Below are 56,127 nucleotides of genomic sequence, written 5' to 3'. Positions count from 1 at the left end.
TCGCGTGGCATCCGAATGATCCAGTGCCACAACCAGTCCCAGCTCGTGAGGTCCAGAGATCGCGCTGAAACGCTCTTGGTCACGATTACGGGTTTCGCAGACAGTCGGAATGGGTTTTTCTGCAGGTAGCCTGCGTCCTGAAGATAACTGCACATTTGGCCCAGAACGGTTCGTGCGAAATTGATTGAGCTGGCCGCGAGCGGGCCGGTCAGCACTTGTGTCGATGCGAGCTGCTCGCCGCGCGATGTTTTGCGTGGCCGGAGCCATTTCGCAGGCGGTGCTGCGAGCAACTGGTAGAACTCGTGCACGTGCTCGACTTTCAGATCGCGCAGGCTGAGCTGCTTTTCGTCCATCCACAGCAGCAGCCGGGCAGACTCGCGTCGGTATGCGTCGAATGTGTTGCTCGTGCGGCTACCGCGAGCCATCAGCCATGCGGTGACGGCTTCGATGTCGTTCCGCGCCTGCAGCGCGATGCCTGTCCCACTGGAGTCGAGGGCCAGCGGCAAGGAGTTATCAGGAGGCAGCAGTTCAACGTTCATCGGACTTGTCGGGATCAATCACTAAATCAAAGTTTGGCTCAAGCTCTGAGGGACAGTACATCCCCGCCACACGGCCAACACGCATTCCAACCGTTGGGCGTCCGGCCTTTTCCAGATAGATCATCGCCCCTGCACACATGCTTTCCTGTCCGCTGGCTTTATAGTTTCCGTCGTCATCCCATTCGCCACCAGTTCGCTCGCTGTGAACGGTCTTGTGGCAATGGAAATGGCTCCAATCGTCGGACATCAACATCTCAACGATCCCTTCGAAACGACCCGGTGCGAGATTAATCCCGCCCTTCTTCAAGAAGGGGCAGTTCGAGCAGGGACGGCGCAGCTTGAACAGGTTTTCGAACTCGTCTGCCATCTATGCTCCCGTGTCAGGAATTTGCACTAACCACATACCAGCGCTCAACGCCAGCAGGTGGCTGCGGAGCGTCCGCGAGATCAGTTGAGGCCACGGCGTGGTGCGAATGGCCGTGTTCTGAGATTACCGCTGACTGTATCGAGACACGCGCTTCGGCCGGGTTCGCAGCGTTAAAGCTCTGCGAACTGTATCCCGTTGAATAATCAAAAGCGCCTGCAGGTGTACTCTCCTTGATCAGTTGTTTGGCACGGTCCGTTCCGCTCGAAAATGCTGTCCGGTTGGACGCTATGTCTTCCTCGTTTTCGCGGTAAATGTCGAACCATTCTGCGTAGAGCCCGATCTCTTCGTCTGGGGCCGGACGCAGGGTGATATGCCTGTATGCGACTGGTTCAAAGTCGGACGGCAGTTCGATATGCAGAATTGCATCCAACGTTAATCTGCCAGAATCATTGAGTGCGCCATCCGCAAACCAGAACTTCGTGGCCGTGCTGTACCTCTCCGCATCTTGCACGGCTGCACTCTTGCGGCCATCAAGCCAGTCGGCAAGGAGTGGATTGCAGGGCGGCTGGCCGTGGGACTCTCGCGAGTTGATGGATGCTGGGTCGAAGAACGGTCCGGAAACGGGCTCGCTTCCCATCAATTCGATGCTGACTTCCATGAGTTTCCACGAGAACGGGAGATTGAAAGCGCGGCGTCCCGCTTCTTCTTTGCCATAGGTACGCGTGAACGATCTTTCGAGCGTGCTGCGCGATTCGTCATCAGGGGCTCGATCACGCAACAACGCGTGCGCATTAGGAGTGCCAACACACAGGTAGGTCAGTATCCGACTCTTGGTATGGAAAACAACGCCGAATGGGATCGCGAACTCCGGATTTTTGATCCATTTGCTCTTCGAGAGCATGTCGCTACGCAGTGATCTCCAGTCCTCAAAGACGCTGGAAAAAGTAGCCCGATCCATCTGTTCGGCATACGGTGTCAGACGTTCAGCAAAGCGTGCTGGAAGATCAAGCAGCTTTTGCTTGCGTTCAAAATTCTCGAAAGCCGGATTCAGGCCAGCCCATGCGGCAGCTTCGTCCCACTGGTGCAAGGTGGTCTCCGAAGCTGCTAACTTCGGCAACAGGACCCAGCGGCGGTTCTTCTCGACGTATTTGGTCTTGCCTTTCTCAACCGTGATGCGGTGTACCCATGCATGTTCCTCCAACCGGTCGTCACGTTCGGCCGAACTTGGCGCGGCATAGATCACCAGCTTGGCTCCGCCTGAGAGAACCAGACGCAGAGGCATGTAGCCGAGCGCAGTAACGAACGCTGCCACGTCGTCCACACGGCGCTTGCCTTCACCAGCGAGCATGAACATCTGGTCGAGCAGCGATGTCCATGCGGCCGGTGCTGCGCCGTTCTGGAAGGCCGGGAGAGGCTTGCCACGATTCGCTGCACGCCATGCGATGACAGCCTGCTGGATGATCTCGGCAGCTTCCTCGCCTTCGGCAATGCCGCCTACGGCCAGAGCTTGTACCAGACGTTCGCGAGTATCGTGTTCGTCGGCCCGCTCACGTTCGATGAATCGCAGAGCTTCTTTGAAGAACCGGATGTAGGACAGGTGATAAGCACGCGTTTCGCGGTTATGGACATACCACTGCAGCTCTTCCGGCGTGACCGCATCAAGGCACAGATATGGCAGGTCAACGTGTTCGTAGCGCGACTCCTTGAATGCGGTGAGATTGACTTTGCAGTTGAAGCTACGGTCCGCGTGGTTGCTGTACGAGTAGCCCGACACCTTGATATCGACGCACACCGAATCACCGCTCTTATAGGCGACGACAAAATCGAGATTGTTGGCTGTCGTGTATCGGCGTTCGAATCCGCTGTGGCGGCTATGTTCTGCCTTGCATGCGCCGGGCGCAGTGTCGGGGTTCATCAGCTCGTTCCACTTGCACAGGACGCGCGAGCCAGATCGCAAGTAAGAATTCTTTTCCGCGATCCAGTCGTTGAGTGACTGGCGTTGTTCGGCAGGCAGCATATTGCTACCGTCGTCGTCGTGGAGGAACCGGCAGTATTTCTCCTGAAAGTCCATCGAGACAAAGTGGAAGGACTTAGGGCCTTCGTAAAACTCACCGAATAAATTGAGCTGGTGATCAAGACCGCAGGCCAGCAGCAGGAAGCGCTTGTAGTGCAGGGCGAACTGGTCGTGCGCGTTCAGCCGGTCTGTATAGGCTACGTCTTCGAATTTAATATGCTCGCCGAACACGCCACGGAAGACGCGATCTTGATCGTCTTTCGACGGGAACAAGCGCGCGGTCTTCAAGTGCGTTTCGATTGGCGAGCAGACCTGATAGATGTTGGTGCCGTCACGGACCATCATGAAAACGCGCCTGTTTGCCTCGTTGCGAATGGCATTGGTATAGCCATTGCCGTAGTCGATATCGCGATGGGTCATCGCCATCACGACGACACATCGCTCAGTCGGGAAGATTTGATTTACGATTGCGTCATTCTTGCGCAAGGTGTCGAAGAACAAATCGATCTTTTCGAAATCAAACCACTCGTTTAAATCCATGTGGACGGCCAGTTCGTACTCGACTACAAGCTTCTTCTGGACGAACGTCAGCGGCACATCTTTGGGCGCGGAGACGCCCTCGCGCACAGTCGTCACCTCCACGTCCTTGAGCACGTACAGGTCAAGCGATTCAATGCCCTTCAGCAGCTTGGCGACATAGGACCGCGTGTCCTCGGTCTGGGCCAACGCCGCTGCAGCCTGCTCTTTGTAGAACGGCGTCATCGCCGTGATCGTAGCTGCGATCTCGCTGGTCTTGCCCTGAATCCATTGGGCCTTAATCGTCGCGACCTGATATTCGCGGTTTGCTGCGCTCTTGAGCTGAGCAATGCCCTCAACCGTAATGCCGGAGCCGATCACATTGCTGACCGTGCCGGATGCCATCGACCCCAGCTCTTGGGCCGTGCGTACTGGAGCGGGCAGGGCGGGTGCGCCGCTCACATGCGGCTGCACAGCAGGCTCGCTTTCGGCAGATGCGTTCTTTGCAGCGTCAGCCTGATCTTTCAACCCATCTTCCACCACGGCAGCAAGGATCGCAGGGTCTCGTTGCGCTTCCATCAGCTCTTCCTGAAGGGTGCCGATCTTTCCTTGAATCTGTTGGAGTTCTTGCGCACGCACGAGCTGGTGATCCGGCTCATATGCGAATTTATTCAGAAAGTCGTGCAGCAGGAAGCGATGCTCGGTAACTGTCTTGTTCGAGTTTCGAACGGTGCCATTTTCCAGCGTGTATACGACGGCGACCGACGTGTCGTATTTCGACGGATGGGCGCGCAGAATCACCGTGTGTGGGGCATCATCGACCCAACGCAGCGACTCAATCAGTAGCACTTCGTCCAGCTCGATTCCCTCCGATGGAACGGCCTCTTGCGCGCGCCAATACTGCCCGGATTGCAGCGACTGGAAGCGGGCAATCGATTCGGTTTCTGGCGAAGTCGTGGTAAGTTGGCTCATGATCGAAAGGAAAAAAAGTGATGATTTAGTATGGACTATAGTACGTGTCGCGTCAAGACTTAATGCTTGTCTTAACGGCCAATTGCCGATTTTGTATATGGATTAGGATCAGTCTACGAGAGTAGGCCTGATCCAGCTATGCGCGAGCCTCAAACAGCTCGTTAGGCATCAGGCGAGCGTCAGTTATTCCGCTTCCGTTTGCACCCATACGCTCAGCCTCTTCTCGAATTCGCTCACCGCATACTTGAGGTTCGAAATGCGGGCTTCGAGCTTGGAGACGTGGTAGCGGAATTCGCGATCCCATTTCTGCGATTCTGTCGTGATCTCGACAGTCTTGCGGCCTTCCATGATCATCAGTGTCGTCAACTCGCCACGGGCCTTGTACGCGACCTGCGCACTCTCTAATTGTTCCTTGGTGGCGGTGGTGATCCACTCCAGACCTTCCTTGGACCGCTCAAGCGGCTTGAAGCGAATGCCGGGGCAGCTTGCAGTCTGCCAGCCATCGCCCGGACGTTCGTATCCGTGATGAGCGAGCGTCATTCCACGAACCGCAATCGCGCGGAAGCAGCAGGGGCAGGTCCGCACAATCTTGTTCGGGTTCTCCGGCTTGCTCGGAGCCTCGCGTGGTGCTCGGCCTTTAACGACCTTGCTCTTGAGCGACTTCACCGCCTCGGCCAGCGGCAAGACCTCGCTGACGAATTCGCGCATCGCATCAACCATCGGGCCAGTCGCCTTGGTTTTAGCCAGCTTTTTGCTGGTGGCGATCATATCGTGGAGACCCATGATCATGATGCTGTGGTCCAGCTCCTGCGTTTCTTTTGGAAGGCTTTGCCATTTGCCGTCGTTGGTAAAGCGTGCGTTAACGTGAAGCTTCCATGCGTCGTAGACGGCGCGGGAAATCCGCTCCTTGGCGTCATTGAGCGTCACGTTCCGGATCGAATCGGCCGCAACGCCAGCAACGATAGCGCGGATCGCATCGACGACCAGCTCCGGGCGCTTCGCAAGTTTTTCCAAAAGAGGGAACTGATCTTCTCGCAGCATGGGTAAGTCTCCTGTAGTTGCCCACTGGGCCAAAATTGTTTCACGAACTTTCACTGCCAAATTCTTCGCAGGCTAACTCGCACTGGCAGTGCTGGTTTGAGGTTTTTGGGCCGTCCTGAGAGCCAATGTTTCACGATCCCTGAACAACAAAACACCACATCCCCCAAACTCTTACCCATAATAGCAGTTATGGGAAGATGTACAAGCAAAAAGATCATAAATGAATGAGATACGTTCATATACTAATGTAGAATCAGGAAAAACCTTTCCCCGTCGAACAATGTGACAACAATGAGACAGCTATAAGATAGCAATGTGTTCAGTTGCGACGCTCTATTAAAAGGATGCAATATGATCGACGTAGAGATACGGGCCCGGTGCAACGCGCACCCGGATTTCGCTGGTGGAACTGCGTATTCACGAGCGAAGATTTGTTGTCGTGTGCTAACAGAGCTAGGTCAGGCGATCCCAAGCTGGATGGTGATCCGTGAAATCATCGAGAAAGGCAGCTCGAACGACATCAGTCGCGGTGTCAAAGAATTCAGGGCCGAGCATGCTGAGCAACTTCGTCAAATGGGTGGCGCAATTGCGGGCCTGCCGCCACAACTTGCTCCGCTCGTGCGGGGCTTCTGGGAAGCCGCAGTTGCTGCTGCTCGTGAACTCCACGCAAAAGATGTCACCGAGTGCCAAGCAAAGGTTGACGCGGCCGAAACACGCGCAGCGCTTGCTGATCAAGAGGCAGAGCGGGCTCGCGCAGACGTTACCCACGCCCACGGTCAGATCGAGACTTTGCGTGCGCAGCTCGCTGCAGATGCGGACGTGCGCGCGCAGTTGAAGCAGCAGCTTGAAAGCGAGCGTGAGCTGCGACGGTATGCAGAACAGATGCGTGAGGACAGTGCGCTTGAGCTTGCACAGCAGCGACAGCGACTGGAGGAAACGCTGGCTCAGTCACAGGCCGCAATGGCACAGGCGTTGGAGCGATTTGACGGTGAGCGCAAGCACACGCTCTTGCAAATTGAACAGGCCCGAACGAATGCGGATCGGGAGGTTCGTGATATCCGGGATCATGCGATCCGGGCCGAGGCTGAGCTGCGCAAGAAGCTGGACGACATCTCTCAGAACAACTCAACCCTGCGCAGTCAGTTTGAAGTGCATCACTCCAGAATCGGTAAGCTGACGCAGGAGCGAGACGACTTGAATGCGACGGTTGCCCGACTCGAACAGCAGAACCGAAGCATGGTCGAGCTAGTGAGGAAAGCGAAGCCGGGCAGCGCAAAACCCCGTGGGCTACGAAAGCTGCGCAGCGCACTTCGCAAGAACATTATAAACGTGGACTAGAGTCATGGCTAAATTGCACGGTATCAAACTGAGCAAAGTGAATGAGAACGGAAACAAGTTTTGCGGTCCATCTGCGATTTCAGTGATTGCTGGGATCGGCACCAAGGAGGCGTCTGCACTCATTCGCTCGCGAACCAACAGCAAGTCGCCTGTCAAGGGCACCTATACACATCAGGTTCGGTTCGCACTTGAGAAGCTCGGCTATCACATGGCCGATGCTGCGCTGACTGCACGCGTGGTATTGCAGGACTGGGCCCAAGAAGCTGCGCGAGAGCGGGTTTATCTGGTAGCAGCCGCAAATCATTGGATTGTTGTCGAAGGAGATCGGGCGATCTGCGGCAAGACGCGTGATTTTGTACGCCTCGAAGATCACCCAAATGCCAGAAGCCCCGTAGATATGGCGTTTGAGGTAAAGCAGATTGCGGTGATCGACCCTGAATCGGTGATACCTAAACGGCCGCTGCCGACGAAAGAAGAGCGCGCCGAAGGAGCGTGCCGCCGCGAGGCAAAGCTGCTTGCCGACCAGTTTGCGATAGACGTTTCGCAGGACAACAAGGATGACTCCATTTGGGTTAATCCACCGGGCGAACTCTTTGAAGGCCGCGAGCATGATGATCCATACGACGACATTCACTACTGCGACACATGGAGCGAAGCGCTAGATCGGGTGTGTGAGTACGTGGAGCTGATTGAGGCGGCGCACAATGCAATCGGCCAACAGATCGCGAGAACGAGCCCGCATGAGGCTGAAAATACGGGGCTGTAAAAGCGTAAAATTTGCTTGACGCAACATGGACTATAGTCCACAATAGTTTCATCGAAACTCAACACCGCAAAGGCCTGTCATGAACAAAGAGCGACGCAAGATCATCAACACGCAATGGCATGCGATGGAAGAACTGAAGGCGATGCACGCTGCGGTGGTCGCCAAGGCCGAAGAGATCAAGGCAGAGCTGGAGAATGTGCGCGACGAAGAGCAGGAATCCTTCGACAACATGCCTGAAGGTCTCCAGCAAAGTGATCGCGGCCAGACGAGCGAACAGGCTATTGCGAACCTCGATACCGCCATCAATGCGCTCGACGAGATTGCCGCTGATATCGACCTCGATGAAGCGATGGAGGCACTGGACAATGCCGAGCATGGCTGACAGCGGGACGCGCACGCTGCTTTATTGCTGGGTATCAAACGGCTTTAGCGTGCTGGTGCCGAAGAGGCGTGGAACCGGCTATCTGAAGGTGCCATACGGCCATCACCATATCGATGGCCTGACCGCTGCCGCAAATGCTGTTGGGTGTGACGTTGTGGGACTCGATGGTGAATTGGCTTTTGAAAGCCGGGAGCTGCGCGGGCTGTACTGCGCAAGGACCGGCGACGCGCGCGCCATCTTTATTGCGAAGCTGATGCCTTTGCTCGAACGTCACTACCAGATGGATTCGCGCGAGGTGGATGCTGCTACATTCTGGCAGTTGCATCCCCTCACAGAGTAATCGTCAACCCGCCACGAGCGGGCTTTGTCAGTAAATAAACCCAAGCGGAGAGCCCATGACCAGCACCCCAGTAATCGACCAGAAACACGCCGAGGAAGTTACCCACCGCCACGCGAACCCCGGCAGCACCGTCCGCTTTGAGCAGCACATCAAGGGCTGGAGCGGGTCCGGATTCGACGCGTCGTTCCGCATGACCGAAGGGACTTTCTTCGAGTCGGCCCAGTGCGCAACGATCACGTTCGAGTGCGTCAACATCAAGAACGGGCGCAACCTGCGCGGCGGGCTGGGCAGCATTTCCCTCACCAGCGACGACGCGATCAAGCTGGCGCGCGCCATCGTACCGAAGGAGATCGCCGACGCCATCGACGCAGCCGTAGCGGCCTCCAAGACCTGACCGCTCCAACGCCCCACCACGGCCCGCCACGAGCGGGCTTTGCCAGTAGAAGCGGTGCGATGCGCTGCACGAACAGGAGAAGAAGTATGCCGTTTGCCATTGACTCGAAAATCCTCGTCGCTACGACGTGCGCTGGACTGGCGTCAGACCGTCGCAGCGCTGAATCCCGCCTCCAGCGCAACGACGAGAGCGAACACCTGATCAGAAACGAGGACGCGCTTTCGACGGCTGATGTCGAAGACCTTCGCGCAGCGGCAGAGAGTTTGGACGCCGGTAAGGTTGTACGCACACTCGACGCGATGCTGCTCGCTCGGGCTGGCAACTTCAGCCGCCCAGTGCCGAACTTCAACGCGTTCTACGCTACCTTGCTGAGTTACCTCAAGCACGAGCTGCAGGACGGATGGATTTACGTTGAACATGACGATGGCATGGTCTATCCAGAGTTGGTAACTTCGGTCGTCCACTCAGCGGTGACGCGGGACCGCGACACCCCCACTGTGACGGTTCACACTACCTATTATGGCCGGACCCAGAGTAACCGTATCGGGGTCTGCAAAAATAGTCATCGATTCGACCCGCAGGATGTGGCCCGGCGACGGATCGCCGACACCCTGCGCAACGCTGGCATCCAGAAAGAATCCTCCGCGCTGCGCGCCGACTACGACTCAGCCCTCAAGCGGCATCACGAGGTGACTGCTGACGCATTTGCGAAGCAGTTTCGGTTAAATGGTGTCGCTGCAGGAATCGAGGGCGACAACCGTGCTCGACTCGAAAATCGCAAGTTCGAAAACCGCAAGGTAATCTTCGATCTGGACAAGGGTAGCTTTGGAGCACTCCAAGGCTTTGTGGACTCAGAACTGTTTGACGGACATGCAGAGCATCCTGATGTCGGCTCAATACCTGAACACCCGATTGTCAAGGTATTTGATCTCAAAACACATGATTTCGTGTGGGCTAACTCTGCCTTCTTGACTCCATACCAGTACGACAAGTCGCTGCGCGACAAGCTGATTCTGCCTGCAAGCCATCGCGACCTGCTTGATGTCCTTACAACCAACCTTGATGCGTTCATCAACGACATCATCGAAGGAAAGAGCGCGGGCAATGTGGTGCTCAACAAGGGCATCCCCGGCGTGGGTAAAACCCTGACCGCCGAAGTCTACGCCGAGCTGATCGAAAAGCCGCTTTACAGCATCCACTCGGGCTCGTTGGGAACAACTGCACGTGACATTCAGAAGAATCTGCAAATCCTGTTCGACCGCGCCGAACGTTGGGGATGCGTGATGCTGCTCGACGAAGCCGATGTCTTCGTTGTAAAGCGTGGCGACAACATCGAGCAGAACGCTATCGTGGCTGAATTCCTGCGTACTCTGGAATACTTCAACGGTCTGTTGTTCATGACCACAAACCGCCCTCACGACATCGATGATGCGATCATTTCCCGCTGCGCGGCCATCATCGATTATGCGCCGCCTGATGCCAAGGATGCCGCTGCGATCTGGCGTGTTATGGACGGCCAGTTTAAAGCCGGATTGTCAGGCGATCTGATTACAGAGCTGGTGAAGCTGTTCCCGGCCATCGCGCCGCGCGATATCAAAATGCTGCTGCGTCTCGCCCTGCGGGTCGCTTTGGGCCGTGGCGAGGCATTGACGCTCGATACGTTCCGCCGCTGCGCGATGTTCCGCGCGATCAAAATGAGCGAACAACACGGAAAAGAAATTGGACATGAATGATCAGCCGAAGGTAGTACCAAACACCCAACATGCAGAGTCACCTGCACCCGACCTGCGAGAGCAGTTCAAGCAGATGGCTATTGCCCACATGGGTTTTCACGAAGACGAATACTTACTTGACGCATCGGGCAATTTTAAGCGCCCGCAAATTGCCAGCTTATTCGTTTTCTGGAAAGCCGCGCGTGCCCTGCCAGCGGGCGAAGCGCCGCAAGTCGATGTCCAATCTACACATGGATTCGGCCAAGAAGTCACGCGGCTGGTCAATGAAATCCGCCAGCCCTGCTCAATGGCATGGCGCGACAGTCTTGTTGAGCAACTGATTGAGTTGATCGACCCGGCCGCATCTATGTCGCCTCTCCGTGGCGCACCGGCAGCGGTGCGCGACTGCCCCGAGTGCGAAGGCACCGGCCGCATCAGCGCCGTTGAGCTGTGCTCGCGCTGCGACCATAGCGGCATTCTGCCAGCCATCGCCGCTCAGTCGCAAGGTACGCAGGCGACACTGGACGACCTCAGATGGCACAAGGAAGCGTTAACAGCCGTGCGCGACAAGCTCGGCGCAGTATGGCAGGGCGTGCGCGATGCCGTCGTCAAGTACAGCGGGGAGCCTTGTGAGGGCGAGCCGTTCGACCGCCTCGACGAACTGCTCAAGCGACTCACAGAGCAAGCTGCAGCACCCAGCGTGCGGGACTGGATCGCAGGCCACACCTCGTGGATCAACGCGCCCGGTGGCGACAAGATGAGCACCGCCGAAGCGTTCAAAGCAGGCATGGCTTACGCCCCGGTCGCATCGGACACCGCCCTACGCGAAGAACTTGCGCACGCCATCCTTGCCGACCTCATTCCCGGCAAAACCGTTGACCTGTCGATCCAGTGGGTTGCAAGCAATGCCGCAACCATGCGGGCCGCTGAAATTGTTCGGGGACGAGTTGTGCCAACCGCGAAACCCGATACGCCCAGCGAGCATTGCGCATGAAAAGCTGGACTGACCTCAGCATGATCGACATGCCGCCACGCGTGGCGGCTCTACCGCGCGACGTTCGCGGCTACCCGATCCCGTACACCATACAGCGTGATGCGACCGGCAAACCTGACTTCCGCATCGTGGACCCACAAAAGGCAAAGCGCGCCGTACAAGCGCGCTGCTGCGGCATCTGCGGCGAGATGCTGGGCGCACGGATCGCGTTTGTTGGTGGTCCGCTCGCAATGGCAAACCGGCTCTTCACCGACCTGCCCATGCACCGCGACTGCGCGATCTACGCGCTGCGCACGTGCCCCTTCATCGCCGCACCCAAATTCGCCTACAGCCGGGCATTCCCGGCCGACACCGTTGTCAGCGACAACGTGTCCACGGACCGCCCTGACCAGTTCGGACTCGGCATCACGAAGACCTTCAGCGTGGTCCTGCTGAACGGCGAGCCGGTGCTGCGCGCCGGGGAATTCGAGTCCATCGAATGGTGGCGTCATGGCAAGCGGGAGGCCCATGCAGCAGCTTGAACAATGGCTGGCTCAGTTCGACCGGCTTCCACTGGAATGCGACGGTTTGACCCGCTGCATCTCGACCCTGATGCAGCGCGACGGCATCGAACATCGGATTTTGTTGGGCTCACTCGATATTCCGGGCACTGGGACCATTCCACATCATTGGTGGATTGCGCTCCCGGATGGTCAATTATGCGACTTCCGGGCGCGTATGTGGCTTGGCGATGACCCCAGCGTGCCGCATGGCGTCTTTATACCAGAGGCGCACCATGGCTACAAAGGCGAGGAACTGGCCCCAGAGATGGTGAAAATAAAACCGGTGATCTTTACTGTCTTGGCAGGCGAACCGATGGAACGATTCGCCGCCTTCGGCACCGAGCCGGTGTCGGACCTTGAACCTTGAACACCTGTAAACCATGAACAATATTCTGCAATTCTTCTACGATTCCGCCCGAGAATCCTTCGGTGTGCCAGCTCGTGTGCTGCGCCTGCTCGACGAGCGGCCGAACCTGTGCGTCCAGCTCGAACATCCTTCTGCTCACATCGGCCTAAGCAGCGTGGTCCCATGGCAGGACTGGGCCGAACGCTCTTGCAGCATGCACCGACACCGCAATGCAGGCTGGGCTGTCGGCTGGAAGCAATCGGGCGACCGCTACACATCGTTTGAAGCCACCCTGCCCGCTCTTGCGCGCCTGACCAAGCGTTCGACCGACGAGAGCTGGTCCTGCGATATCAGTCAGGTGCACGGACTGGCCGCATCGAAATCCAATCTGCACGAATTTCTCAGTATGGATGCTATGGTCGAGACCAACTCGCAAGAGATGATATCGACCATCAGCCCGGATGGACTTCAGAAAAATCTGGCGCACAAGGAAATCCGCATCATCCACGGCTCGCACGGCGACGACTATTTCCAGCGACACGGCTGGGACGGTCGCGTGTTCCTGATGAATAGTGGCGGCTCGCACCACTTCGCTGCGGCCAAGTACATCGCTGCCCGGCTACCGGCGTGCGTGCTGCTCACCGGACGGCTGCGCACCCTGTCGATTGACGCAGCGGCCGTATTCGAGCTGTGCGACGAGTACGAGCTATTCGCCATCTCGGACACACCTGGGCTGTCGCTGGCCTTCGGCGATGCCATGCGCATGTACGGCGCGACGTACCTCTGGCGTGACATGCCTACACCATGGGAACACGCAAGGGCTATCCTGCTGCCGCGCAGTGAGCGCAAGTCGCGCAAGGTTGCCCAAGCGCTGCGCGCAGCAGGTGCATTTGACATCGGCAAGCATTTGGTTGGTTTGGTACACGCACAGTCTACGCCGCCCGTTTAAAGCGATTGCAGAATAAAAAAGCCTCGGATCACGAGGCTTTTTTTCATCGGCTTACAATCGCGACTGCGGGATAAACGGGTATCCCGGATATTGCTGAAATCGGGATCGCGTTACCAATCACCTTATCCACGTATGCGGGTTGGCCCTTGAAGTCAGGCTTAAATCCTGTCGAGAAGTTTCCACTGTAGTAGCAGCTAAACGCACTGCGCAAGGCTTGTTGCGGATTTTTAAAACGCTTTAAAGCACGAGCGTAGCACTCATCCAGAATCTTCCCCCCTACCCTCAAATTATTGCAAGGCTCGAATGCAGTTCTGTACGTGAGGCCATGCTTGGCAAAGTTGTGCTTATTGACTTGTACATAACCGACACTATAGTTGTATCCAAGCTTTTCCAGAGCCTCGACTGTTGCAACAGCTTCCTCGATATTACGTGGTTGCCGCGCCAAGCGGCCATTGACAACACCAATTGCGAATCTATTAAAACCAGATTCGGTCCGTGCCAAAGCGTGAATGGTCTGCTCATGCACCATTGGCGCACACTGTCTCGCTACGTCGATGAATTCCATCATGTACCTAAATAGATAAAGTCGCTTGAAGAAACAACCTTATTAGCGCCGGTTCTTTCCTTAACCCGTTTTATAGGCTCTCACCCATAAACGAAAAAGGAGCCCGAAGGCTCCTTTCTTATTGCGTGGCAGATTATGCCCCGGTGGTAAAGCTCCAGACTTTGACAGTGTTCACACCGTTGATCGCGCCGTCAAACCGCACGTTGTACGTTGTGTTCGGCTTGAATGGAGCCTTGCCGACGATGAACGCGATGTTGCCTGTCAGCATCTTGTTCGGGTCGGTTGCTTTGGTCAGCAGGCGAACTTCCAGAGGCGACGACTGACCAGCTTCGGTGACGGTGAACGTGGTCACGCTCAGGGTCGTGTCCGTGGCCGAAACCACGTTGATCGGGAACGAAGTCTTCGTGCTGTAATCGGCCAGTGCGACTTCCGGCATCGGATTTGGCGTTTCCATGTAGGCCGCAAGCGGTACATTGGTCTGCTTGTCAGCAGGGTACGAACCGAAATAGTCGGACGCATTCTTCTGCCCTTGCGTGTTGTAGCCGAAGGTCATTACAACAGTCTGGAATTGATCGTTGGCGATGGAGATACCAACATCACGTGGGAACTGGTACATCAGGCCAGCGCGGTGATACACCGTAGCGATCAGGTCGGACAGAGCAACGCCTGCGCCGAGGCCACGGCCGTACGCGCCGCTTTCGCCCACATACACGCCGCCGTATTGCATGAAGTTAGCGCGGTCCAGCTCGGTAACACCCGTGAAGCCTGCACGCGTTGCGTCTTCGAGGTGGAAGAACGGGCGACCAGTCTTCGGGTCCACTGCCGAGAAGTTCACGTCCTGATTCGTCATCAGGTACTTCACGTGGTTTTGATTCGCAGCATCGAGCTTCGTGTTCTGAGCCAGAAGGCCGAGGCCGAGCTTGGCGCGGAAATCGTTCAGGCCGTTGAAGAACATCAGTTCTTGCGAACCGGCCGTATAGGTCGGCGCAGCTACGGTCGTTTGCAGATCGGCAGGCGTGACGCTCACTGGCGGAGGCGTGACCACTGGCGGAGTCGTGACGACTGGAGGCTGAGTTGGGGTCGGAACAGCCGGGGTATTGCCGGTTGGCGTGCCGCCGTTGTTCGCCGGGGCCGAATCACCGCCACCACCACCGCACGCAGCCAACAGGACGGAGAGAGTCACACCGATAAACGACAGTTTTGCTTTCATGGTAATACCCTTTTAGGAAGTTAGTTTTCGTGTTGCTGAGAAGAATTATAGCAAAGAAATCCTGAGTGTCTCAGTTTTTTTTATTATTTTCCGAAAAAAATTTCCACAGGGCGTCTATGGTCTCACCTAAAGTCGCTTTATCTGTCAGCCCTAGTTGTTTTTTTGACTCCTTTAAGCCATCGCGAGTGCTGGGATCAATAAAAGCCTTCAACTGTACTTTACCAAGCTGCAAGAGCTTGTCCCTGTGATTTCGTGAATACTCCCGGTTGGCAACCAAAAGAGAATTTGTTCTCGAATTAGCCTCGTTGGCATCACTTTTATTATTTTTGGGATCAGTCATACTCTTTCCAGTCGCAGTTAGTATTAAAGGGCGCGAGCGCCCTTTTAGTTATATTGAAGGATAGCACGATCAAGATCGCGCTATCCACTGTTATTAACTACGATGCATTACATGCAATCAACTGGTCTGTTACTGTTTCCAGAGTTACCTGTTATCCATCCACTTGACGTGCATCGCATGGTACGACCACTTGGATAGCCGTCCGGCGATCCTGTAGCTTCGCAGACACCCATAGTCGTTCCAACCGACACGAAAGAGCCATAAACGTCATAGCAGCCTGACGGTGGCGGCGGTGGCGGAGGTGGCGGTGGAGGCGGCGGTGGAGGCGGCGGTGGAGGCGGCGGCGGTGGAGGCGGTGGAGGCGGCACATATGGCGGCACATATGGCGGATCGTTAGTAACTGGTGTCGTCGAACCGCCAGCAGTACACGTATTGGAATGGTTGCCTTGGTAATCATACGGCTGGCCGTATGCGCCGTTTGGGCACGTACGGTAGCTAGTCGCCGAGATCGAGCCGGTCATGCCAGATGGGCAGGCATCAACGTTGTTCCACGATCCAGCCAAACACGTAATACTTGGATCGGGTGCAGGGGTTGGTGGGGGAGCAGGCGGCGGCGGTGCCTCGCAAGTGTCGCTCGTCGTACGCCAGCTTGAATAGCTCACGTTGCCCCATTTATCGGTGGTCATGGTGCGCGATTGGCGAATCCGTCCACTGTACCCAGAAGGGCAGCTCCTGTTCCGGGTTTCACTTTGTGGTGGTGGCGTCGTTGTACTGGCCGAGTTATTTCCAAGCCATGACATTGCGAACACAACTGCTGGCGTGCTACCAAGCGGGTTTGGCAAGGTCATGCCTGCTTTGGTCAACCTAGTTGCATCAGTCGGAGCATTTGACCAGCCCGCACCTTTAGGTACATGGCCAGCAATGCGCTGGGCGAGGGCGGGATCAGGCTGGCCAGAAGTTCGCACGCTCGTGCTCGTACCCGCTTTCAACGCCAGAATGCATTTCCCAGCGGCGCATCCGGTTGGTTCACGGTCAATGCGGTAGATGATCGCGCCACCCGGCTGCGCGCCATCATCAAACCCGGTTGCGGCAAAGCCCAAATTACGCAGTTCAGCAGTGGTCGGCGACGAGATATTGACGACGCCGGAGACCGCCTGACCTGCGCTTATCTGCGACTGATACTTGCGTGCAAATTCTTCCAGTCGATCATGACTGCTGCCGATCTGCATTGCACGAGCTTCAGCAACCTGATCTTGTTTATTATCGTTATAAAGATGCATGCCCCCAACTGCGATCGTGCCAAGAACACCGATACCCACAAGGGCTGTTACCATTGAAAATCCTTGGGAAGCCCGGACTTCTTTTAACTGGTTTTTGTTTTTCATCGTTTTTTCGTCACCATTAATCGTAAGGTATATCGTGTTAAGGCGGAATTGCCACGTAAGCACCGATAGCAGCCGGAAGGCTACTCGGATTGGCAACCTGTACCATCAAATTCCCCAAAAAAGCGGCATTAGATGGAGGTGTACAAAGACCAATATCGCCAAGTGTCTTCGCAATATTACATGCCCTTACCCTATCTACGGCCCCAACGGAGTTCTTAATATTTCCATTCAAATAAACGTAGCCTGTTACCGCCCCCCCTGTTTCCATTTTCAACTTCGTGCCGAAGGTTCCGCCCCACGGAGCAGTAATCTCCGGCCCTGTAAGAGAAAGAAATCCAAGCGACGTAAGTTCGGACACTGAAGGCGCGTATTGATCATTGACATACATGATCTCCTTGCCAGATTTAAACGAAGCTTGATTTGCCCGAGCATACTGCGTAAGCGCGCTGTGCATTGCGCGCAGGCCAGTTGTTTGAGCTGCATACGCTCTATTTTCACGCGCGATTCGGGTCCATTCAATCAGCACGTATCCTATGACGTGAAAGATCAATGCCGCGATCATCGCAGTAATGAGAGCGTCACCACGCTGTAATCGTTTTGACTTGAATGCCATCTTATGTCGGCGTACCTACATATGCCCAAGCGCAAACTACTGCTGGACCTGTAATTGGACTGAGCACTCCGCTAAAAGCCTGTCCACTTAATATAGTCGGCGTCGCGATACTTGTACGCAACCCCAGCCCCCCTGCAGCCATCATAACTTCGCTCGCTAACCACGTAGCAGGCGATCCGCGCTCAGTGACGCTTTGTGTGTCGCATACGAGACCGAAAAGGTCATTTTTTGCGCCTCGCCTAATTGTGAAATCGAGCGATCCATTGAAGGCAGTTACCTGCTTTGAAAATGGGGGCAAATAACGACCGGCCTTCAATTCAGCGAACGTTGGCTTCAGAGGATTGACAAACCCCGATGCAGTACCGGTTTTGATGATGTTTGCGCCGTGAATTTTTAATAGCGACTGCAAGGCCGCGGCACCGTATGCCAACTGGGCCGCTTCGCGCTTAGCCTTGTCGAGCGCTGTCAATCGTGAGATTGTTTCAAAAAACGCGGACATAGCAAACATCCCTATTGTCACGGCAATGATCAATTCGACCATCGAGGAACCGGCCTGCTTCGCACGCACGATTAGCTCCGCTTGATCCGCTCTAACATGACAGCGACGACGTTTGCGCTGTCGCATTGGGTCTTGAGCGTCGTTGCATTCACAGTACCGTTGGCAGGCTTGACGATAGTGCCTGCAACAGTAATGCGGTCCGCGTCTTCAGCAAGCTGGTTGACCAGCGTCGGGCACGATTCAGTGCGGACGCCGCCATCGGTGAACTGCAGGGTGTCGCTCGCGGTATTAATTGTCGCGATGCCGAGAGTCACTTGACCGCCAAAGCGATTATTGATGGTGCCACCGCCCGGCAGATACTTGGTCTGGAAAATGGAGCCGGTCGCCATACCTGCGGTTGTCAGGCCAGCATAGTTTGCCGCACCGCTGTGAACGTTTTCGATTTTGCCCATCGCGTTGGAGACGGTCATCGCTTCCATCCAGCCCAAGAACGGACCGTAGACCATCGTCTTCATCGAGAACGCGAAGCCGACGATTGCCACGACCACCATGATATAGATGATCATTTCCACCATGCTGGTGCCAGCCTGCTTGGTGCGGTTGACGATACTGGCCGCATTAAACCGGCGAGCGTTAATCGATTTTGCTTTCGAAACTACTTGCATTTTGTTACTCCAATTAATTTAGTTGATTGTATATAAATATTACAGGCCGCTGCTACTTAATACTTTAACGATTGCTGACGATGAAGACGCGAGTAAGATAAAGATAATGACCCCCATTGTCAATTGCAATAATTGGTACATGAATGGACCAAGCCGCTTTACATCATCCGTGACGATTTCCATCGATGTATCCGCAATCGAGCGTAACTGTTGATGCCAGTCTGACCATCGAGCATAATCACTGATGAGTTCTGCAAGATCAGGGTTAAAAAGCCCAGTTGAAACGATTACGTCACCAAAATTGATTGCATCTTTATCGAGCTTTTTAATCATCGCAGACACATGCGACTTTACATAAGGAGTCGCCATGCTTTCGATCTGGATGAGTGATGTTCGTGGTGATGCTCCTGCTTCACGCAGAAACGCAAGATTCACAAGAAACATCACTGCCTGCAAGTCACGATATTTTGTGTACAACAGGGGAAGCCGCTCTAACATGACACGCGGGCGTCCCGTAAGTCGAGGCAGTGACCAATACCAAAAAGCCAACAGCGCTGGAATCATCATTGCGAAGTAAGTCAGGAAAGTACCCATTTGATGCGCCGTCGCTGCCACGATTTTTGTGAGCGTAGGCCATTCCCGACGTGGCAATGAATCTTCGAGCATTGGAAAGAAGTAAAGATCAATCGCGATAATGCCAGCGATCAGCATAAAGATCGGCAATGCTGATGATCGCAGTGCGTCGGTAAATGCCTTTCGCATTTCCGCTGACTTGCGCACTGAAATCGCTAAGAATTCAAGCCCTTTAACAAGAGACTGATTAGCCTCCGCGATTGCGAGCAAACTATACTCTGCTTCCGGAACTGTATCTTTCATAGCGAGTGCCATACGACCAGCCGCACTACCGCGCAGTGTGTCGTACCAGTGTCGATACACCGGCACTAAAGTGCTTTTTCTCTTAACCGAGTTCTGATACATCGCCTTGAATTCATTACCCGGAGTGCCGCCACGCACAAGGCCGAACGCCATTTTTTCGTAAATCGCGGCGCGACGACGTTGAAATACCTGCGTGGCGAGAATCAAGCGAAGAGATTTCATTACAATACTTTCATCGGCACGACATTGGCACGCGTGACACGCGGAGTGAATTTCTCCAGCAGGTCAATCTCGCGCTCCAGATCGAGCACGTCAAGTGTCCCTTGTGAAACCCAATAGAGTGCAGTTGCCATCATGGTCTTGCCAGTGACATCTTCATTCGTCACGTGCGACACGCAGGATTTCATCCAGTATTGTTTTGCATCGCTATCCAGACCTGCCCGCATGAGGCGCATGTATTCCTCATCAGGGATTACCAGCTCGGTGACTGGTTGGCGACCAAGACGCCCGCCTTTGCAATGACTGCAGCCGGAGCGATTCGCAACGCGAACCGATGCCAAATCAATTTCAAGGCGGGCAAGCTGCTTGATATGGTGATCGCTTATCGCACCTTCATTCGTCGCCGGTACTGAACAATGTGGGCACACTTTCGGCAACAAGCAGGTATAAGCCATCCCTGCCACCATGTCGGTGTCGCAGAGGGTTTGACGCGAAATGGCGATTTCGTCGCCTGTGAGACGATCAATAATCTGACTGACCGACAATACGTGTGTTGTTGTCAGGACTTTTTGACCCGTCGCTGAGAGGACCTTGACCATGCGGCCCATCTTCTTGTCGCGGACTTCGCCGACCATTGCCCAATGCACCCCCATTCGGAGCAGCTTTTTCTCCAAGTCTTCATAGCCGATTTTCTCGACTGGGATACGAGTGATGCCGTACTGCTCGTATTCAGGAGGGTCTTCGACTGTTACGACGTAACGATCTCGCTTGTCCTGCGGCCGATATAGCAGCGAATAAAGCAGAGTGGTCTTGCCGCCGCCCACTGGTCCACATACAAGGATCATCCCTCGGCGACGCTCGGTTGCAGCGCGAATTTGGCGAATAAACGATGGCGGGAAACCCAAGCCTTCCATCGTCGGCACTTGGCCCTTCGCCGCTTGTGGCAAAATACGCATCGTTACATCGAAGCCCCCATCCGCTTCGGGTACGGTCGCGTAACGCAGCTTGTATTTGCCCCCATTAATCACACGCATGATCGTGCAGCTCTGATCGATGCTTGGATGCGAGAATTCGCTTTTGCCGCGCTCATACGAGGTCTGGTCAGCAAGGTTGGTGTAGGCGTTTGCCAGCACTTCAATTGCGATTTGTGATTTCAGCGATTCTGCTGGATGAATAACCCCGTCGATCAGGTGCGTTATACCGCAAGTTTTCTCTCGCACGTGATAATGCAGTTCGTCTGCGCGATTAAGGAGCGCACTTTCCAATAAATGGTCAAAGAGCGCAGTATTCGCCGACTCGACTGATTTATCAGAATTACTGCCGGTTTCAATGGTAAAACCGTAGTGAGTCCGAATCTCCGAAGCGGAGACGGTACGAGTTTCAACAGTCCACCCCTCATCTTCCAGCGCACAAATGACGCTTTTCACTTCGAGACTGCGTGCAAAGCTTTCTGTTGTCAGAACAGACGCACATTCCTTTGACTCCGCCATGACGGCGATATTTGCCATCAGATTTGGACGTAATGGCACTAAAGCCGCTTTCGAATCGCCGCTCAGCAGGTATGGATAAGTACGATTGGCTTCTGCAACTGCCTTACGACGCCCCTTGATTGACGACAAACGCGCAGCCATTTCTCGGATGTATTTCAACATTGCTTATAACCCCTTGGCGAAGGTCAGGAATGGTTTGCACCGATTTTCTGACGCAACCTGTTTTTTCTTGATCTGTGCAGCGGTTTGAGGCTTGTAGAGGCAAACACCATCGTCGCGGATTTCGCCGATTGTGTAATCTAAAACGCGCGATCCGGTAGTCACGCGCCGGTTTTGCCCCTTCACCCACAGCACCACAGTCGTGTCGAAACCCACACGGGAAATACGCGACAGGCTGATCGAAGTGTCTGGTGCGACCCGGACAACAGTAGGGACTGGAACGGGCTTGGTGGCGATCTTATTGCTATTGCCGTCCAGAATTGCAATAGCGGGCACTTGCCCTGCCGATTGAGGCTGTACAGTTGGGGCGGGTGTGGCACTGCCTTGGCGCGCAATATCGGAAAGCGTTACTGCTCCCGGCGTGCTTACGGCTGGAGCAGTGGCCGGTGAGGCGACAGCAGTTGGCGTAACTGCGAGAGCTTGACCGGGCATGTTATTCCCCGGCACGACTGGAGGGCGATCTGGCGTCAATTGCTGCGCCTGCAGCGAGGTCACGCAAAAGGCCAATGCAATTGCCGTCAAGATCAGATTAAAGCGCATAATATTTTCCATTAAATTGCACGGTCATTTTTTGTGCCCCTTCGCGACGAAGCTCGATATTTTCAATTGTCATCAGGTTCGGAAGGGCCGCGACTGCTTGCAGATCAGACTCATTAAACGGAACAGTGAATTGGTATTGCCCAAATTGGGGAATTTCACCGACAGGCACGCTCACACCGTTAGGCGATATAAGTGGCTGCAATTGACCAATATTTGCTTTTGGCAAACCGCGATCCGACAAACCTTGAAACCATGTTCCTACAACCTGCGCGAATGTCGCATTGGGCGCAAGGAGAAGCGTTGTCGAAGCTGTGCCCTTCGAAAAACTTAGCTTGCGCTTTGCAGTATCCATATCAGGAAACCAAACAGTTGTATCGGTCGCCTGCAAGTGCATGGCACGCAAGAATCCCTCCGAAGTTGCGCCTTCACTACGACGCCAAGTGACTTCGCACTCTGAAGCGGCACATTTCAGGCCATCAATCTTCCAGCCATCCGCTTCGCTATTCACTGTTGCGAGAAACGGCATGAAGCCTGCCATGACTGACTCTGGAAATTGGTTCAATTGCAACACACCGTCAACTGCCGCCTTGACTTGATTTTTATAGGCTTGCATGGGCGTGACTGTGGTTGTCGCTTGTGGAGAAATTAGATTTCCAATTTCCTCCGAATAAAAGACAGAGCCAAGTCCGATTAGCAGTAATGGCGCGAGAATCCATTTGGCGTCTTTTTCGTTCACAGGCTTGAGCAAACCAGCAATTACTGCATCACTCGCAATGCGCTCAAGGTCCATACGCACCACCTCGTGTGCGCCATCAATCTCTCCCATCTCCGCATCACCGTAGACCCTGATAAGCTCTTCTGGCACCGATGCGATATAGGTATTGGCTGCGCCAACCATTTTTTCCCGTGGTCCGAAGATGTCCAAGCCGGGCACAGGGAGGCGACGGTCTTTATCGATCACGATCAGACAGGAGGTCCCCTTTTTGTCCAACGTATGAATGAACACGCCGCCGTCAGGCAGCGTTTCACCCACGGCTGCGGCTGCGGCACGCACGCTCTTCCACTTTTTGATGCTGGCAAAACCGAACATGCGACCGGACTCGTGCTCGGCCTCCGCATACACGTTTGCCTTCAGTTTTTTCGCTCGCGCCTGCAGCTCGTCGCTGCTGTCACTGGTCGTGGCGTACCAATGCAGGCCGAAGGCGAAGCCTTTTACGACCACCGGCATTACATGCCCCCTGCATTGGCGATGTATGGCGTGATGAGTAGGATTGTTTCCGTCGCTTCTTGAGTTCCAGTTTCAGAGCCCAACCGCTGCCCATCGAGTAGGCCTTGAGCGTTGGAGCGATCTGTAGTGCGTTTCAAGCTCGACAGAATGATGGTCGAACCCGGCCGCACGTTGAAGGTCTGGTTCACTGCAATGGCATTCGACTCCACACGATCAGGCTCAGGTACGCTGGTCTGCGACGGCCCTTTCTCAACCTTGCCAGATGTATCGTCCATGACGAATGAGACACGGATCAGGCCGTTGGGCAAGACGGTTGGACGCACCTGCAGGCTTTGCCCGAAGGTGGCAAAGCTGGGATTGCCGACATATGTAGGTGAGCCACCAAGTATGGTCGATGGCACAACCGTGAAAGAGCCGGTATAGCTGCGCTGCTGGATGTTGTTCAGTGCCGCAGTAGTATTATTCGCCGCGAGAACGGTGTACGGCTTCTTCTCAACGACCTTACTTGCGGCCGACAGCGCTTCGACGATAAGGCCACTGCCGTCCCAGCCATTGGCTACTTCGCCGACCGGCGACAGAACTTGGCTCACCTGCCCTGCCGCCATGCTCACGAGCGATACAGGCGTGTTCAGGCCAAGGCGGTAACGACGCGAGTCCAGAATTGTCCGGTACATCAATGACCAGTTCACGCCCGATTCACCAGTGCGCGTGGTAGCGACGTTGATCGCCATTACTTGGAACAGCACTTGCGCGCTGAGGACGTGATTACCATCGTCGATAAACTGCTTGACCTTGCGATGGCAAGCCTTCGAGCAGTTCACCTGCGCGATATTGAAGGTGCGACCAATGACAACGTTACCGGCTCCAGCAATCTGCTTTAATGCAATTTCCAGATCGCGCCACGCATCCACGTCGTATTTGGTGTTGGCTACAGCGTCGGAATTGAAGTTGCCGCTAATTCCACCACCGCCACCGCCACCGCTGACACCAGCCGTGCTCGTGCCCTGCTTGCCCGTCTTCGTCGAACCATCCGACGATTCCGGCGACGTGGAAACCGAGTAGGTTCGTGTGAACGATTTTTGGATCAGCAAGGTTTCGTCCTGCCAATCCCAATCAGTGCCCAGTAGACCGGTCACGGTCGTCAGGTATTCCTTGAGGGGCTGGGGCGGCACCATGCCCAGATCGACAGTCGGGCGCGCTTCCTGCTGCCCGGTCTGGACTGCGCCGATTGCCTCGGCCTTGACAGGAATTTTGAATTCTTCGGCAATCAAGCGCGCGAAATCTTCGGCCGTTACGGGGCCTTGATTCGCAATGCTAACCATCCGCGTGCTGCGCAATGGAGAAGGCAGTTCCGCCTTATACGAGCCGCGCGCATAGGACTTCAGCGGCAGATACGGGACTTTTTGCGTCGCCAGAATAATAGGTGCGTTCGCCATGTTGGCGTTCGTCATTTGCAAGGCGGTCACTTCCGCCTGCGCATTGTTATGAGCCTGCGTCACCGAGTCCATGACTGGTGTACTTGCGCAGCCGCCCAGTGCGAGAGCAGTGACGGTGGAAATCAGGGAGCGCTTCATGCTTACCTCGGGGCGATAGCCGTGTTCTCTTGCCCCATTGGCACGACCACGATTTGTTTAAAGTCGGTAGGAATGATCTGGAAGGCCGCGTCGCTCTTGCGATAGGTTTCACCCAGCACGGCCAGCATTTCCCAGAAGTCGGCGTTGCGCGCGATTGGGATGTCGCGCTTGAGGTTCAGCAGCAGTTCCCGATTTTCGTACACAAGCTCGTAGTCGATGCGCGATGCGAATTCTTCGAGCGCTTCTTCCAGCGTGCTGTGAGACGTTTTCAGCACCCAATCGCGCTTCAACTGGTCAGGCCTGATAGCCTTGCTGCCAGCGCTGCCCGCTGCAATCACCGGAGCTGCGCTGCGGGTTGGCGAAACGCCAGCGACAGTTTGTGCTGGCCCGCTGCGCACGGCTGGGCTCGCAACAGAGGGCAATGGCATCGTGCCCGCCGCATACCCAGAGCCTCCAGCCGACGCGTCGCGCACGATAGCGGCTTCTTTATTGCCGACGCGTGCGAAAACCGTCCGGTAGAGCTGCGGTAGCACGTGGTATGAGCCGACGCGCCGCACGCCTGCAATCGGGGTCCCGTCCGCGTCGAACAGGCGCACAGGCAGACCTTCCTGCTCTTCGAACTGGAGGATGGTGCGCTGGCCGTCATCGAAAGCGCACAGGAAACCGACATTGGTGCGGTTGTAGCTTGCGCAGTCAACGCGAAGAGAACTCAGCCGCTTCTCTTCCCCGGAAGCGCTTTGCACCATCGATGAGCCGCCGCTGACGACAACCGTCGCCGCTTGCGCATTGACGGCAGTTGCAGCCAATGCCATCAGGATTACTTTTGCCACCTGCATTTCAAACCTTTCAAGTCCGCCATGGAGCCGCCGCCCGTCGCGGCCACTCGAAACCTACAATTGCCATCAAGAAGTTTTGCCCTGAGACAACAAGGATAGTATATAAGAAAAATACTGTTTTTTGTCAAAAACATTCAATCGCAACATTCGCTTTTTTCCATCGTTATTCATGTTTTTATTCCGATTTCATGGAGCAAACCGAATGAGACAATGTTAAAGATACGAAATGATACGCGGAAATATCTGATGATTGATATCAAGTTATAGGCATGGCAATGCCTTAAAACGTGTTCAAATCGCAAAAAAACAACAGCCCGGCGACGCGAGAGGCGTTGCCGGGCTGTTGAGAACAGGAAACAAGCTGCTTGGCAGCGTGATTATTTTTTGATGTGGCTTCGCAGGCCGATCTAAGCAGCCCGACTTCCTTCGGCGGCGCTCAGTCCTACAACAGATATGAAGACAAAACCAGCTTGCTCTGGACGCAGCGCACCGTACAAATTGCTGATCGCGGCTACTGCTGAACGCGCACGCACCACAGGATGCAGGCCCGGCGCAGCATCAAGCACTTTGTGCAGCGAATCAGTGTCCGAGTCCGGCCATGCAAGCTGGCGAGCAATGGCAGCGACAGTCCTACGACGGGCAGCACCGAGAAGAGCCGCATGCTCAACAAATGACGACATGAAAATCCTTAAAAAAAGAGTCGCACCGGCATGCCGGGGCGACTCTCAAGAACTGTCTTTTGGGAGGAAAGAGCAGGATTGAAGGACTCGAATATTACATCAAAGAATGATTCCTGTCGTCACTATTTTCTGACTTTTTAGGGCCCACTCATGTCAAGTTCTTCGATCTTTGGATGTTTTGACAACGGCTCGTCGGCAGTCGGTGCCGCGTCGGCCGGGAATGCATCGCTGACATTCATGGCGTCACCAATTGGCGCGAGCGTGAAATCGTCGTCTGCGTCGTCCAATACCATTCCACCGCCCGTTGGCGTCAGCGCGAAATCGTCATCGTCGTCGGCCGAGACTGCAGGCGCATCCTTACTTGGGAACCGCTCACGCACATAGTCCGCCGTGATCTGGCGGCGTCCGGCATCACCGTAGATGATGTCCCGGATCGCCTTGTCGGTATCATCCTTGCTCCAATCCTCCTGCCCGGCCTTCTCCAGCAGCTTGAAGTAGCGCGCGCCCAGTGCCTGCAGCTCGATCTCGACCCCTTCCGCCGACAACACACCCACAGCAGCCTCGCGAACTTGCTCGCAGTATTTGTTCCAGTGCTGCTCGCGCTCCCTGTTCAGGCGCATTTCCTGCACGAGCTGCTTGAGCAGCATGTCGTTCATGTCCTCGACCGTGTAGTTGTTGGCCTCTGCAGCGTTCATCAGATCATTGAACTGGGGCTTGATGAGCACGAGGGTACGCTCGACGGTATCGTCGGAGACGCCATACTTTATCGCCTCGCCACGGACCGCCTTTTCGAACCTCTGCCATCTTGCCTCTTCGGTGAGCGCAGCCACCTCGACCTTCACACCGGCCGGGACGAAGTTCGGCAGCGCCGAGATTGCCGCGTCGGCCCTGCGCTTTGCCGGTTCCTTGATCATGTTGTCGGCAACGCGCTGATCGAGGATCGCCTTCAACTCAGGAGCGTATTCGAGCAAATGATCGACAATTGCCTCGGCATCCTTAGCCGCGCGGAACAGCTCGTGCTTGTCCTTCTTGAGCACTTCGATCCAGTTCGACGCGTACGCAGCATGGTTTTGCACCTTGCCTTCGAGACCGAACATCGAGGTCAGGAACATTGCGGCGATCTCAGCGCGCAGCTCTTCCTTCGCGTATTCGGGCGAGCCAAATGCCGTGCCTTCGAGCCGATTCAAACGCGACTTATGGCCGGTCCAGTGGGCCAGCTCGTGCATTTTCGTCGCGTAGTAATCGTCCTTGCTCTTGAAACTGGTAAGCGGCGGCAGGATGATCTGATCCCCTGCATTGTCGTAATACGCAGCATTGGTCATCGTCCTGCCGCCAGCGGTCTTGCTGACAGCGCGGTGCTCAACGACTGCGCCGGTCGCCGCGATCAGCTTCTCGGCCAGCTCGTTGGGCTTCCATGACACATCCCGCTTCATCTCATGCAGACCAACGATGTCCGCCCCGTTGAACACCACGGCATAGAAGACAAGCGGCTTGCGGGGCCGGGCCGGTTCGTCGTCCAGCTCTGCATCGGCTTTCTGCTCGATCTCATTACCCTGATCGTCAAGCTCGCGCTCGCGCTTCGCTTTCGCCTGTCCCCAATCCCAGTATTCGACCTTCTCGCCGACCGCGCCTTTGCGGATGCTATAGCCTGCCGCGTTGGCTTGCTTGAGCGTCATCCACCGCGAGTCGTCCGAATTGCGCGCAAGGGCCGCGTGCAACAAGTTCAGGACGTTGCCGCCCCGGTACTTGACGCCTGTACCCGGATTGAACGGACGCACGTTGACAGCATTCCAGCCCTTCTGCCACGGCATGCCGCCTTCTTCTTCCATGAAGGCGACGAGACGGTCTGTCAACTGCTTGCGAAAGTCTTCCCGTGCCATGACTTACCCCTTGGCCTTCTCGACCACCTTCTCGCCGTTGAACACCGGCAGCTCGATGTCGGTGTCTTCAGTCAGAAGGCTGGGATCAAACATCCCGCTCGGCAACTGCTCGCCGGTTGCCACGATTTCCTGCAAATCTTTGTCGGTCATACTCATGATCAATTCTTCCTTTTCATATTGCGCCGATCTGGCGCGGAGACACTACAAACTACGACGGCCGATGCCGCCTATGCTTTCCGGTCGAATACGAATTCGACCTTACCGTCCGGCTTGAGCTTGAGCCCAGCGGAGAACTTGCCCTTGCTGCCAGTCAGGCCCTTGATCGTCGGGTGCGCCTTCGTCGAGAGCAGAAGCGTGGCTTCAGCCTTGCTCAACTTGTGCCCGGCCACCTCCATCCAGAGCTTGAACTGCCCGGACGCGCACGAGATAACCCGGCCACTGTCTTGCAGCGGCCCGCCGCAATGCGGGCACGGCACGCCGAACACTGCAGCGCTCGACCCGCCGCTGCCGCTCGCGCCCTTGGGCGCATCGGAGAACACGAATTCGCATTTCGCTTCGGCGACATTGAGCTTGAGCGCTGCACTGAAGGCCTTGCCGCTCTTCGGGCTGACAAATCCGTCAAGCTGCTTGGTCTCGCCATCACGAAACAGGCTTGCGCCCTCTTCGTCCGTCAGCTTGCGAGAACAGACATCCCGGCGCTGCTTGATGCCGCAAGCCGTCTCACATTCAAAGCCCTGCGCCGACGCCAACATGGAGCCGCCGCAGCGCGGGCAAGCCACGCCCAACGACGTACGAACGACTGCTGGCATCGAACCGGCGCGTTCGCGGATCACGTCGAGCATGCGGCGCGTCGTCGATGCGATCTCCGACATGAAGTCCCCACGGCGGTACTTGCCCTGCTCCATCTGGCGCAGCTTTTGTTCCCACTCGCCGGTCATGCGTGGCGAGGTCAGGAACTCGATCCCGTTGGACTTGAGGAAACCGATCAGACCCATGCCTTTGCCAGTCGGGACAAGGTGCTGCTCCTTGCCTTCACGCGTGATGTACGGCTCCTTCGGGTTGCCCTTGCCGTCCTTGGCGTGCAACAGCCCTTCGATGATGCTGGCGCGCGTTGCAGGCGTACCCAGACCCAACTTCTTCATCGCAGCGCGCAGCTCGTCGTCATCGATCAGCTTGCCTGCGCCTTCCATGGCCCCCAGCAGCGTCGCCTCGGTAAAGCGCGACGGCGGCTGGGTCTGCATTGCCTTCACGTCCACCGAATCGGTACGCACTTGCTCGCCGGGCTGCACTGCACACAACGACTTGTCGCCTTCATCGCCGGTCTGCGGGCCGTACACTTCCAGCCAACCGCGCTTGAGCAGAATCTTGCCACTGGACTTGAACGATTCACCGGCCACGACAGTGATGCGCGTGGTCAGGCTGAATTCTGCTGCAGGGTGGAATGCCGCGATGAAGCGGCGCGTCACCATGTCGTAAATCTTAGCCTCGTCAGCATCGAGTCCGTTCGGCTGCAGGCCGGTCGGGATGATCGCGAAGTGGTCGCTGATCTTCGAATTGTCGAAGATACGCTTGTCCTGCTGAACCCAGCCATTGGACAAGACGCGCTCGGCGTGCGGCGCGAACGCGGTGCCGCCAAACGTCGCCATCACTTCTTTGGCCTTTGGCACGTAGTCTTCCGGCAGGGCCGACGAATCGGTACGCGGATAGCTCGTCGCTTTGTGCTTTTCGTACAGCGCTTGCGCGATGTCGAGGGTCTTTTTCGCCGAGAACTTGAAACGCTTATTGGCCTCGCGTTGAAGCGTGGTCAGGTCAAACAGGGTAGGTGCAGCATTGGTCGTTAATTTGGATTCGTCCTTGACCGAACTGGGCGCAACACCCCGGCACTTGTTCGCAATTTCTTCAGCTTGCGAGCGGTCGAAAAACCGGCCGTTTTGACTGCTTTCACCGTCTGCAGGTTTGATCGCAGCAGGGTTGAACCAGCGGCCCTTGTAGGTCCCGGCCATGGCTCCGAAAGCGGCGTGCACTTCCCAGAAATCCTGCGGAACAAAGTTGCGGATTTCTTCTTCGCGATCAACCATGATGGCAAGCGTCGGCGTCTGGACGCGGCCAACTGGCGTCATCTCGTACGCCTGCGTCTGGGTCATGCGAAGTTGCGTGATGCCGCGCGTTCCGTTGATGCCGATGAGCCAGTCAGACTCACTCCGGCACTTCGCCGCGTCGCTCAGGGCATCGAACTCGCTGCCCGGCCGCATGGTCTTGAATGCGTCGCGGATCGAATCATGGGTCATCGACTGGAGCCACATGCGGCGCGTGGGCTTACGGCAGGACGCCAGCTCGTAGATCAACCGGAAGATCAACTCGCCTTCGCGCCCAGCGTCGCACGCGTTGACGATGGAATCCACGTCGCTACGCTTCATCAGCTTGGACAGCAGGCTGAACTGCGCTTTCGTCTTGGCAATGGGCTGCAATTCAAACTGGGATGGGATGATGGGCAGCGAGGACAGGTCTTTGCCTCCCGCCGCAGCCTCCGTCGAGTAGATTTCGACCAGATGGCCGATGCCGGAGGAAACGATTGCGGTCGGGCTTTCGAGCCAGTCGTCCGTTTTCTTGAAGCCGCCGAGTGCGGCGGCGATATCACGCGCGACGGAAGGCTTCTCCGCGATGATCAACATCTTCCCCATTGCGGCCCCTTACCCTACTTCGCAGTAACGGTCAGCACTGGCATGCATGCTCTGTGCGACACGCTGCTGCTCGTTTGCTTTGGCGATGGCGGCATCGATGAACGAGTCGCCCGGCACGCTGCCGAATGCGAGTTCATTCGACAGCACCCACAGCACGCGCATGATGAACAGCGCATCGTCAGCACGAGCATCCATGCGCGCGCGCAACCGGTCGGGGATTTTGACAGCCACTTCGCTCAGGCCGCGCGCCTGCACGAAGCGCACCATCGAGCCCAGTTCGACAGGCTTGCAAACCGGGTGAATCACCAACGGCGTCACCTTTTCGGCATCGATAGTGTCCCAGTACGTCACCCCGTCGCGCCCGACGAGAACTACCTTGCGACCACCTTGCAGATCATCGATCTCAAGGAACGAACCCGGTGGAAATTTCGTTGTCTTCATTTTCTAACTCCAATTGCTGTTCGACCACATAATTGACTGTATGCAACTCGAACGACTTTACCATATCGGAGACGGCCTCTGACGAGAGTTTTCTGTTCTTCTCGATGTATTCTTCGATGAGCACAGACAAGTTACGGTATCCAATTTTTGCCCCCGTATTGGCGTACCAATCATCACCTTTCTTCGTAAAATCAAAGTCTTGCGTTACAAGACCTCTTGTTAGAAATTTGTTCACGTGCGACACAATAGTAGATGGCCTACCAAGATTCTGCTTCATCATGAAGTGCAACAGGCTCTGTTCCTTCGTCCACCGTTGCACCCCGGCAACGGTCTTCTCTGGTTGCCATAGCCGGGTTCCAACTGCAGTAATGCGATTCCAGTTCATTTCTTGCGCGGCAGGCGGCAGCGACAGCATGTTCGGCCGGTCAAGGCGAGCTTCGATCCCTGCATCAAGCAGGTTGCGAGTCACCGTGACCAAGACCTGTTCTTCCAGTGTCAGCAGGTTAAAGTTACGATTGATGGGCACGTCGAGAACCATCGGATTCGGGGCCTCGTGCGCGTGCGCTCCGGCCACGTTGCGAACTCCCTCGAACAACTCCGGCCTGAAGGCTGCGCCATTGGCCCTACCCACCATAGTGAGACGCTTCAAAGACTCTTGCGAGATAGCGCAGTCCTTTGCGCGCGGATAGCTCATGCGGCCACGCTCATAGAGTCGCTGCATGGCCTTGGACACATCATCAAGCGCCGCGCCTGTTTGCATGCTTGCCGCCAGCAGAATCTGGTCATGATTCATCGCGCCCACGCCCACAGTCGTGCGCTCGGCCGACGCCACGGCCACCGGCCGCGTAAGCTCCATTGCGTCAGGAGCCGATTGCCCCGCAAACACTGGCGTTTGTGCGATAAAGTGCCCCTTGCCATCGACCGCAGCAAGTGTATGCGTGACCACACCAACCACCGGGCGTTGCTCGGCCAATGCGATCAGCAACGAGCCCTGCACCCTCCCAATTGCACCGCTCTGATCCGACAGTGAGCCCAACAGCCTGTCGATGATACGCCGGGCGTCGCCCTGCTCGGCCAGCATCTCGTCGAACGGCTGCGCATCACGCAGCGCGGCTTGCACCTCGGCTTGCGACAGCGCCTTCAATCGCAGTCGCACCGCCTTATGCCGATGCTCTTCGGGAATGCAAAAGCGCAGCACATCGCGCGCTATCACGTCGCCTTCCTGATCGTCGTCCGTTGCGAGGTAGATGCGCTTGGCGTCGCCCGCCTTGGCCGCGATGGACGCGGCCATACGCTCTCTATCGGGCCGGATGCGGTATGCCGTCTCGCGGTAGTGGCCATCCACCCCAAGCGGCTTGAAGCCGTCAGGGTTTGAGCACAAGTGGCCGACCGTGGCCTCGATGTCGATGTCGCGGACGGCGGCGCGGCGCAAGACATCAAACAGGCCTTGCCGCTTGCCGGGCGCTTCGATAATGAAGAGGTTTGCGGCCATGGTTAGAACGGCTCCATTTCGTAGCTGTCGTGCTCTAGCTCAAGCACCTCTTCATGATCCGTCAATGAGGCGCTTTCGGGATCGAACGCTCCGCTGTTGCCAACCGAAGACTTCAACTGGTGTGGGGAGAACACGGCGATGGTCCGGCCGCACGCTCCATCGTCAGACATCGTGACCAGCGCATCGAAGCCGCCCTGCTTGGCCTGCGCGATCGCCTCAAACGAATATTCGTTCTCGCTGATAAACATCGGGTTCTCTGCACGCACATACACCGGCATTACATTGTCGCCGTTGCCCCATCCTTTGGTCTCAGCCACGACCGATGCGTAGGCAGGATCGACCGTGACGAAAATCGCCTGTGTCTTGCCGCCCGGCTCGAACACGTCAAGGTCCTTGTTGGTCCCGTGGAAGGCGATCATGGGTTCGCCTGTCGGAAGCACGAGCTGGGACTTTCCGTGCCAGCGCTTGAATGCTTCCGACTGGGGGCTGCGCACGAGCGGCGCAGCAGCCTTCTCCGGTGACGGAACGGCATCGGTCAGCGACGCACTCTTCGGATCGAATGCACCGCTGTTGCCTATCGCCGACTTGGCTTGCTCAGGCGAGCGGACCATGATTTCCTTGTGGTTGTATCCGGTCGGCGAGTAGTCGAGGATCACCGCGTCGTGATCGCCTAAGTCGTGCGGAACGAGCGAGCGCTTGTCCGTCCTGAAGTCCGGCATCTGGACGATAAGCGGGTTCAGTGCACGCAGGTAGACCGGCATGCCGATGGCGCGCTTGCCGATCACGCGCGGGTCGGTCGAGAAATAGAAGCCCCGCCCCAAATGCCCAACATCAGACGCGCTGCCGATCTTCTCGGCATCGAACATATCGAAGTCAGCATCGGTGCCGTGATACGCCACCAGAGGCAGGCCCGCATCATCCACCACGCGGCTACTGCCGAACCATGCATTGAATGCATCGGACTGCGGAGCTGCCCGGCGCTTCGGTTCAGCCACCTTCACCAGTGCGGGTGCCGCATCGGTCAGCGACGGGCTGGCTGGATCGAATGCACCGCTGTTGCCCACGGCGCTCTTGATCCTTTCGGGCGAGAAGGCGACGTACTGGTTCATGCTCTTTCCGCGCATGATTACACCATCATGTCCTTGCGCCATAAGTACATCCCGCACGCGTTTGGCTGCAGTACGATTGCCGGGAATTTTCCCATCAGGGTACAGGTCGTCGTAGCTTGAAATAATCTTGGGATTTTGGAGCGAAAGATAGACCGGCATGACGTTGCCTCCAGTGTCTTCTACGCTGAATCCAGCATAGGCAGACGCCACTTCCGCATCATCCGTGAAGTAGAACCCTGCGCCTGCAAAACCATCATCGGTGACGCTCCCCTGCTTGCCTTCATCGAATTGAATTACGTCGGACTGCGTGCCGTGGTACACCACCAACGGGCCCTGCTGCTGGTCTACCACCTTACTACCGGCAAACCACGCCTTAAACGCGGCCAACTGTGTGACCGCGCGCGGCTTGCGCGTTGCAACCTTCGCCAGAGCTGGAGATGCATCCGTCAGCGACGGGCTCGCTGGATCAAACGCACCGCTGTTGCCCAGTGCTGACTTCACTAGCTGGGGATAGAACGCCACCCAGTCATCCCTGTCGTTGCAGCCGTCAGTATCACAGTTGCGGATCACGAATCCGTCGTGCCCCGCCTCAAGCATGGCCTGCTTGAAATGCCATTGCGACTTGTAGCTGTCGCGCTCGTCCTGAAAATCCTCGTAGTCGCCAAACTCCTTCGGGTTCCTGATCGCCAGATACACCGGCATCGTGTTCGCACCCTCGCGATACTCGCTGATCCCATCACGGCCTACGACAAACTCTTCTGCTGTACTTTCGGCCGCGCCCTCGTCGTAGTTGGTGTCGTAGAGCGGCGGCGCGGCGAACCATGCGCCAAGCGCGCCGGAATAATCAGGGTTCTTGCCGCTCTTGCGCAGAGCATTATCATCACCGCATTGGAATACGTCATACACTCGCGCCGTCGAGTGGAAAGCGATGATTGGATTGCCCTCCCGGTCCACCACCTTGCTACCGGCATGCCACCGTTTGAACGACTCCAGCGACTGCTGGTCGCGCCGCTGGCGGGCTGCATCCGCGTAGGGATTGCGCTCGGGCATACGCGCATCGACATAGGCTCGCACGAACGAATCGATGGCTTGATTGGTCCGTTGCCATGTCAAGGACGGGGCCGGTCCGATGATCTGCTGAGCGCGGCTACGAAACACTGTGTTTGCCGTGCGTTGCTGCTGCTCTTCGGTCAAATCGGCGAACAGTTCAGCACCGCGCTCTTTGAACATGCGCATTGCCTCTGCATCGACCGCTTTCCAATAAGCCACAGATCGCTCGGATGCCTCATACGCAGCGCGTTCAAGCGCGACGTACTCCGCTGTCTGCATCGCCTGATCCTGAAATTTCATAATCAGGTCCATGCGGTCGTCGTCCTCGACGTAGATCACGTCATTCATATTCAGACACTCCTGCATTGGACCTCATTTCCAGCTCTTCTCCGGACGCATCGACAATGACCAATTCGTACCCATCTGAGCACGCCGAATCGACGAACAATGCTCTCCGGAGCGCGCCAACTTCAACGCCTTCTGGATCGCGCACAAAGAACTCCTTCATGAGATGCCGTGGATGCTCAACCCAGCCTGATTCGACTGCCTTTGGATCGCCCTCGTCCTTCGTGCGGTTCCAACGCTCGATGTCGCGCTTGGACAGGATGTCGAGCCCTGCCGAGCGCAAGCTCGCTTCGGCTTGCGCAGCCGGGCCAAATCCGTTCACGTGCAGCCGCGCCACACCGGCCGCATCACCGGAGCCAATCAGGGCGGACAGTGGCTCCGCGCCCTCGCCAACCACATGCGCGACTTCGCGCAGCAGCTCTGCGACACAAGCCTTGCGGTCCTGTTCGCATACGCGCCCCTGCAGGTCGATTACGACGCGAAGCCCACCATCTTGAACACGCGAGACCTCGGCTGCTTCTGGCACTGCTGACAGGAACGTGAACCGCCCCACCGCATTGCCATTCGTGTCCGTCAATTCCATGCGCGGGCATCCACGCCCGATCTCGCTGGCAGCATCCGAAATGATGCGCGCGATCTCGTTGGACCGACCAACATCCGTGAATGCCGATGTCAGCGTGTCGCTCAGTTCAAGCACTGCGCCTGCAGAGAGGCGCGATTGCAACGCCTGCTCGATATCGTCGGCTGTTTTGAACTGGCCCTGTACGCGAGCGCCGTAGCAGGTCGGCGTATAGCCTGCTGCGCGCGCGGCGGCGTCGTACTCCAGCACGCGCGCTGGCGACAGTGGCCCGTCGCAGGCCTCGCCGCCGACGAAATAGGACAGTTGAACCGGCACGTATTCCCAGCCCAAAACGTCAGCCGCCATCGCGCGATGGTTTCCTTCGTTCATCCACGGCTTACCGTCCTTGTCCACTTGAATGAACGGGTTATACGTGCTGTCGTCGGCTGACTTCGACAGCGGGAAGCGGCCGGAGGTCCGGCCCAGCTCGACAAGCGAGCGCAGGTCACGCTCTCGCACGACATCCTGCTCATTGCGCAGGCCCGGCACGTCGCGCAGAAGCGACACGGGAAGCATCACAGGCCGGTCATACATGCCCGTGATAGGCCCAAAGGTAGCCGGAGTACCGAAGCGATTGAGCCCGTCTTCTTCGATGTAGCGACGCTTATCGGCCAGCCACCTTCCGCCCGGATTGTCGGTGCGCAGTTGCGGTGATGCGATCATGGCTGGGTGGCTTTCTGGAGACAGCGCAAACATCACCTGTGCGGCATCAAACGCGATCCACACATCCTGATACGCGAACTCAGTGCAACTTGGCGTCGTGTGGCTGAGAATTTTGATCCCATCGTACCCTTGCGCCTTCAGGTGCGCGACGAAACCATCGGCATCACCATGCATCGCGTTTCGCAGATTGCGCGCCACCTGCTCGGGCGAGCCGTTCGACTCATGGAACGCGCGAAACTCCGCCGTCATTGCGTCGAAGTTATCGTAACTCTTCGAGTTCTGGATAGAGAGAAAAACCGGGTAGATGACGCCGCGCGGTTCGCTTGGATTCGCCCCGGCACCGGCATACTTGAACGCGCCTTCTTCGTCGAACGAATCGCTGAACCAGCTACCGATCATGTCGATGTTCTGATCTCGGCCAAAGACCTTGGCGGTATACATGCGGTCAAACACGTGCACGTCGCCCTGATGATCGTAGACGTTCGCGCCATGGAAAAACATCTTCGGCGTGCCATCCCAGCGCGCCGCATGCGACTCCTTGAACCATGCCTTGAAGCGCTCGTCGCCCGCCATGCGCTCAATGACGCTTGGGGCGCGCTCTGGCAGCATCACAGGCTCCGTGCGAGGCTTGGAGTAGTCGATGGAGCCAGACAGCTCACGGGGGGCATAGATCGCCTCTTCGTCGTTCCCAGTCGGTGACACCAAAACGTCCCGGCCATCCACGGTCATCTCCAGAATCTGGCCCTTCCCGCTCAACGAGCGTTGCAGGTGCTCTTCGGCATAAGCACGATCCGCAGTCACCCAGTCGCCCGGCCTGATCTCGTCGATCATTTCGGCACCGGCCTCAATTGCACGGTACAGCGTCACGTCGCCACGAGCAAACCGATCATGGCCCAACGTTCCCACAATGCGCGCCCAGCGCACCGCATCGGAGGCGTCGGCGAAGAGCGTAGAAGACTTGGATCGCACCCACTTCATCACCGCTTCCGGAACATCGTCTGGCGATGCGTAGCTTGCCTCCAGCAGCGCGTCGTCCGGGCGCTGCGCCTTCACCTTCGGCTTGCCGTAATAGTCGCCCGTGAGATCGAAAAGCTGGACGCGTACCGCTGCGGCATCCTTGCGGGTTTGCTCCCATTGCTCACTGCCCTGCGCGCCCTGCTCGATCAGCGGCTTGAAACGCTGCTCGATCTCGGCAAGCTGTTTCTGCAGGTCTTCGACGGTTGGAGTGCTGTTGGCGTTGGAGTGGATCATGACTGGCTCAGGAATAACGTGTGCAGGCTCAACCTGCAGGATGTCGGCAAGGCTCGGGCTCTTGGGATCGAATCGCACATTGCCCACTGCTGACTTGACTTGCTCCGGCGAGAACACGAGATAGTGGCGCGCGCCGTTGCTCTTCGGCGCAAATTCAGGTTCGATAATGAGCCCATCGCAATTTTGGATGGATGCAATCTGACGATAGATACGGGTAGCCTTGCGCCGCTCTATCAGCTCGAACTGCTTAACGCCATCACGCGCCGCGCTGAAACGCTCGTAGAGCGATTGCGCATCGTCGGGCTTGATGTCCGCCTCGGCCGCAGCGAGCATGAAAACGTTTTGCGGAACAAGCAGCTTTTCACGGGAAACATGGAGCGGTTTTTGAATCGAGAGGAAGACCGGAATGACGCGTCCCGCGCCTTGCGTCATGGCATCACGGGCCGTTCGGTAGGCGTTCGAAAATTCTTCGCCAGCCTGCTCGCCCGTGAGCTTGGCGGCATGCACTATTGCCTTGCCCACGATATCGTGATTGACGCCGATATCGGTCGATGCGTACTTGCTCGCATCGACCGGCGAAGAAGTGAAATTGATGCCTTTGCCGAACGTCCCGGAGCCGAAGAAATCGGAGTCGCTGAATGCATCGAAGTCTTCAGCGACAGTGGTCCCATGGTAGGCGATCAGAGGCAGGCCTTGGGCGTCTGCAACTGCACTATTGCGGAACCACGCATCGAAGCCTGACACGTCGGGACGGGGCCTGCGCAAGCCCGGAGGGGGCGTGCCGCTTATGCTGGGCTCTCCCAGCAAATCAGATTGAACCGTTGCGTTCATGACAGGCTCCAAAACTACATTTCGGGCGAACTGAGCGGGTCCGCCTGATGCGCCAACTGGCCGGTTGCGGCTTTGGCCGCTTTCAGTCCGTCGCTCAGGCACGCGCCCAGCGCACGATCTCCGGTCCCGGCAAGCACGTCGAGCAGTGCCCGCTCGCCTTCTGGAAGCAGAGCCCAAATCGTATTGGCCTCTTCCAGCAAAGTCTGGATGCTTTCAATGAGCTGCGCCGAGCCGGGCTCGAACACCTGAACCGGCACAGCCACAGCCGCCACTTCCAGCGCAGGCAACCAACCGCGCTGCAGCCATGCCCAGCCCGATGCACCTTTCGCGGCAAAGGCCTCGGCAGGCACCTCTGCGACCTCATGAGCGTCACCACGCAGCATCAGGCCATGAGCACCGCGAAACTCGCTCTGAGCCGCGCTGAGCGCGTCCTCACGGGCCATTGCTGCATTCATCTCCGGCTCCAGCTTCACGAACACGGCGAACTTGCCCATCGGCGAATCGACATTGAATGCAGCGAATCGGTTCGCCACTTTTTGCTTGCTTGCCATTACGGCTCCAGATCGTCGTTGTCGCCGTACTTGCGCTCATGGTCTTCGAGCGACACCTGACCCTTTGCGACTGCGCGCACATCGCGTGCGTGATCACCCGGCAGATCATTCAGTTGCACCTCGCGGACGTATTTGCCGTCTTCATACCCAGCAGCGATCTTGCCTTTCGCATTCACCAGCCACACCTCCCCCCCGTCATCGCCGTAACCGGGATCGTATTCCGTGGTTGGGACGATATAGCGGTACTCGCCCTCGGCAATGCCCGAGTAGCTTTCTTCCGCCAAATAGACACGACCCTGCAACAGAGCATCCTCCATGCTTAGAAGGCCGTCGTTCACCAGCGATGGCAAGTCAAGCATCCCCAGACCGCCAACTTTGTTGCCGTTGCTATCGTGAACTGGGAAGGAATGACGGCCCAGTTCGATCTGGTCTGCAGTCGCGCGCATGATGCGAGCGACTTCGCCGCAAGCGTCGTCTTCAAAGGCCGCATTGCCCAGCTCAACGCGCAGTCGTACTGACCCCGATGGCATCTCATCGAGTGGCTCACCGCGCATCAACTTCAGTTCGCCAACGGTATTCCCGTTGATGTCCTTCAGGCGGATATCCACGTCGTTGATGCTCGACATTTCGCTGACGCGGCCAGCCGCTTCTTTGATGATGCGCGCAACTTCGGCTTCACGGCCGATATCACGAAACGCGGCATTGTCGGTCTCATTGATCCGCATCACCACCCAGTTCGATTGATTCTGGTGCATGTCCCAGAACGCCACGCCGTCCAGCTTCGTTGCAGCGCCTTCAGCGAGCGGCACCTTGTACATACCACCATTGCCGAACGAATTGTGGCGACCTGATTCGAACTTCAGGCCGACCGTAGTACCGCGAGGATCGTAGACGAAACGGGCATCGACAACACCTTTCAAACCGGAGACCATCGCCTTGATCTCGCGCTCGATCTGATCGCGCCCGCTGCTCTGCTCCGGGCTCAAGGGAGCGTTCAGGTTGATGTGGCACAGCTTGAAGTGCTTGGCGGCCAGATCATGCAGCTTTTCAGCGAATTGCGTCGCCTCGGCATTGTCCATACCGGTTTCGTAATGCAGTACGTCGATCCAGTCACGCTGCTCGGCTGTGACACCGTTGTGCGCAGCGGTGTCTTGAGCGTACAGGTCTTCCATCGTCAGGCCGCTTTCGCGCGCGGCTTGGGCGTATTTGATGCAGAAATCGCCAAGAACTGCGTTCCCGAATACGCGCTCCAGTTCATCGTCGCTGAGGTCGGCCGCACGCTCAGCAAGCAGCTTGCCGCGAATTTGGTCGTCGAACTTCGTGTCGAAGCCCTGCTCGCTCAATGCGGAGCGCACATTCTCGGCGCGTTGCGCGAGAGCGTTCATATCAGTGGTTTTGTCGGTGCTCATATTGGTTCCAATCTTCGAATTTGTCACCAGCTCCCCGATGGGGTGGCTGATTTTCTGCAGGCGTCACCGCGCATTTCGCAGACGCCCGACCGTCTTGGTGGCCCGTCGTTCAAGCTGGGCAGTCATTTTTGGTTAGTTACTTTTTTAGCGTCTCAGCGAGGTCTATTGGCCGTAATCCGGCCCTTCGATTGCAGCGTCGTTTTCCAGACTCAGGCGCATCGCGTTTTCATGTTCAGCGTCATGGGCGGCACGCAAAACTGCATCTGCTGCATCGCCATGAGCCCGGTAGACGACGTTACCGCCGCTCTTCAAGGTCTCGATCAGCTCTTCGGCTTCCGCGTCCGTTGCTTCGGGAAAACCCAAAACATAACCCTTGAGAGCGGGACTCACCATCTCCCCATGGACCTGCTGGGCCTTCGGCGCATCTTGCGGCAGGGGGTTTGCAGCACGATCATGTGCAATCGCAACTGCGCCATCCAGCCAGCTTTGCCTGCCGCCAGTTGCCTTCTCCAGCGCGGATTGAGCATCGCCCAAAGTACGCGCTACGATCTGCAGGTCCATCTGCAGCAGCTCCAGCGGCGAAGCGGCCAGAATCGCCGCGATACCACGATTCGACGAAGCCACATGCCCCGGCTCACCGTCCTGTGCTGCCGGGCTGAGCACGTTGCTCACTGCCTTGATGAAGTTGCCAGCCGTGAGCGATGATTTCAGTGCTGGATCGAGTGAGATCATCTCCAGCGAGTGGCGATACGCTTCCATCTGCGCACGCATATAGAGCTTTGCATCGTTGCCGAGCAAGGGAAACGGCGCATCTTCAGGCGCGGCAGCGATTGCCTTTTGCAAGCATTTCTCGACAACTTCAATGCCGCTTTCGACACCGTATTTTCCGAACAGGGCATCGTGCAACTTCACCCTGTCAGCTTCGGCAGCAATCGCCATCGAACGGTAACGCTCGATCTCGTTTGCGGCGCGTTCGAGCATTTCGAAATTCTCCGGGCCGAATCCGCGCAACGAGCGAAGCTCATCTGGCAATGTAGTTTCCGCGATCACCGCGCTCGTAGCACGGCCTTGGGTGTTCGTGTTCTCGATGCTCATGCTCGTTCCAGTATGTGTGTTGTGTCAGTGGTGGCCTGCATGACCATCACCGCCGAAATCAGGATTAAGGACCGGCCAGCTCGTCGGCAGGGGCCGCAACCGCAATGCTCCCGACCGGCTCAACATCCATGGATGCGCGCTGCTTGAGCTGGTCGATCAGGCGATTGTTCGTCGCGACTTCATTCTTGGCGTAGGTCTCGAAATCCCAGATCACGAACGGCGCAGCATCGGGGACCGACGATTCCAAGAATGCCTTGGCCTTTTCGGCGTTAGCGGCATCCATGTGCGAGACGCCCGTCAGCGAGGCATTCGGCAATTCGAGCTTGATCATCGGCTTGCCGTCTTCGCTGTACTGGGTGAACGCCCGGCAGTGCGCATCGATGATGATGTTGCGCTCGCCGATCAGCTTGTTGTCGGACCGGGCGGCGGTGCGTGACCACTCGTCGCGGGTGGCCTGCAGGGTCTTGATCGTCTCTGTGATCGAGGCGTTGCGCGCACGCGTTTCGTATTCGGTCCAGAAGGGCTCCTTGAGCAAATTCGGAACCACATCGTCGTCCAGACACATAGTGTAGACGCCGCCAACCGATGGCACATTGGTCAGGCCGGAGTCGAACTTGATGCCGCTCGTAGCGACGACATCCCAACGGCGAAAGACCATGCCGGTGATGCCATCCAGACCGTCAACCGCTTCGGACATATCTTTTTCGACCTGCCCCCATGCGATGCTATGACCCGTCGTGAGGCGCTTATCGGGATGATGAGCGATGACGTGCAGCGCGAAGTGCTTGGCGGTGAGATCAGCCATATGTTCGTGCAGCTCGATAGCATGATGCAGGTCCATTTTCGTGGCGTGCTGAACGCTCCAAACCCACTCAGCCTGCTCCCCGTTCAACCCAAGCTTTCGCGGGTTGTCTTTGAACACGTCCTTATCGGTGCCGCCTTGGTACATCATGCTCGTCAAGCGGTCGGCTGGCGAGCCTTCATCGAACTGCTCTTTGGTCAGCGGCATCGTGCGACGGCAATAAGCATCCCACAAGTCAAACCTGTGAGCGATCTCTTGGTAGGTAACTTGCCACGGCACCGGAATAGCATCCGGATAGCGGCCGATGACATCATCAAACGTCACCGCATGGTCGATCACCTTCGGGCCTTTGTAGATGTCGTAATACCCCTCGCGCCCTTCGCGACGATCAGCCTTGAAATAGTAAGTTCTTTCCATGATTCTCTCTCTCAGATTTCGACCGCAAATTGCTTGACGACCAGCGTTCGATGTTAGTTGCGGAGTTGGATTTATGGACCGTCTGGCCCGTCATTGGCTTCCTGCGCCGTACCGAACACGTCTGGCGATGTCAGGATCACGCCGCTTGGCACCAGACCTTCACCCGGCAGCGTGAGAACATTTCCCTCTTCGGTCAGCGTTCCTTCGATAGCGACCGAAAACTCGGCTTCTGGATACTTCGACGCAGCCACGGCAAACGCATTGAGCCCATCGGTAGCGACAACGTGCTCGATGAACAGCGTGCGCTCGTACTCGTCATGGCCGATGACTGTGAATGGAACACCTGCAGGCTGGGCTGAATCAGGTCGCTGAGCGGTGGAATCGTTCGCGGCAACGACTTGCTCGGCGCGACGCGCTTCGATCATGTGGTCGTAGTCGTGGTTCCACGCATTCTCGCTATCCCAATTGATCAGCTTGACCCCCTCTTTTTGGGCAAGCTCTTGCGCTTCGTTCAAGTCAGTGAACACCTTGTGCGTCAGACCGTAATAGGTGCCAGAGCCAAAACCGGAATACCGGAATAGGCCAGCGAATGCCTCGATCTCACGCTCATTATTGCGGCCGAAACGTACCTTCTCGCCCTGCAACAGCAGCCTACCGCCCTCGAACGGCGCTTCAGCTTGCAGCTCGGCCTCAGTGCGCACCGATGGCTTGAATTCCCAGATCGAGGCGAACGCTGTTGCAAGCGAGTCGCGCGCATTCTCGACGAAATTGGCGCGGTCTTCAGCGTTAAAGCCGCTTGCGTCGAGCAGCACTTCGGCCTTCTCGCCCGCGACCCCCACCGAGCTGTCGCCGTTGTGGCTGATGATGAACTTCACCTTGTCAGGATTCGCCATGAATCACGCGCCCCGGAAAATGGTGACAAAAAAGCGCAGGGCATCATTGAGCGGCTGCGCTTTTTCCGGGGTGACGATGACATCGAAGTTGAAGTCGTCACGCACTTCGCTGACGACATTGAACTCACCGCCGTCGAGAACAATCGATGCCTGCAGCACGTTGGTCACGATGTCGCCATCGCGTTCGGTCAACCCGAACTCGATCAGGTCAGCGTGATCCGAATAGGTGGCGAACAGCCCGGAAACCGCGCTCTCGCCACGCACGCGCCAGTGCTTGTAAAACTCCAGCACGCCGTCCTCCCGCTGCGCGGGCGGCTCACTGTTCGGGGTCGATTCTGGGATGGCGAGATCGGCCATCGCTTCGCGCACAAGCGCGCGCAGCGCCTGTGCTTCCTGCGTCAACGCGGTAGTAGTCATGGGATGTTCCTTCCGAGGGAGTTATGGATTACAGCTCACCGGTTTCGACAGTGGGGAAGATGCGCGCCCAGTCGAAAGCCGCGCCTTCGCCGATCATGGCTTCCATGTTCGCCATGCGCACGTCCATCGGATGCGTCTCCAGCCACGTGGCTCGGCGATGGTATTTGTTGAGGAATGCGACAAGGCGGGCCTGCTCGTCAGCAGTTGCGACGCCGAGGCCCATGGAAGCAGCACGCAAGACCCCCACTGCCACCATCTCGGGCCCGTAGCGACGCTCCATCAGAAACTTCGCGACATCCGGAGCGCGCGCCTCGACATCCTTGAGGGTGCCGACAACAACTGGCTTCATGTCGGTGTAAATCATGTGCGCTCGCGAGCGCTCTGCACCAATGGACATCGCCTCGCAGCCGTGCTGGTTGAGATCAACGAACTCATAGCGCAGAGTCTTGGCAACCATGCCACCGAGCCCATTGCGCTCATACTCCGGCACGTCCAGCTCGACCAGAACCATGTTCGGGAGATCGGCGAGCATGCGCTCTGGATCGATGTAATTACCGAATGCGGAGGCCTTTGCTTTCACAGCCATCTTCGCAAGGGATTGGGATGCAGTCATTTCGAAACCTTTATGGATGGTTTTACAGGAGCAATTGTAATTGCACACATGCAAAAGATCAAATTTCTTTTTTCTTGTTAGAATTTTGTCGTTGCATGTTTCTAACCTCTATTTTGCCATCAATTTAGTTCGGGTGCGGATTCATTTCGCCGCGCAGGTTCAAACGAAACAGGGTTCGCCCTGATAGTCCGCTGAGGCTGTTTGAACTCGATGTAGCGATGCGGGTTTTTCTGTATATCGTTGACGATTTGCAACAACATCTTCCCGGCAGGGATCGGCTGACCGGGTGTTGCCACGACCGCGTAGTTGATGGCTTCAATGCCCTGCTTCATCATCTTCATCATTTGCTGGGAGTTGCTGTTTGGCAGCTTCTCCAGCTTCGACACCGAATCGGACATGCGCGACATGCTAACGTATGCTTCGCGCGCAAACCGCTCTAGATCGGGCTTGACGCCAGCTTCCAACGCTTGTTTGATGTACTCGGCCAGCTCTTCGAGCTGCCCGGCATATACCACAGATTCGGCCTGATAGAACGTCCGGGCTGCATCGATATAGCGCTCTTCGATAGGGCGGCGCGCGCCGTCGCCATTGATCTTCTCGGCGTCGTACACTTCGCGCGTGATCTTGCCGAGAAATTCGACCTTGCACCACCAGCGCTCATCGTCGGTCAGTTCGGTCTGCGTTGCCAGATCGCGGTGGAAAGCGAACAGCTCGTCGAAATGATCCTTCATGCCTCGGACGACATAAGCATCTTGGAGCCAGAGCAGCACATTCTGGTCGTACTTACCCGAAGCGGCCATGAGCTGCAAGTCGGGGATAACCAACTCCTGCAGCGTCAGTTCCCTGCGAGTCGAAGCCTTGTCGGCCGCATCCAGTTTTACGTCCATTTCCCGGTCCCTTTCAGAAGGAATCGCCAAGACCGCCTTCCAGTCGGAAATCCGACTGAACAAGGCGGGCAGCGCTTTCAAACAGCTTTACAAGGTCGTGACGACATTCCACCACTTCCGCTTCAAAAACCTCGACAACAAATGGGGCAATCTCGAAGAAGCGCTTTGTGTCGTCCTCACGCTCCATCACCAGTGGGAAGCTCGACGGTGAGCCCTGCCCGATCCTGAATACAAAGCCGAAGCCGCCCAGACCAACACGTGCTGCGACATCCTGTGCGATGCACACGATGCTGGGCAGCATCAAATCGGCAACTTCATCGGGATATAGCTTCGAGCCGCCGTAGAAGAAATCATTGCCCTTGCCAATCTCTTCGGTGGCAAGCCCAGTTACAAGGCGCGCAAGCTGCGCCTGAAGGTCTTCACGTTGCATAGCCTTGCTCCATGGTCCGGCGCGGCTGGTCGCGCTGCGCCTCGATAATCAAGTTCGTGGTGTCAATGGCACGATCCATGACTGCTTTATGGCGGGCGATAATGTGGTCGTATTTCATCCCGGTCGTGGCGTATTGCTGCAAGAGCACTGAGCGATCCAGCTCAGGCATGCTGCGCAGATCGCGCACGTCGTCCGCTGCTGCCTGTTTGTAGACCTCGCACATCAGGCCCGTGCTGGCGGCATAGGCGCGGTGCACAAGGGCGCGCTGCGCGAAAGTCGGCGTGGTATCCGAACACAGAGCGAGGACGTGTCCCTCGGCCCGGTCAGCGACAGCGCGCGCGAGGCGGGCCACCATCAAATCGCGCGAAGGCTGGTAGTAATCGAACAGGTTGGTCACATTCCAAAGCTTGGGCATGGCCTCAACGATACAAAGTCGTCGCACGGTATCCAGATCGAACACCTCGGCCGTGTCTTCATCGAACATTGGCCCCTCGCCTGCAGCACGCTCCAAGAGCATGGCAAGCGCTTCTGGCGTCAATGGCTTGACCGCTTTGCCGACGCGCGTCCACTTCCACTCTTCCGTCAGCAGATCGATAGCGACATTCGTCGCGCAATTAAACACAGCAGGAAAATCAGTCTCGGAGCGTCCTGCACCGATTACCGCGACAACCGACTTGCGTAACGCCCCCATACGGGCAAGTAGCATTTCCATGCTGGCAAGGACACCGGCATCATCCAGCTCGCCCTGCTCACTCATCGCCATGCCGACGATGCGCGCGGCCAGTTTGAGGCCTGCTGCCTTGCGGCGCAGGTCCGGGCCGTGAATGCGGCGCAGCTCGTCGTCGCCGACCGCAACGACTGTCGTCTCGCTATCGAGTGACGCCTCGACGCTAAAGAGCGCTGAGGGATCGAACTTTCCGCTCATTCGCCCGGTCCTTCATCTGCATGCTGTAACCCCGGACGATGCGAGTTCGTGATTGAAGGCGCAGTCGGCCGCGCTTGCGCAGGGCGCGTCAGCAATGCTTCGGTTGCACGATAGCGCTGCCCCGTCACCGCCTCACGGATTGCGAGCCAGACTGTACGGCTGACGCTGGCGGCTGGTACTGCGGAAGGTTGATCAGTAGAAATCGGTTGAGCCACAAGGGCCTCCGTATGTTGACGTGGTGAAATAAAACGGCCTCGCCGATTCTACTCGACGAAGCCGTTTTGAACAATTGACAAAACTGTTTTGTTAGAAAACTGTAATCATAGCTTTTGGATATTGTCTGGCGACAACAACACTATGCTAATACACTATTTACTGGATCAGGCATCTTGCCGACCACTGACTCGGTAGTGCTGATTTTTCGGTACATCTTGCCGCAGTGCGGACAGGAGCAGAGACAGTCCCACAGCCTACCCGCTGGAGCCAGCCGCCCTTCCACTGTTTGACCACAGCACGGAACAGCATAGGTCATCATCGGGTGGCCCTTGGCCCTCGCAAAGCTCACGTAGTCAGCGTGATGCTGCTGAATTTCTGACACGCCCATGCTAGTTCTCGTCAGGTGGCAGTGCGTCGATTTTCTTGTACAGGCCGTCGATCTCGCTCTGCATGTCCCGATTTTCTTCGTCGTTATGGTTCATCTCATCGCTGAGAAGCTCGATTCGGGCTTGCATCTCGGCCTTGGTCATAGGCTTCTTTTCAGTGATCGCCACCGTTTCGATAGGTGCGGGCGGCGCAGACGATGCAATCTCGTTGCTCATCAGCCCCGCCACCTTGTCGGCGCTGACGGTTGCTAACGTCTCCGAGCATCCATCACAGCCGAGGAAGAAAAGGCACTCCACGTCGCTGGTATTCAGTCGCCCTTGCTGGACATTCGAGCGAGTGGCGATGGACGTATTCCACGTCATGGCAGTGCTACCGCACTCCCGGCATTTTGTGATGGCTGATACATCTAGGGTCATGATCTCATTCTCTTCAGGTCGATTACTTTGCAGGGTACAAGCGTTCAATCGCTTGCGTCAGAGGCCGGGCTTTTTCTGGCGAAACAGTGAGCGGGCCGAAGCTATCCGGATCGCTTGAGCGCTTGACAGCCACGTTACCGGTAGGCCACACCCCCACAAAACGCACTTTCCCGCTGCCGTTAATAACGCCGGGCGCATCGAAAACTTTGCCGTAGGCCGCTGTTATTTGATCTTTTCGCATGATTGTCCTTATTGATCGCCCTTCTCAGCCGCAAAACGACCTGCCTTATAGGCTTGCCAAACAACGGGTTTATAGCCGTTTCGTAGGCTGAACCGAACCGCGTTGAAAACATCTGCTTGCGTCCGTTGTTTGCCCGCGTCTTCCTCGCCGAGCTGATAAGCGCGAACGGCAAACGCGAGCAGCATTTCCAAATTCGACTTGCCATCCCCATTCGGCGCAGCACGCTCAGGACTGGGCATAGTCACCGAGTTTGACACCCTGTCGCCTCATCAGCTCCACCACAGCGGTATGCCCGTCGTTGGCCGCATTCGGGCTGTAGCTGAACGTCGCGTTTTGAACGCGCACAGGCGCAGACAGAATCCCGTCCTGCAATACTCGGAACGTCGCCACGATGATGCTTCCAGTCGTCCCGACTTCGAGAATGTGGAGCAAACCAAAGCACGGGTAGGTAAGATAGGTATTGTCGCTACCTTCCAGCTTCACATAGAGATTCATTTCAATGTCCTAAATCTGTCGCGGCACCTTCGCCACTACTTTCTGCATGACGCGAACAACTGGGGTTCGCCCGGCGCTTTGCCTTGACGGTAAAGCAGCTTTCCGGGCTCGCCACCTCGCCGTTTACTCACCTTCCTTGTCGCGCTCGCCCTCGCCCACAGCACCTTCGATGGACATCTGCGAAGCGTTGGCCTTGGCCTGCGACTGCTTCGTGTCGTTGACCTTCTTCGCATCGGCAACAGCGCCGTTCGCCTTGATCAGTTCCAGCAGCGCTGCAGCATCGATCTCGACCTTCTTTCCGACGAGTTCGGCTTTAAGCTGATCCGGGCTCATGGCTTCGTACTTCGCCAGCATGGTCAGCGTTCCTTTGTCGAGCGCCGAGACGACCGTTTGCACAGACCCCATCAGACCAGTCACCACCTTCGGAGCCGGGACCCAATCTTTCAGGGAGCCGCGAGTAACCTTCTTCTCGCCGCGCTCCGTGACTTCCTTGAACTTGCCCGTCAGGAATTCACCAGCCTTCTCGCCGTGCGCACGCAGCGCCTCGATTGCAGCTTCGGCAGCGACTTTGCCTTCTTTGACGAGCTGCTGCACATCGCTGTTGGCGTTCGCCAGCAGCAGCATCTGCTCGACACGCGCTGGGGTCTTGCCCTGATCCTGAGCAATCTCGGCATTGCTCATGCCCATACGCTGCAGACGCAGGTAGCCCAGTGCGATTTTCAGTGGCTTAAGCTTCAGGCCTTCGGCGGAGCGCAGCATCACGCCGTTACGCTGGATGTCACCCCCCTTGAATTCTTCGCAGTCAACGAACGGCAACGGCGCGCCGAGCTTGATTGCGAGAAGTGCACCACGACGACGGCAGTGGCCTTCGACCGGGACGATGCTGCCGTCATCACGAACGCGAACCAGTAGTGGCGGAACGTAGCGGCCGGTGGCATACGACTCGGCAAACGATTCGATGTGCGCGATCACGTCTGGATCATCGTAGTCGCGCAGGTTGAATCCCTCTTCTTCCTGAAGGATACGCGGGTCAACTTGGAAAGTCGTGCGCTTCTTGACGCCTTCGACTTTAGCTTCAGCCTGAACTTTGAGGGATTTGCCAGCCATGATCTCTTCCTTTGCCAGATGGTTAATTTGTGCTTCGATATGGACTATAGTACACACGCTATTTCGCACAGTCAAGACTATAATCCATGTTTTTTAAAAGAAACCACATATCCACTGAGGGAACTACTCGCCAGCTATTACATGGAGTAAGATACTGACATCGGCGGGTGTATCGTACGGCTTTAACAACACTCCCCGTCCTTATTGCTACTCATTGTGCGCATTAAAGCATAGTATTATAATCCGTACACAAATACTCCACTCCTACTTTGCCATCAAGAAACCATGACTGTTGCGCTCATACAAATGATGATGCGGTCAGAACTTCTGATCAGGCTAGGGCACTTCATGAAGACAACGACAAAACAAAACTTTACGCCAGAAGAGTTTAAGGCTGAGATCGGGCGGCGCGGCTGGACTTATCGCGCTCTGGCAGAGCGCTGGGGCGTTACCGAAAACTGGGTAAGCAAGCTCGCCCGTAACGCCGACCGTGCCATGCATTGGGATGACGCTGTGCGTGGACTGCCCACCATTGTGATCCGCAACAAGTGACGTTTAGCATGGACTCTAGTCACTGACGTAACGAGCGAAAGTAAAATATGAACCAAGCTGTTTTTGACAACCATGTCCCGGTCCGCCACAAGCGGCGCGCGCCGACAATCATCATCCCGTTCGGGAAACACTCGCGCTTCGACAAGCACTACGCGTTCGACAGCAGCGCGGCCATCAACGGCCACATGCTGATGGCCGGTCCCAGCGGCTCCGGCAAATCGCACCAACTCAACCGGGTCATCCTGAGCCTTGCAGAGCAAGGCGCGCATATTCACACCATCGACGTGCACGGCGACCTTGGCGATTTCTCCGACATTGCACGGCACCGGACGCACCCTATTCCAGACAACCTCGTCCAGACCATCGAATTTGGCGAGCACACGCCCCACGGCCTGCCGCCGCTTGACCTGCTGCCGGGCATCGGCCCACGCCGACGCGCAAACTCATTCATCAACCTGCTTGAGCGTCAAAGCGTGCTCGGACCGAAGCAGAAAACCGCGCTTTTCCGCATGCTGATGGACCTGTACCAGCAGCACGGCTTCTTGCAAGAAGACCCGAAGACATGGACGCTCGATTACGATCCACGTCGAAAGACAGCGCGCGTCGTGACGCCACGGCCGGGCATGATCGCCTTGCCAGACCTGAACTGGTTTGACAAGAACCAGACCGAAAAAGAATCGCTCAAGGCCGATTACGGCCTCAAGTTCAACGGCGAAGGCAGCACCAAGTTCTGGGAAGTGGCAGAAGACCATCCGCGCGCAGCCGAGGCGCAAGAGCGCTGGGGTACGAGCGATGCAAAGCGTTACCCGACGCTGGCCGATGTTCGTCGCCATTTGTGGGATCGGCTGGTGATGATGAAAACCGGCCAGAGCGCGCCCTCGATCCGCGCACTCGACAAAGTGATGAAGCTGGCCGCGACCCGCGCGCGTCTGCGCACGAAGAAAATAAACGAAGCATTGCAGGATGATCTCGACAAGCTGGAGGCCCAGCTCGGCAAAGCACAGGCTGAATCCATGGACGCGTTCAAGGACGGCATGGAAAAGCTCGACAACGGCCACGAGCTGGAAGACCTGCTCTTGTGGGACAGCGCAGATGCAGTCAAAGGCCTCTTCGACCGCATCGAAGCGCTGGAGCGTAGCGGCATCTTCAAGGGCAAGCCCCCTCTTTACGACTCCGGCATTCCTGTCAAGCGCTACGACATCCGGGACCTCTCGGACCCTGAGCAGGTCCTGTTCGTCGATGTTCTGCTGGAGCACATTTTCGCGATCGCCAAGGCACGCGGAGAGGCGGACGGCCCCGACACGTTCATCCTACTCGACGAGGCCCACAAGTTCGTGGTGGACGATGGCGACCACATCATCAACCGCATCGTCAAGGAAGCTCGGAAATTCGGCATCGGCATCATTCTGGCGTCGCAGGCGTTCGTGCACTTCTCCGACGATCTGCTCATGTCCAGCGGCCTGAAAGTGGTTCTGGGATGCCCGGAAATGTACCGTGAGCCGATGCGGCGCAAGCTGGGCTTGGACATGGTGACGATCAAGGCGAGCGGTAAAAAGGTCAACCCACTGTCCCTGATCAGGCCCAAAGATACTGCCATGATCAGCATCACGACAGCCGGTGAAAATTCGCCGATGGCAGACATCAAGATCGTCGCAGCATAACGGAAACCGCCATGAACAAAACAGAACTGGTCGAGCACATCGCCGACAAGCACGGCATCAGCAAAGCAAAAGCGGAAGCGATTGTTACGAGTGTGTTCAGCACGATAATCGACACCGTCGCTACTGGCGGATCGGTACGACTGCAGAACTTCGGCCTGTTCGAAGCGATCATTTCGAAACCACGGCCGGGGTTCTTGCCGCACACTGGCGAGAAGATCGCGATACCGGCAGTGCGGCGTCCGCGCTTCACGGCGGGCAGCGAATTCAAGAAAAAGACGGCAACCGAACAGCAGGCCTGACGATGGTCCGGCTGCTCGTACTGGTGAGCATCCGCGCTGCGATGTCGGTGGCGTATGGAGAGGAAGCCGCCGAACACTACAGGGAGTCCTATACGGCCGCGTACGGCCTTCACGACTGGATGCTAGGATTCCGGGAAGGCTGGCAAGCGACAACGGCCTAGAGGCCTCTTTCTGTCGATCCCAGCGACACCACACAACCTACCAAACCAAAACAGCCATGCCAAAGCAAATACCCCTCGACCCGAAACTGCGCGCTGGATTCGACCAGACCCCGAACGAGCAGCGCAGCAAGGCGGAATTGGACGCGTGGTGGGATCATCCCTACGCCATCTCGCTGCCAGACGGCAGGATCATGGTTCGCTGCCTGAACGGCGGAGCGTGGGATCGCTCTACCCATCTCGGCGTCGCCGACAACTACGAGGACGCATGTGTACTGGCCGAACAAGAACAAGCTAAATGGGTTGGATATCGTGGCAGGCCAGTGTTCTACCACGGCGAGCTAAAGTCGGCACTGGTAGTGATGCCGCAGCGCCCGGACAGCGGCATGCGGACGCTGCTAGAAGTCGAGAGCGCGGAGCAAGCTGCAGAGTACATGCGGGAAAATTATCCCGAGCCGATTGCGGAACCTGCTGCCGCTCCGAAGTCAGAATAGTTGGCACTGACGCGCTGCGCTTGTCTCCGGTCGAATGACGCTGCGCGTCATGGCACCCTCGCGTTGCTCGGTCGATCCGGCTGCTTTTCGTTGCCGGGCTCACGCCCCCCGTAAAGGCTCACCATAACGGAAACGGCCTGCAGAGTGTGCAGGCCGTTTCAAGCGCATCAAGACATCAACTGGTTGGTGGAGTTGCAGTGCTTTCGGTGTCCATCGCCAATCGCACAAGCCGTTTCACGGCAGCATTGCGGCTCTTGACCAGCCCCTTCGCGATCAAGCTGTCGATAAAGGCCATCTCGTCACCTTCGAGCAGCGCGTCTACACGCCCCCCACCACCCTCTTTCACGCTCTCACGCATGCGCTTGAGCCTTTCCGGGCCTGTGTAGTCGTAATTACCGCCCTGCTTCTTAGTATCCGACACCACGGCCCCTTGCATTAAGCGACGAGCAGGTCCGCCAACGGCTTGCCGGATTCGACCCATTCTTTGACCCAGCGCGGCTGGCGACCACGGCCAGTCCACTGCTGGGAAGCTTCGTCCGGATGGCGATAACGGACGGCAACGCTACCAGTGCCACCGCCCGATTTTTTTGCGCCCTTGCCTTCGCGACCAGCGAGCAGCTCTGGCAGCGGAATGCCGACCGATTTTGCGATTTCTTCGATCTGCTGGCGAGCAGCAGCGATGTCAGAATTCTTGCGTTGATCCATTGCAGCCTGAACGTCCTGCGCGAGCTTGCGCAGATCGGCAAGGCTCATATTCGACAAATCCATCAATACCTCACTTTTAAATCTGGCATCCGGCCAGAACGGAATAAAGTAGCTTGTTCTCTAACGCGGACTTTTCAAAAAAATCCCGGATTATTATTCGCAACTATAGCTGCCTTGCAGTAAAAATTACCCGCGATCTCAATACGCGAATCAGGACAAGCCTGATTCCTCAGATAATACCGTTTCCGGCTACGGTGTCAAGTTAATTTACTTTTTTGCTCGGATCAAGAAACGCAATTCCGGGTAGCGTGCGCACGCCGGAATTGAAAAACTTATCGCGTCAAGACTTCGTTGACCGGACCGAAGCAACAGAAATGCTATCACTGACAGGCGTCTGTCCGAGGATTGCAGAACGAAGCGCGGCGACATTTGGCTTGTTCTTAGACTGAAAACGCACCGTCCTGATCTTGGCCTGTTCAAGACGGCTATCGCGGAGCTGGTCTTTCGCGCGCGAGTGGGTTATGTCGTCCAACTCGACGACCGCAACCACTTCCATTTGCTTGTTGGCGATGACGTAATCAACCCGCTGCTGGGCAATCTTCCGAAAGTCGGAGTGTGCCTTTTTCGCAATGCCGCTGGACGGTTCTAGCAAGGCGGACATCGCCACCTGCGGAAATATATAAAATTCCGGCAATGCAACAACCAACCTGCCGAAGAATTCCGATTCATTATCGGACACCAGCTTTCTAGCCCTGAAACTACCTGCAGTCGGCGTACGCTTGGTCGGAGTAAGTGCAGCGATTACGATGATGATAACCGCCAACGCAATACCAATACTGAAAATCTTGTCCATGGGTCACATCCGCTCAAGAGTGAAGCGATATTTATCATCGCTGCCTGCTGGGAGCTGGATTTTTTGCCCGGCGCGGAGCAAGACCATGTGTCCCGATATCGACATGACATGGGTCGATGGTAGGTCCACGCCACAACCGCCCGCTAAGCTCTTGCGGTTCATGCCATTAAGGTCAACGTGACGCAGATCAACCTGCACGGCAATACCTTCAGTGGAGCGCAGGACGGGACGCATAGTGGCATTCAGTCCCAGTTCAATCTGGGCCTTTTTGAACTGCGGCCTGCCATTGCTGTCACCAGTACACGCTTCATCATATTGCAAGTATTCCAAGCTTTTCACTTCGGCCGGGTGCCCCATTCCTGCACTGGTTGTCCAGTTCGTGACCACACGATCACCTTGCAACATCGAAAGCCGAAGCGCAAACACCTCGGGGTCGGCTGCTAATGCCGGATAGACAATGGCCGACAACATAATTGCAAAAAGAGCTTTTTTCATATTATTCCAGTTTCAGTAAAATTACGGCTCCAAGCCAAACGACCTGCCCGATTCCATCGCATCCAGAAAACGGGCGCACGACTCTTCATTCGGCTGGAGCATGCCGGAGTCGTTGCCGTATGGATCAGTCACCCAAACGACATTGCTCTCTTGATCGTGGTTGAGCGCATGTCCGTTGATTTCGCCACGGCCAGCGAGCACCGTCGCCAGCATCTCGGCTGGGCTTGGAAGCGGATTCGTCACCGGACCTACCGGCTTGGTGGATAAGCGGGATGCGTAAGCCAGACGCTCAGGACATCGCTGCTGCTATCAGCCGCCCACAGATAGACACCCTCGCCCGCCACGTAGTAGACAGGCATCCCAGCGACTGAAGCGACCACCTCGACTAGCGGCCGATAAGGAGGCGGGATCGATTCGTCGAGCGTCAAGTTGTCCTGAGACATCGCGGCAGCGACCAGCTCGGCCGGAGCAGCATGCGCAAGCGACTGCAGGCCTTGAATCTTCGCACTTGCTGGGTCGGCCGCAATAACACGAAAGCGATCCCACTCGCTGGCGGGGAGTGTATCGGCAATATGAGCCAACACAGAAGCCCTGAATTCTGTCGTGATCTTGCGATCAATTTCCTTGATAGTCATAAAGTAGCTTGAGTTAAATTTTATGGAAGTAGTGCGACACACTCGCCGGTTTGAATGAAATATGCTCGCTGCAGGAAAGTTAATGTGTGATCACTGCGACCCGCTAACGCATCAGCGGCGAGCTGCTGCATCCAAACGAAATAGGATTCGGGATCATTCACCTTTACATCGCCGCTTTTCACCTCGGCAATGCAGGCCTCAGAATTGGCTGCGAATTGCTCACGAGCCTCCTGCATCGCGTCTGCAGTCAGCTCTACTCCATTGAACCGGGACATTCAAGCAGCCTTTGGATCAGCCAGTGTCACGGCCACGCTCACCCCATTGAAATAAATCGTGTCACCAGTCTCAGGATGAGAAAACGAGCTTAGGGCCTGACTGGCTGCATGCTCGAACTGTTCGACCGTAAGGTCGAGTTCAGCCAGAGTTTCGGAGTCGGTTTTAATCGTCACTTGCATAAATAT

General features: G+C 56.7%; 61 protein-coding genes (1 of these 61 only partly in view). 15 read left to right on the top strand and 46 right to left on the bottom strand.

Annotated features, from left to right (window positions below; translation table 11 throughout):
• The 4 genes from RCH14_RS22225 to RCH14_RS22210 all read right to left on the bottom strand — a co-directional run.
• Nucleotides 1–539, bottom strand: partial view of a tyrosine-type recombinase/integrase gene (locus RCH14_RS22225; protein WP_343028279.1) — the 5' end (the start) only. 589 nt of this gene lie to the left of the window's left edge; 539 of the gene's 1,128 nt are visible here — the first part of the coding sequence; its start codon is at nucleotides 537–539; its stop codon lies beyond the left edge, outside the window.
• Nucleotides 529–906 carry a hypothetical protein gene (locus RCH14_RS22220; RefSeq protein ID WP_343028278.1) on the bottom strand — a complete coding sequence of 126 codons (378 nt, stop codon included), beginning with the start codon at nucleotides 904–906 and terminating at the stop codon, nucleotides 529–531. The genes RCH14_RS22225 and RCH14_RS22220 overlap by 11 nt, the downstream gene beginning before the upstream one ends.
• Nucleotides 907–919: 13 nt before the next feature.
• Nucleotides 920–4,408 (bottom strand): hypothetical protein, encoded by a 3,489-nt coding sequence (locus tag RCH14_RS22215; protein WP_343028277.1) that lies wholly within the window; start codon nucleotides 4,406–4,408, stop codon nucleotides 920–922.
• Between the two features lie 183 nt (nucleotides 4,409–4,591).
• Entirely contained in the window at nucleotides 4,592–5,449 is an 858-nt protein-coding gene (locus tag RCH14_RS22210; RefSeq protein WP_343028276.1) for a hypothetical protein, read from the bottom strand.
• A gap of 351 nt (nucleotides 5,450–5,800) precedes the next feature.
• On the opposite strand from RCH14_RS22210, the gene RCH14_RS22205 reads away from it, so the two are divergent.
• From RCH14_RS22205 to RCH14_RS22160, 10 genes are all read left to right on the top strand, one after another.
• Nucleotides 5,801–6,787 carry a DNA-binding protein gene (locus RCH14_RS22205; protein WP_343028275.1) on the top strand — a complete coding sequence of 329 codons (987 nt, stop codon included), beginning with the start codon at nucleotides 5,801–5,803 and terminating at the stop codon, nucleotides 6,785–6,787.
• Nucleotides 6,788–6,791: 4 nt separating this feature from the next.
• Nucleotides 6,792–7,553 (top strand): hypothetical protein, encoded by a 762-nt coding sequence (locus RCH14_RS22200; protein ID WP_343028274.1) that lies wholly within the window; start codon nucleotides 6,792–6,794, stop codon nucleotides 7,551–7,553.
• Nucleotides 7,554–7,632: 79 nt separating this feature from the next.
• Nucleotides 7,633–7,935, top strand: a complete 303-nt coding sequence (locus RCH14_RS22195) for a hypothetical protein (RefSeq protein WP_343028273.1) — start codon at nucleotides 7,633–7,635, stop codon at nucleotides 7,933–7,935.
• Entirely contained in the window at nucleotides 7,928–8,275 is a 348-nt protein-coding gene (locus RCH14_RS22190; protein ID WP_343028272.1) for a hypothetical protein, read from the top strand. The genes RCH14_RS22195 and RCH14_RS22190 overlap by 8 nt, the downstream gene beginning before the upstream one ends.
• Nucleotides 8,276–8,330: 55 nt before the next feature.
• Nucleotides 8,331–8,669 (top strand): hypothetical protein, encoded by a 339-nt coding sequence (locus RCH14_RS22185; protein ID WP_343028271.1) that lies wholly within the window; start codon nucleotides 8,331–8,333, stop codon nucleotides 8,667–8,669.
• An 86-nt stretch (nucleotides 8,670–8,755) separates the two neighbouring features.
• A complete protein-coding gene (locus tag RCH14_RS22180) occupies nucleotides 8,756–10,402 on the top strand; it encodes an ATP-binding protein (RefSeq protein ID WP_343028270.1) in 1,647 nt (548 codons plus the stop codon).
• The gene (locus RCH14_RS22175; protein WP_343028269.1) at nucleotides 10,395–11,375 is read left to right on the top strand and encodes a hypothetical protein; all 981 of its coding nucleotides are present in this window, start codon (nucleotides 10,395–10,397) and stop codon (nucleotides 11,373–11,375) included. The genes RCH14_RS22180 and RCH14_RS22175 overlap by 8 nt, the downstream gene beginning before the upstream one ends.
• A complete protein-coding gene (locus RCH14_RS22170) occupies nucleotides 11,372–11,896 on the top strand; it encodes a hypothetical protein (RefSeq protein ID WP_343028268.1) in 525 nt (174 codons plus the stop codon). Before RCH14_RS22175 ends, RCH14_RS22170 begins: the two co-directional genes overlap by 4 nt.
• The gene (locus RCH14_RS22165) at nucleotides 11,883–12,284 is read left to right on the top strand and encodes a hypothetical protein (RefSeq protein ID WP_343028267.1); all 402 of its coding nucleotides are present in this window, start codon (nucleotides 11,883–11,885) and stop codon (nucleotides 12,282–12,284) included. The genes RCH14_RS22170 and RCH14_RS22165 overlap by 14 nt, the downstream gene beginning before the upstream one ends.
• A 13-nt stretch (nucleotides 12,285–12,297) precedes the next feature.
• Nucleotides 12,298–13,212: a DUF6685 family protein gene (locus RCH14_RS22160; RefSeq protein ID WP_343028266.1), complete on the top strand. Its 915-nt coding sequence runs from the start codon at nucleotides 12,298–12,300 to the stop codon at nucleotides 13,210–13,212.
• Nucleotides 13,213–13,255: 43 nt separating this feature from the next.
• On the opposite strand, the gene RCH14_RS22155 is transcribed toward RCH14_RS22160, so the two are convergent.
• The 3 genes from RCH14_RS22155 to RCH14_RS22145 form a co-directional block, all read right to left on the bottom strand.
• Nucleotides 13,256–13,780 carry a lytic transglycosylase domain-containing protein gene (locus RCH14_RS22155; RefSeq protein ID WP_343028265.1) on the bottom strand — a complete coding sequence of 175 codons (525 nt, stop codon included), beginning with the start codon at nucleotides 13,778–13,780 and terminating at the stop codon, nucleotides 13,256–13,258.
• 130 nt (nucleotides 13,781–13,910) lie between these two features.
• The gene (locus RCH14_RS22150) at nucleotides 13,911–14,987 is read right to left on the bottom strand and encodes a hypothetical protein (protein WP_343028264.1); all 1,077 of its coding nucleotides are present in this window, start codon (nucleotides 14,985–14,987) and stop codon (nucleotides 13,911–13,913) included.
• Between the two features lie 70 nt (nucleotides 14,988–15,057).
• Nucleotides 15,058–15,327 carry a hypothetical protein gene (locus RCH14_RS22145; protein ID WP_343028263.1) on the bottom strand — a complete coding sequence of 90 codons (270 nt, stop codon included), beginning with the start codon at nucleotides 15,325–15,327 and terminating at the stop codon, nucleotides 15,058–15,060.
• Nucleotides 15,328–16,238: 911 nt separating this feature from the next.
• On the opposite strand from RCH14_RS22145, the gene RCH14_RS22140 reads away from it, so the two are divergent.
• Entirely contained in the window at nucleotides 16,239–16,664 is a 426-nt protein-coding gene (locus RCH14_RS22140) for a hypothetical protein (protein WP_343028262.1), read from the top strand.
• An 85-nt stretch (nucleotides 16,665–16,749) separates the two neighbouring features.
• Here the strand turns inward: RCH14_RS22140 and RCH14_RS22135 are convergent, their stop codons facing one another.
• From RCH14_RS22135 to RCH14_RS21985, 31 genes are all read right to left on the bottom strand, one after another.
• On the bottom strand, nucleotides 16,750–17,325 hold the full coding sequence (locus tag RCH14_RS22135; RefSeq protein WP_343028261.1) for a hypothetical protein: 576 nt from the start codon (nucleotides 17,323–17,325) through the stop codon (nucleotides 16,750–16,752).
• A gap of 1 nt (nucleotide 17,326) precedes the next feature.
• Complete coding sequence (locus RCH14_RS22130) at nucleotides 17,327–17,893, bottom strand: hypothetical protein (protein WP_343028260.1); 567 nt, start codon at nucleotides 17,891–17,893, stop codon at nucleotides 17,327–17,329.
• A gap of 2 nt (nucleotides 17,894–17,895) precedes the next feature.
• Nucleotides 17,896–18,489 (bottom strand): type 4 pilus major pilin, encoded by a 594-nt coding sequence (locus RCH14_RS22125; RefSeq protein ID WP_343028259.1) that lies wholly within the window; start codon nucleotides 18,487–18,489, stop codon nucleotides 17,896–17,898.
• A 39-nt stretch (nucleotides 18,490–18,528) separates the two neighbouring features.
• Nucleotides 18,529–19,587 (bottom strand): hypothetical protein, encoded by a 1,059-nt coding sequence (locus RCH14_RS22120; protein ID WP_343028258.1) that lies wholly within the window; start codon nucleotides 19,585–19,587, stop codon nucleotides 18,529–18,531.
• Complete coding sequence (locus RCH14_RS22115) at nucleotides 19,587–21,236, bottom strand: ATPase, T2SS/T4P/T4SS family (RefSeq protein ID WP_343028257.1); 1,650 nt, start codon at nucleotides 21,234–21,236, stop codon at nucleotides 19,587–19,589. Before RCH14_RS22115 ends, RCH14_RS22120 begins: the two co-directional genes overlap by 1 nt.
• 3 nt (nucleotides 21,237–21,239) lie before the next feature.
• Nucleotides 21,240–21,833 carry a hypothetical protein gene (locus RCH14_RS22110; protein ID WP_343028256.1) on the bottom strand — a complete coding sequence of 198 codons (594 nt, stop codon included), beginning with the start codon at nucleotides 21,831–21,833 and terminating at the stop codon, nucleotides 21,240–21,242.
• Nucleotides 21,823–23,061 carry a hypothetical protein gene (locus tag RCH14_RS22105; RefSeq protein ID WP_343028255.1) on the bottom strand — a complete coding sequence of 413 codons (1,239 nt, stop codon included), beginning with the start codon at nucleotides 23,059–23,061 and terminating at the stop codon, nucleotides 21,823–21,825. Before RCH14_RS22105 ends, RCH14_RS22110 begins: the two co-directional genes overlap by 11 nt.
• Nucleotides 23,061–24,635 (bottom strand): hypothetical protein, encoded by a 1,575-nt coding sequence (locus RCH14_RS22100; RefSeq protein ID WP_343028254.1) that lies wholly within the window; start codon nucleotides 24,633–24,635, stop codon nucleotides 23,061–23,063. Before RCH14_RS22100 ends, RCH14_RS22105 begins: the two co-directional genes overlap by 1 nt.
• A 2-nt stretch (nucleotides 24,636–24,637) precedes the next feature.
• Entirely contained in the window at nucleotides 24,638–25,465 is an 828-nt protein-coding gene (locus RCH14_RS22095) for a hypothetical protein (RefSeq protein ID WP_343028253.1), read from the bottom strand.
• Between the two features lie 823 nt (nucleotides 25,466–26,288).
• Nucleotides 26,289–28,031, bottom strand: coding sequence for a zincin-like metallopeptidase domain-containing protein (locus tag RCH14_RS22090; RefSeq protein ID WP_343028252.1), 1,743 nt, complete (start codon nucleotides 28,029–28,031; stop codon nucleotides 26,289–26,291).
• Between the two features lie 3 nt (nucleotides 28,032–28,034).
• Nucleotides 28,035–28,187, bottom strand: coding sequence for a hypothetical protein (locus RCH14_RS22085; protein WP_343028251.1), 153 nt, complete (start codon nucleotides 28,185–28,187; stop codon nucleotides 28,035–28,037).
• A 71-nt stretch (nucleotides 28,188–28,258) separates the two neighbouring features.
• Nucleotides 28,259–30,703: a DNA topoisomerase 3 gene (locus RCH14_RS22080; protein WP_343028250.1), complete on the bottom strand. Its 2,445-nt coding sequence runs from the start codon at nucleotides 30,701–30,703 to the stop codon at nucleotides 28,259–28,261.
• A gap of 18 nt (nucleotides 30,704–30,721) precedes the next feature.
• On the bottom strand, nucleotides 30,722–31,153 hold the full coding sequence (locus tag RCH14_RS22075) for a hypothetical protein (RefSeq protein WP_343028249.1): 432 nt from the start codon (nucleotides 31,151–31,153) through the stop codon (nucleotides 30,722–30,724).
• Nucleotides 31,116–32,645 (bottom strand): toprim domain-containing protein, encoded by a 1,530-nt coding sequence (locus RCH14_RS22070; RefSeq protein WP_343028248.1) that lies wholly within the window; start codon nucleotides 32,643–32,645, stop codon nucleotides 31,116–31,118. Before RCH14_RS22070 ends, RCH14_RS22075 begins: the two co-directional genes overlap by 38 nt.
• Before the next feature lie 2 nt (nucleotides 32,646–32,647).
• Nucleotides 32,648–35,152, bottom strand: a complete 2,505-nt coding sequence (locus tag RCH14_RS22065) for a hypothetical protein (RefSeq protein ID WP_343028247.1) — start codon at nucleotides 35,150–35,152, stop codon at nucleotides 32,648–32,650.
• A complete protein-coding gene (locus RCH14_RS22060; protein ID WP_343028246.1) occupies nucleotides 35,145–38,513 on the bottom strand; it encodes a hypothetical protein in 3,369 nt (1,122 codons plus the stop codon). Before RCH14_RS22060 ends, RCH14_RS22065 begins: the two co-directional genes overlap by 8 nt.
• Before the next feature lie 14 nt (nucleotides 38,514–38,527).
• Complete coding sequence (locus tag RCH14_RS22055; protein ID WP_343028245.1) at nucleotides 38,528–39,064, bottom strand: hypothetical protein; 537 nt, start codon at nucleotides 39,062–39,064, stop codon at nucleotides 38,528–38,530.
• A complete protein-coding gene (locus RCH14_RS22050; RefSeq protein WP_343028244.1) occupies nucleotides 39,064–40,473 on the bottom strand; it encodes a hypothetical protein in 1,410 nt (469 codons plus the stop codon). The genes RCH14_RS22055 and RCH14_RS22050 overlap by 1 nt, the downstream gene beginning before the upstream one ends.
• 162 nt (nucleotides 40,474–40,635) lie before the next feature.
• A complete protein-coding gene (locus RCH14_RS22045) occupies nucleotides 40,636–41,568 on the bottom strand; it encodes a hypothetical protein (RefSeq protein ID WP_343028243.1) in 933 nt (310 codons plus the stop codon).
• 64 nt (nucleotides 41,569–41,632) lie between these two features.
• A complete protein-coding gene (locus RCH14_RS22040; protein WP_343028242.1) occupies nucleotides 41,633–42,787 on the bottom strand; it encodes a hypothetical protein in 1,155 nt (384 codons plus the stop codon).
• Nucleotides 42,788–42,858: 71 nt separating this feature from the next.
• Nucleotides 42,859–43,680: a hypothetical protein gene (locus tag RCH14_RS22035; protein ID WP_343028241.1), complete on the bottom strand. Its 822-nt coding sequence runs from the start codon at nucleotides 43,678–43,680 to the stop codon at nucleotides 42,859–42,861.
• A 3-nt stretch (nucleotides 43,681–43,683) separates the two neighbouring features.
• Entirely contained in the window at nucleotides 43,684–44,097 is a 414-nt protein-coding gene (locus tag RCH14_RS22030; protein ID WP_343028240.1) for a hypothetical protein, read from the bottom strand.
• A 28-nt stretch (nucleotides 44,098–44,125) separates the two neighbouring features.
• Complete coding sequence (locus RCH14_RS22025) at nucleotides 44,126–44,710, bottom strand: hypothetical protein (protein ID WP_343028239.1); 585 nt, start codon at nucleotides 44,708–44,710, stop codon at nucleotides 44,126–44,128.
• Nucleotides 44,711–44,829: 119 nt separating this feature from the next.
• Entirely contained in the window at nucleotides 44,830–45,627 is a 798-nt protein-coding gene (locus RCH14_RS22020; RefSeq protein WP_343028238.1) for a hypothetical protein, read from the bottom strand.
• A complete protein-coding gene (locus RCH14_RS22015) occupies nucleotides 45,611–46,027 on the bottom strand; it encodes a hypothetical protein (protein WP_343028237.1) in 417 nt (138 codons plus the stop codon). The genes RCH14_RS22020 and RCH14_RS22015 overlap by 17 nt, the downstream gene beginning before the upstream one ends.
• Nucleotides 46,017–46,952: a hypothetical protein gene (locus RCH14_RS22010; RefSeq protein WP_343028236.1), complete on the bottom strand. Its 936-nt coding sequence runs from the start codon at nucleotides 46,950–46,952 to the stop codon at nucleotides 46,017–46,019. Before RCH14_RS22010 ends, RCH14_RS22015 begins: the two co-directional genes overlap by 11 nt.
• Nucleotides 46,953–47,557: 605 nt before the next feature.
• A complete protein-coding gene (locus tag RCH14_RS22005) occupies nucleotides 47,558–47,917 on the bottom strand; it encodes a hypothetical protein (RefSeq protein ID WP_343028235.1) in 360 nt (119 codons plus the stop codon).
• A 76-nt stretch (nucleotides 47,918–47,993) separates the two neighbouring features.
• On the bottom strand, nucleotides 47,994–48,212 hold the full coding sequence (locus RCH14_RS22000) for a hypothetical protein (RefSeq protein WP_343028234.1): 219 nt from the start codon (nucleotides 48,210–48,212) through the stop codon (nucleotides 47,994–47,996).
• An 8-nt stretch (nucleotides 48,213–48,220) separates the two neighbouring features.
• A complete protein-coding gene (locus RCH14_RS21995) occupies nucleotides 48,221–48,403 on the bottom strand; it encodes a hypothetical protein (protein WP_343028233.1) in 183 nt (60 codons plus the stop codon).
• A 34-nt stretch (nucleotides 48,404–48,437) separates the two neighbouring features.
• Nucleotides 48,438–48,707: a hypothetical protein gene (locus RCH14_RS21990; protein WP_343028232.1), complete on the bottom strand. Its 270-nt coding sequence runs from the start codon at nucleotides 48,705–48,707 to the stop codon at nucleotides 48,438–48,440.
• 123 nt (nucleotides 48,708–48,830) lie between these two features.
• On the bottom strand, nucleotides 48,831–49,814 hold the full coding sequence (locus RCH14_RS21985) for a hypothetical protein (RefSeq protein WP_343028231.1): 984 nt from the start codon (nucleotides 49,812–49,814) through the stop codon (nucleotides 48,831–48,833).
• Between the two features lie 285 nt (nucleotides 49,815–50,099).
• Here RCH14_RS21985 and RCH14_RS21980 point away from each other — a divergent pair, with 285 nt between their 5' ends.
• The 4 genes from RCH14_RS21980 to RCH14_RS21965 all read left to right on the top strand — a co-directional run bounded on the left by RCH14_RS21980 (nucleotide 50,100) and on the right by RCH14_RS21965 (nucleotide 52,978).
• On the top strand, nucleotides 50,100–50,366 hold the full coding sequence (locus tag RCH14_RS21980; protein ID WP_343028230.1) for a hypothetical protein: 267 nt from the start codon (nucleotides 50,100–50,102) through the stop codon (nucleotides 50,364–50,366).
• A 47-nt stretch (nucleotides 50,367–50,413) separates the two neighbouring features.
• A complete protein-coding gene (locus RCH14_RS21975; RefSeq protein ID WP_343028229.1) occupies nucleotides 50,414–52,027 on the top strand; it encodes an FtsK/SpoIIIE domain-containing protein in 1,614 nt (537 codons plus the stop codon).
• An 11-nt stretch (nucleotides 52,028–52,038) separates the two neighbouring features.
• Nucleotides 52,039–52,326 (top strand): HU family DNA-binding protein, encoded by a 288-nt coding sequence (locus RCH14_RS21970; protein WP_343028228.1) that lies wholly within the window; start codon nucleotides 52,039–52,041, stop codon nucleotides 52,324–52,326.
• A 217-nt stretch (nucleotides 52,327–52,543) separates the two neighbouring features.
• Complete coding sequence (locus RCH14_RS21965; protein WP_343028227.1) at nucleotides 52,544–52,978, top strand: hypothetical protein; 435 nt, start codon at nucleotides 52,544–52,546, stop codon at nucleotides 52,976–52,978.
• 175 nt (nucleotides 52,979–53,153) lie between these two features.
• Here RCH14_RS21965 and RCH14_RS21960 read toward each other — a convergent pair whose 3' ends face one another.
• From RCH14_RS21960 to RCH14_RS21925, 8 genes are all read right to left on the bottom strand, one after another.
• Nucleotides 53,154–53,399, bottom strand: a complete 246-nt coding sequence (locus tag RCH14_RS21960) for a hypothetical protein (protein ID WP_343028226.1) — start codon at nucleotides 53,397–53,399, stop codon at nucleotides 53,154–53,156.
• A gap of 14 nt (nucleotides 53,400–53,413) precedes the next feature.
• A complete protein-coding gene (locus tag RCH14_RS21955; protein WP_343028225.1) occupies nucleotides 53,414–53,731 on the bottom strand; it encodes an H-NS histone family protein in 318 nt (105 codons plus the stop codon).
• A gap of 292 nt (nucleotides 53,732–54,023) precedes the next feature.
• Nucleotides 54,024–54,536, bottom strand: coding sequence for a DUF2726 domain-containing protein (locus RCH14_RS21950; RefSeq protein ID WP_343028224.1), 513 nt, complete (start codon nucleotides 54,534–54,536; stop codon nucleotides 54,024–54,026).
• A gap of 3 nt (nucleotides 54,537–54,539) precedes the next feature.
• Complete coding sequence (locus RCH14_RS21945) at nucleotides 54,540–55,031, bottom strand: hypothetical protein (protein WP_343028223.1); 492 nt, start codon at nucleotides 55,029–55,031, stop codon at nucleotides 54,540–54,542.
• Nucleotides 55,032–55,052: 21 nt separating this feature from the next.
• Entirely contained in the window at nucleotides 55,053–55,244 is a 192-nt protein-coding gene (locus RCH14_RS21940) for a hypothetical protein (protein WP_343028222.1), read from the bottom strand.
• Between the two features lie 35 nt (nucleotides 55,245–55,279).
• A complete protein-coding gene (locus RCH14_RS21935) occupies nucleotides 55,280–55,666 on the bottom strand; it encodes a hypothetical protein (protein ID WP_343028221.1) in 387 nt (128 codons plus the stop codon).
• A gap of 20 nt (nucleotides 55,667–55,686) precedes the next feature.
• Nucleotides 55,687–55,941, bottom strand: coding sequence for a hypothetical protein (locus tag RCH14_RS21930; protein ID WP_343028220.1), 255 nt, complete (start codon nucleotides 55,939–55,941; stop codon nucleotides 55,687–55,689).
• A partial coding sequence (locus RCH14_RS21925) for a hypothetical protein (protein ID WP_343028219.1) occupies nucleotides 55,942–56,127 on the bottom strand: 186 nt, incomplete at its 5' end. It abuts the gene before it with no gap.

It is taken from the genome of Massilia sp. MP_M2, from assembly GCF_039123635.1.
Lineage (GTDB): Bacteria > Pseudomonadota > Gammaproteobacteria > Burkholderiales > Burkholderiaceae_D > Telluria.
Note: the sequence above shows the minus strand (reverse complement) of the source record. Positions and strands in the feature narration are given on the sequence as shown.

Excerpts from the sequence above, each read along its gene's own strand:
- RCH14_RS22155 (WP_343028265.1), bottom strand. The coding sequence starts at position 13,780 with ATGATGGAATTCATCGACGTAGCGAGACAGTGTGCGCCAATGGTGCAT.
- RCH14_RS21955 (WP_343028225.1), bottom strand. The coding sequence starts at position 53,731 with ATGAGCCTTGCCGATCTGCGCAAGCTCGCGCAGGACGTTCAGGCTGCA.
- RCH14_RS21935 (WP_343028221.1), bottom strand. The coding sequence starts at position 55,666 with ATGACTATCAAGGAAATTGATCGCAAGATCACGACAGAATTCAGGGCT.
- RCH14_RS22200 (WP_343028274.1), top strand. The coding sequence starts at position 6,792 with ATGGCTAAATTGCACGGTATCAAACTGAGCAAAGTGAATGAGAACGGA.
- RCH14_RS22145 (WP_343028263.1), bottom strand. The coding sequence starts at position 15,327 with ATGACTGATCCCAAAAATAATAAAAGTGATGCCAACGAGGCTAATTCG.
- RCH14_RS22010 (WP_343028236.1), bottom strand. The coding sequence starts at position 46,952 with ATGAGCGGAAAGTTCGATCCCTCAGCGCTCTTTAGCGTCGAGGCGTCA.
- RCH14_RS22175 (WP_343028269.1), top strand. The coding sequence starts at position 10,395 with ATGAATGATCAGCCGAAGGTAGTACCAAACACCCAACATGCAGAGTCA.
- RCH14_RS22180 (WP_343028270.1), top strand. The coding sequence starts at position 8,756 with ATGCCGTTTGCCATTGACTCGAAAATCCTCGTCGCTACGACGTGCGCT.
- RCH14_RS22105 (WP_343028255.1), bottom strand. The coding sequence starts at position 23,061 with ATGCCGGTGGTCGTAAAAGGCTTCGCCTTCGGCCTGCATTGGTACGCC.
- RCH14_RS22170 (WP_343028268.1), top strand. The coding sequence starts at position 11,372 with ATGAAAAGCTGGACTGACCTCAGCATGATCGACATGCCGCCACGCGTG.
- RCH14_RS22060 (WP_343028246.1), bottom strand. The coding sequence starts at position 38,513 with ATGAACGCAACGGTTCAATCTGATTTGCTGGGAGAGCCCAGCATAAGC.
- RCH14_RS22115 (WP_343028257.1), bottom strand. The coding sequence starts at position 21,236 with ATGTTGAAATACATCCGAGAAATGGCTGCGCGTTTGTCGTCAATCAAG.
- RCH14_RS21950 (WP_343028224.1), bottom strand. The coding sequence starts at position 54,536 with ATGGACAAGATTTTCAGTATTGGTATTGCGTTGGCGGTTATCATCATC.
- RCH14_RS22030 (WP_343028240.1), bottom strand. The coding sequence starts at position 44,097 with ATGACTACTACCGCGTTGACGCAGGAAGCACAGGCGCTGCGCGCGCTT.
- RCH14_RS22085 (WP_343028251.1), bottom strand. The coding sequence starts at position 28,187 with ATGAGTATGACCGACAAAGATTTGCAGGAAATCGTGGCAACCGGCGAG.
- RCH14_RS22070 (WP_343028248.1), bottom strand. The coding sequence starts at position 32,645 with ATGGCCGCAAACCTCTTCATTATCGAAGCGCCCGGCAAGCGGCAAGGC.
- RCH14_RS22210 (WP_343028276.1), bottom strand. The coding sequence starts at position 5,449 with ATGCTGCGAGAAGATCAGTTCCCTCTTTTGGAAAAACTTGCGAAGCGC.
- RCH14_RS21975 (WP_343028229.1), top strand. The coding sequence starts at position 50,414 with ATGAACCAAGCTGTTTTTGACAACCATGTCCCGGTCCGCCACAAGCGG.
- RCH14_RS22090 (WP_343028252.1), bottom strand. The coding sequence starts at position 28,031 with ATGGCACGGGAAGACTTTCGCAAGCAGTTGACAGACCGTCTCGTCGCC.
- RCH14_RS22220 (WP_343028278.1), bottom strand. The coding sequence starts at position 906 with ATGGCAGACGAGTTCGAAAACCTGTTCAAGCTGCGCCGTCCCTGCTCG.
- RCH14_RS22015 (WP_343028237.1), bottom strand. The coding sequence starts at position 46,027 with ATGCAACGTGAAGACCTTCAGGCGCAGCTTGCGCGCCTTGTAACTGGG.
- RCH14_RS22185 (WP_343028271.1), top strand. The coding sequence starts at position 8,331 with ATGACCAGCACCCCAGTAATCGACCAGAAACACGCCGAGGAAGTTACC.
- RCH14_RS21990 (WP_343028232.1), bottom strand. The coding sequence starts at position 48,707 with ATGAATCTCTATGTGAAGCTGGAAGGTAGCGACAATACCTATCTTACC.
- RCH14_RS22135 (WP_343028261.1), bottom strand. The coding sequence starts at position 17,325 with ATGGCATTCAAGTCAAAACGATTACAGCGTGGTGACGCTCTCATTACT.
- RCH14_RS22100 (WP_343028254.1), bottom strand. The coding sequence starts at position 24,635 with ATGAAGCGCTCCCTGATTTCCACCGTCACTGCTCTCGCACTGGGCGGC.
- RCH14_RS22005 (WP_343028235.1), bottom strand. The coding sequence starts at position 47,917 with ATGACGTGGAATACGTCCATCGCCACTCGCTCGAATGTCCAGCAAGGG.
- RCH14_RS22120 (WP_343028258.1), bottom strand. The coding sequence starts at position 19,587 with ATGAAATCTCTTCGCTTGATTCTCGCCACGCAGGTATTTCAACGTCGT.
- RCH14_RS22160 (WP_343028266.1), top strand. The coding sequence starts at position 12,298 with ATGAACAATATTCTGCAATTCTTCTACGATTCCGCCCGAGAATCCTTC.
- RCH14_RS22065 (WP_343028247.1), bottom strand. The coding sequence starts at position 35,152 with ATGAATGACGTGATCTACGTCGAGGACGACGACCGCATGGACCTGATT.
- RCH14_RS21980 (WP_343028230.1), top strand. The coding sequence starts at position 50,100 with ATGACTGTTGCGCTCATACAAATGATGATGCGGTCAGAACTTCTGATC.
- RCH14_RS22205 (WP_343028275.1), top strand. The coding sequence starts at position 5,801 with ATGATCGACGTAGAGATACGGGCCCGGTGCAACGCGCACCCGGATTTC.
- RCH14_RS22000 (WP_343028234.1), bottom strand. The coding sequence starts at position 48,212 with ATGCGAAAAGATCAAATAACAGCGGCCTACGGCAAAGTTTTCGATGCG.
- RCH14_RS22140 (WP_343028262.1), top strand. The coding sequence starts at position 16,239 with ATGGCCAGCAATGCGCTGGGCGAGGGCGGGATCAGGCTGGCCAGAAGT.
- RCH14_RS22050 (WP_343028244.1), bottom strand. The coding sequence starts at position 40,473 with ATGAGCACCGACAAAACCACTGATATGAACGCTCTCGCGCAACGCGCC.
- RCH14_RS22035 (WP_343028241.1), bottom strand. The coding sequence starts at position 43,680 with ATGGCGAATCCTGACAAGGTGAAGTTCATCATCAGCCACAACGGCGAC.
- RCH14_RS22040 (WP_343028242.1), bottom strand. The coding sequence starts at position 42,787 with ATGGAAAGAACTTACTATTTCAAGGCTGATCGTCGCGAAGGGCGCGAG.
- RCH14_RS22025 (WP_343028239.1), bottom strand. The coding sequence starts at position 44,710 with ATGACTGCATCCCAATCCCTTGCGAAGATGGCTGTGAAAGCAAAGGCC.
- RCH14_RS22080 (WP_343028250.1), bottom strand. The coding sequence starts at position 30,703 with ATGTTGATCATCGCGGAGAAGCCTTCCGTCGCGCGTGATATCGCCGCC.
- RCH14_RS22075 (WP_343028249.1), bottom strand. The coding sequence starts at position 31,153 with ATGAAGACAACGAAATTTCCACCGGGTTCGTTCCTTGAGATCGATGAT.
- RCH14_RS22055 (WP_343028245.1), bottom strand. The coding sequence starts at position 39,064 with ATGGCAAGCAAGCAAAAAGTGGCGAACCGATTCGCTGCATTCAATGTC.
- RCH14_RS21940 (WP_343028222.1), bottom strand. The coding sequence starts at position 55,244 with ATGCTGGCGACGGTGCTCGCTGGCCGTGGCGAAATCAACGGACATGCG.
- RCH14_RS22110 (WP_343028256.1), bottom strand. The coding sequence starts at position 21,833 with ATGCGCTTTAATCTGATCTTGACGGCAATTGCATTGGCCTTTTGCGTG.
- RCH14_RS21985 (WP_343028231.1), bottom strand. The coding sequence starts at position 49,814 with ATGGCTGGCAAATCCCTCAAAGTTCAGGCTGAAGCTAAAGTCGAAGGC.
- RCH14_RS21945 (WP_343028223.1), bottom strand. The coding sequence starts at position 55,031 with ATGAAAAAAGCTCTTTTTGCAATTATGTTGTCGGCCATTGTCTATCCG.
- RCH14_RS22045 (WP_343028243.1), bottom strand. The coding sequence starts at position 41,568 with ATGAGCATCGAGAACACGAACACCCAAGGCCGTGCTACGAGCGCGGTG.
- RCH14_RS22195 (WP_343028273.1), top strand. The coding sequence starts at position 7,633 with ATGAACAAAGAGCGACGCAAGATCATCAACACGCAATGGCATGCGATG.
- RCH14_RS22190 (WP_343028272.1), top strand. The coding sequence starts at position 7,928 with ATGGCTGACAGCGGGACGCGCACGCTGCTTTATTGCTGGGTATCAAAC.
- RCH14_RS22165 (WP_343028267.1), top strand. The coding sequence starts at position 11,883 with ATGCAGCAGCTTGAACAATGGCTGGCTCAGTTCGACCGGCTTCCACTG.
- RCH14_RS21965 (WP_343028227.1), top strand. The coding sequence starts at position 52,544 with ATGCCAAAGCAAATACCCCTCGACCCGAAACTGCGCGCTGGATTCGAC.
- RCH14_RS22150 (WP_343028264.1), bottom strand. The coding sequence starts at position 14,987 with ATGAAAGCAAAACTGTCGTTTATCGGTGTGACTCTCTCCGTCCTGTTG.
- RCH14_RS22215 (WP_343028277.1), bottom strand. The coding sequence starts at position 4,408 with ATGAGCCAACTTACCACGACTTCGCCAGAAACCGAATCGATTGCCCGC.
- RCH14_RS21970 (WP_343028228.1), top strand. The coding sequence starts at position 52,039 with ATGAACAAAACAGAACTGGTCGAGCACATCGCCGACAAGCACGGCATC.
- RCH14_RS22125 (WP_343028259.1), bottom strand. The coding sequence starts at position 18,489 with ATGCAAGTAGTTTCGAAAGCAAAATCGATTAACGCTCGCCGGTTTAAT.
- RCH14_RS21930 (WP_343028220.1), bottom strand. The coding sequence starts at position 55,941 with ATGTCCCGGTTCAATGGAGTAGAGCTGACTGCAGACGCGATGCAGGAG.